Annotated in this window: 33 protein-coding genes and 1 tRNA gene; 23 read left to right on the forward strand and 11 right to left on the reverse strand. The window is 43.2% G+C overall.

The genetic code is table 11. The features are described 5' to 3' along the window. Positions 1-136: 136 nt before the first annotated feature. The 3 genes from guaA to PN499_RS15520 all read right to left on the reverse strand — a co-directional run bounded on the left by guaA (position 137) and on the right by PN499_RS15520 (position 3,516). Positions 137-1,684, reverse strand: a complete 1,548-nt coding sequence (gene guaA / locus PN499_RS15510; RefSeq protein ID WP_272032936.1) for a glutamine-hydrolyzing GMP synthase — start codon at positions 1,682-1,684, stop codon at positions 137-139. A gap of 187 nt (positions 1,685-1,871) precedes the next feature. Next, the gene (gene cbiD / locus PN499_RS15515; protein ID WP_272032891.1) at positions 1,872-2,987 is read right to left on the reverse strand and encodes a cobalt-precorrin-5B (C(1))-methyltransferase CbiD; all 1,116 of its coding nucleotides are present in this window, start codon (positions 2,985-2,987) and stop codon (positions 1,872-1,874) included. A 444-nt stretch (positions 2,988-3,431) separates the two neighbouring features. Beyond that, a tRNA-Leu gene (locus tag PN499_RS15520) sits at positions 3,432-3,516 on the reverse strand. 206 nt (positions 3,517-3,722) lie between these two features. Between PN499_RS15520 and ndhL the strand changes: the two genes are divergently transcribed. The 4 genes from ndhL to PN499_RS15540 all read left to right on the forward strand — a co-directional run bounded on the left by ndhL (position 3,723) and on the right by PN499_RS15540 (position 6,443). Next, entirely contained in the window at positions 3,723-3,938 is a 216-nt protein-coding gene (gene ndhL / locus PN499_RS15525) for an NAD(P)H-quinone oxidoreductase subunit L (protein ID WP_272032892.1), read from the forward strand. Further along, on the forward strand, positions 3,939-4,247 hold the full coding sequence (locus tag PN499_RS15530) for a DUF3007 family protein (RefSeq protein WP_272032893.1): 309 nt from the start codon (positions 3,939-3,941) through the stop codon (positions 4,245-4,247). 294 nt (positions 4,248-4,541) lie between these two features. Continuing rightward, positions 4,542-5,339 (forward strand): tryptophan synthase subunit alpha, encoded by a 798-nt coding sequence (gene trpA / locus PN499_RS15535; protein WP_272032894.1) that lies wholly within the window; start codon positions 4,542-4,544, stop codon positions 5,337-5,339. A 495-nt stretch (positions 5,340-5,834) separates the two neighbouring features. Beyond that, entirely contained in the window at positions 5,835-6,443 is a 609-nt protein-coding gene (locus tag PN499_RS15540) for a DUF6658 family protein (RefSeq protein ID WP_272032895.1), read from the forward strand. Between the two features lie 88 nt (positions 6,444-6,531). Here the strand turns inward: PN499_RS15540 and larC are convergent, their stop codons facing one another. Further along, the gene (larC, locus tag PN499_RS15545; protein ID WP_272032896.1) at positions 6,532-7,953 is read right to left on the reverse strand and encodes a nickel pincer cofactor biosynthesis protein LarC; all 1,422 of its coding nucleotides are present in this window, start codon (positions 7,951-7,953) and stop codon (positions 6,532-6,534) included. Positions 7,954-8,337: 384 nt separating this feature from the next. Here larC and PN499_RS15550 point away from each other — a divergent pair, with 384 nt between their 5' ends. Further along, positions 8,338-9,006, forward strand: a complete 669-nt coding sequence (locus PN499_RS15550) for an L-threonylcarbamoyladenylate synthase (RefSeq protein ID WP_272032898.1) — start codon at positions 8,338-8,340, stop codon at positions 9,004-9,006. Positions 9,007-9,076: 70 nt separating this feature from the next. On the opposite strand, the gene PN499_RS15555 is transcribed toward PN499_RS15550, so the two are convergent. Continuing rightward, the gene (locus tag PN499_RS15555; protein WP_272032899.1) at positions 9,077-9,361 is read right to left on the reverse strand and encodes a DUF427 domain-containing protein; all 285 of its coding nucleotides are present in this window, start codon (positions 9,359-9,361) and stop codon (positions 9,077-9,079) included. A gap of 98 nt (positions 9,362-9,459) precedes the next feature. Here PN499_RS15555 and recQ point away from each other — a divergent pair, with 98 nt between their 5' ends. The 3 genes from recQ (at position 9,460) to purU (ending at position 13,854) form a co-directional block, all read left to right on the forward strand. Continuing rightward, positions 9,460-11,640 (forward strand): DNA helicase RecQ, encoded by a 2,181-nt coding sequence (gene recQ / locus PN499_RS15560; protein ID WP_272032900.1) that lies wholly within the window; start codon positions 9,460-9,462, stop codon positions 11,638-11,640. A gap of 66 nt (positions 11,641-11,706) precedes the next feature. Beyond that, positions 11,707-12,834, forward strand: a complete 1,128-nt coding sequence (locus PN499_RS15565) for an AAA family ATPase (RefSeq protein WP_272032901.1) — start codon at positions 11,707-11,709, stop codon at positions 12,832-12,834. A gap of 165 nt (positions 12,835-12,999) precedes the next feature. After that, a complete protein-coding gene (gene purU, locus PN499_RS15570) occupies positions 13,000-13,854 on the forward strand; it encodes a formyltetrahydrofolate deformylase (RefSeq protein WP_272032903.1) in 855 nt (284 codons plus the stop codon). Positions 13,855-13,891: 37 nt separating this feature from the next. On the opposite strand, the gene PN499_RS15575 is transcribed toward purU, so the two are convergent. The 4 genes from PN499_RS15575 to PN499_RS15590 all read right to left on the reverse strand — a co-directional run bounded on the left by PN499_RS15575 (position 13,892) and on the right by PN499_RS15590 (position 20,807). Next, entirely contained in the window at positions 13,892-14,698 is an 807-nt protein-coding gene (locus tag PN499_RS15575; RefSeq protein WP_272032904.1) for a hypothetical protein, read from the reverse strand. A 34-nt stretch (positions 14,699-14,732) separates the two neighbouring features. Then, entirely contained in the window at positions 14,733-16,346 is a 1,614-nt protein-coding gene (locus PN499_RS15580) for a synaptonemal complex protein 1 (RefSeq protein WP_272032905.1), read from the reverse strand. 105 nt (positions 16,347-16,451) lie between these two features. Beyond that, the gene (locus tag PN499_RS15585; protein WP_272032906.1) at positions 16,452-19,703 is read right to left on the reverse strand and encodes a tubulin-like doman-containing protein; all 3,252 of its coding nucleotides are present in this window, start codon (positions 19,701-19,703) and stop codon (positions 16,452-16,454) included. Positions 19,704-19,721: 18 nt separating this feature from the next. After that, on the reverse strand, positions 19,722-20,807 hold the full coding sequence (locus PN499_RS15590) for a VWA domain-containing protein (protein WP_272032908.1): 1,086 nt from the start codon (positions 20,805-20,807) through the stop codon (positions 19,722-19,724). Positions 20,808-21,038: 231 nt separating this feature from the next. Here PN499_RS15590 and PN499_RS15595 point away from each other — a divergent pair, with 231 nt between their 5' ends. The 5 genes from PN499_RS15595 (at position 21,039) to PN499_RS15615 (ending at position 25,926) form a co-directional block, all read left to right on the forward strand. Further along, the gene (locus PN499_RS15595; RefSeq protein ID WP_272032910.1) at positions 21,039-22,994 is read left to right on the forward strand and encodes a long-chain fatty acid--CoA ligase; all 1,956 of its coding nucleotides are present in this window, start codon (positions 21,039-21,041) and stop codon (positions 22,992-22,994) included. Between the two features lie 91 nt (positions 22,995-23,085). After that, positions 23,086-23,535: a YlqD family protein gene (locus PN499_RS15600; protein WP_007357265.1), complete on the forward strand. Its 450-nt coding sequence runs from the start codon at positions 23,086-23,088 to the stop codon at positions 23,533-23,535. Positions 23,536-23,712: 177 nt separating this feature from the next. Next, positions 23,713-25,008, forward strand: a complete 1,296-nt coding sequence (locus PN499_RS15605; protein WP_272032913.1) for a dihydrolipoamide acetyltransferase family protein — start codon at positions 23,713-23,715, stop codon at positions 25,006-25,008. 247 nt (positions 25,009-25,255) lie between these two features. Beyond that, complete coding sequence (locus PN499_RS15610; protein WP_272032915.1) at positions 25,256-25,495, forward strand: hypothetical protein; 240 nt, start codon at positions 25,256-25,258, stop codon at positions 25,493-25,495. Further along, positions 25,483-25,926: a type II toxin-antitoxin system VapC family toxin gene (locus PN499_RS15615; RefSeq protein WP_272032917.1), complete on the forward strand. Its 444-nt coding sequence runs from the start codon at positions 25,483-25,485 to the stop codon at positions 25,924-25,926. The genes PN499_RS15610 and PN499_RS15615 overlap by 13 nt, the downstream gene beginning before the upstream one ends. Positions 25,927-26,215: 289 nt before the next feature. On the opposite strand, the gene PN499_RS15620 is transcribed toward PN499_RS15615, so the two are convergent. Beyond that, positions 26,216-27,220, reverse strand: a complete 1,005-nt coding sequence (locus tag PN499_RS15620; protein ID WP_272032938.1) for a zinc-dependent alcohol dehydrogenase family protein — start codon at positions 27,218-27,220, stop codon at positions 26,216-26,218. Positions 27,221-27,674: 454 nt separating this feature from the next. Here PN499_RS15620 and PN499_RS15625 point away from each other — a divergent pair, with 454 nt between their 5' ends. The 6 genes from PN499_RS15625 to PN499_RS15650 all read left to right on the forward strand — a co-directional run bounded on the left by PN499_RS15625 (position 27,675) and on the right by PN499_RS15650 (position 36,358). Beyond that, positions 27,675-30,575 (forward strand): sensor domain-containing protein, encoded by a 2,901-nt coding sequence (locus PN499_RS15625; RefSeq protein WP_272032919.1) that lies wholly within the window; start codon positions 27,675-27,677, stop codon positions 30,573-30,575. 286 nt (positions 30,576-30,861) lie between these two features. Continuing rightward, a complete protein-coding gene (locus PN499_RS15630) occupies positions 30,862-31,542 on the forward strand; it encodes a CADD family putative folate metabolism protein (protein ID WP_272032940.1) in 681 nt (226 codons plus the stop codon). A gap of 295 nt (positions 31,543-31,837) precedes the next feature. Beyond that, positions 31,838-33,466 carry an NB-ARC domain-containing protein gene (locus PN499_RS15635; RefSeq protein WP_272032920.1) on the forward strand — a complete coding sequence of 543 codons (1,629 nt, stop codon included), beginning with the start codon at positions 31,838-31,840 and terminating at the stop codon, positions 33,464-33,466. Between the two features lie 428 nt (positions 33,467-33,894). Next, the gene (locus PN499_RS15640) at positions 33,895-34,086 is read left to right on the forward strand and encodes a hypothetical protein (RefSeq protein ID WP_007355152.1); all 192 of its coding nucleotides are present in this window, start codon (positions 33,895-33,897) and stop codon (positions 34,084-34,086) included. Positions 34,087-34,508: 422 nt separating this feature from the next. Beyond that, positions 34,509-35,567, forward strand: a complete 1,059-nt coding sequence (locus PN499_RS15645) for an adenylate/guanylate cyclase domain-containing protein (RefSeq protein ID WP_272032922.1) — start codon at positions 34,509-34,511, stop codon at positions 35,565-35,567. A gap of 272 nt (positions 35,568-35,839) precedes the next feature. Further along, positions 35,840-36,358, forward strand: coding sequence for a Ycf51 family protein (locus PN499_RS15650; protein WP_272032924.1), 519 nt, complete (start codon positions 35,840-35,842; stop codon positions 36,356-36,358). 326 nt (positions 36,359-36,684) lie between these two features. On the opposite strand, the gene PN499_RS15655 is transcribed toward PN499_RS15650, so the two are convergent. After that, a complete protein-coding gene (locus tag PN499_RS15655; protein ID WP_272032926.1) occupies positions 36,685-37,179 on the reverse strand; it encodes a hypothetical protein in 495 nt (164 codons plus the stop codon). A 163-nt stretch (positions 37,180-37,342) separates the two neighbouring features. Between PN499_RS15655 and hetZ the strand changes: the two genes are divergently transcribed. From hetZ to PN499_RS15675, 4 genes are all read left to right on the forward strand, one after another. After that, on the forward strand, positions 37,343-38,506 hold the full coding sequence (gene hetZ, locus PN499_RS15660; RefSeq protein WP_272032929.1) for a heterocyst differentiation protein HetZ: 1,164 nt from the start codon (positions 37,343-37,345) through the stop codon (positions 38,504-38,506). Beyond that, positions 38,499-39,542 (forward strand): hypothetical protein, encoded by a 1,044-nt coding sequence (locus PN499_RS15665; protein ID WP_272032931.1) that lies wholly within the window; start codon positions 38,499-38,501, stop codon positions 39,540-39,542. The genes hetZ and PN499_RS15665 overlap by 8 nt, the downstream gene beginning before the upstream one ends. A gap of 121 nt (positions 39,543-39,663) precedes the next feature. Further along, positions 39,664-39,792, forward strand: a complete 129-nt coding sequence (locus tag PN499_RS15670) for a hypothetical protein (protein WP_272032933.1) — start codon at positions 39,664-39,666, stop codon at positions 39,790-39,792. A gap of 177 nt (positions 39,793-39,969) precedes the next feature. Further along, positions 39,970-41,364, forward strand: a complete 1,395-nt coding sequence (locus PN499_RS15675) for a leucine-rich repeat domain-containing protein (protein WP_272032935.1) — start codon at positions 39,970-39,972, stop codon at positions 41,362-41,364. The last annotated feature ends 116 nt before the right edge of the window (positions 41,365-41,480 follow it).

Consider the following 41,480-nt stretch of genomic DNA (forward strand, 5'->3'; position numbering starts at 1 on the left):
AATCGCCTAGTCTCTGCGATTGCTTCGCTTCGCTCGCAATGACAAATATTTAAAATGACAAGTATTTAACCGGACATGATATAACAACTAACAACTAACAACTAACAACTAACAACTAACAACTAACAACTAACAATTACTCCCATTCAATAGTTCCAGGCGGCTTAGAAGTAATATCATAAACCACGCGGTTAACTCCTTTCACCTCATTAACAATCCGATTTGAGACAGTTTCCAGAAAATCGTAAGGTACTCGTGCCCAATCAGCAGTCATCCCATCTTCACTCTTCACTAAACGCAGAACAATGGGGTAAGCATAAGTGCGTTGATCCCCCATAACGCCAACACTGCGGACTGGTAATAAAACCGCAAAAGCTTGCCAAAGTTCGCTATACATTCCCTGGCGATTAATTTCTTGGCGGACGATGAAATCAGCATCTCGCAAAATATTTAAACGTTCTGCTGTCACTTCTCCTAAAATCCGAATTGCTAAACCAGGGCCGGGGAAAGGATGGCGATTGACAATTTCTTCTGGTAATCCAATGGAACGACCGAGTTTTCGGACTTCATCTTTGAATAGTTTTCGCAAAGGTTCAATTAGCTTAAACCGCAAATCTTTAGGTAAACCACCGACGTTATGATGGCTCTTAATCTTAACAGCAACTCGCTCTCCTGTTTTGGGGTCTACGTTAGTATCAGCAGATTCAATTACATCTGGATAAAGAGTACCTTGAGCGAGATAATCGAAGGGGCCGAGACGCTTAGATTCTTCTTCAAATACTTGGATAAATTCGTGACCGATGTGCTTGCGTTTAACTTCTGGATCGGTAACACCTGCAATTTTAGCAAGGAAGCGATCGCGCGCATTTACATACTGCACGTCGATGTGGAACTGTTCGTGAAATAACTTTACTAACCTTTCTGGCTCATACTTTCGCATGAAACCCTGATCGATAAACATACAAGTCAATTGAGCGCCGATCGCTTTATGCAGCAAGAAAGCTAAAGTGGAAGAATCCACGCCGCCAGATAAAGCCAGCAAAACCCGTTTGTCTCCAACTCTGGCACGGATTTCGCGAATTGATTCCTCGACAAAAGCTTCTGTTGTCCAAGTCGGTTCGCAGTCACAAATATGGTAGACAAAATTGCGAATTAAAGCTAAACCGCCAATGGAGTGAACTACTTCTGGGTGAAACTGAACGCCATAAAGCTTTTTATCGTAATTCGCGATCGCAGCACTAGGAGTATTATCCGTATGAGCGAGCACTTCAAACCCTGCGGGTAATTCAACGCAACTATCGCCGTGACTCATCCACATTGTTGCGCCATCTTCCACATTAGTCAGCAAGTCTGTAGGATCGTTAATTGATAGGGAAGCCTTGCCATATTCTGCTCGTTTGGCCCGTTCAACTTTCCCACCTAATTGCTTTACCATTAACTGCATTCCATAGCAAACACCCAAAACTGGGATGCCTAAATTCCAGATTTCTGGATCGCAGTGGGGAGCTCCTTCGTCATAAACAGAACTAGGGCCGCCAGAAAGGATAATTCCTTTGGGATTGAGAGTAGCTAACTGCTGTGCGGTAGTGCGGTAAGATATTACTTCTGAATAAACTTGAGTTTCGCGGATGCGACGAGCAATTAGCTCTGAATATTGCGAACCAAAGTCTAGAATTACTAGCATTTGGCGGTTGACTTGCCCGATTTCAGGGTTGTCTGCGGGCGCTTCAGTTTGTATTTGGGAAGTCACGGTTAGTGTTTAATTGGTAGATGGTGATAGTTAATAGTTAACGGTTAACGGTTAACGGTTAACGGTTAACGGTTAACGGTTAATGGTTAACTGTTAACTTTTATGAGATATTTACATTAGATTAACAAATCTTAGACAAAAGTGTATCGCCCATTTCACTTTTGAGGATGATTTTGCGATCGCGACCGAAAAGTACCGAACCAATGGTAAGATGACGCTGGCAGTGAGTGAAGATATAGTCTGAGGATCTTTGGTCAATTTGAGAGGCGATCGCACCGTAAACCCGCTCTACCCAATTACTGCCCGTATTCTCATCGAGAGTTCGCAATTTTTGCAGTCCATCTTCGGCTGTAACGCAAGCAAAAATTTCTGTACAAACCGCAGCCGGTAGTCCTGAATTTACACAATAAGCCGTAAGTATTTCTCGCCGCCCATCAGCAAGATGATGGTGAGTGTGAAAAATTCCCCCCGCCAATTTCATCAATTTGCCGTGATAACCAAATAGCAAAACTGACTTCAAGCCTTGCACTCCAGCCTCTACGAGCATTGGCCCCAACCAGTTAGCCGTTTTTACTAACCTTTCTGGGTTAATACCTAATTGAGTCGCTAAGTCTAAACCGTTTTCACCAATACAGAAGACTAAAGAATCAAAGCGATCGGCTTTTTTCTGCAATTCTGAGCGGAAATCATCCAATTGACCCGGCGCACTCAGCGGTTGAGAAATGCCCGTAGTGCCAAGCAGAGAAAGCCCTTCAACAACGCCGAAAGCCTCGTTAGAGGTACGTGCCGCCAATTGGCGACCTTCGGGGAGAATAATAGTAACAGTAATTTTTTCTCCTGGTTGTAGCGATCGTCTTAAATTTTCCTGCAATAATTGCCGAGCATAGCTGTAAATCGCCGCCTCTCCCCCTTCTTGGCGATAACCTATCCCCTCACCGCCCACAATCACTATCTCTTCTTCCCCAGTTGCCAATTCCACCATCGCCCAAACAGGAGTATTGCGAGTGAGATCGAGATTATCTCCCGGATCGGAGCGAGTTACAGCCAAAGCCGTACCTGGTTTGAGAAATGCTACCTGCTCTACGGGAATTTCTGCTGCGATCGCAGGTTGAATTAAATCTACTGATACGGTATCGACGGATGAAATATCTTTATGCAAATAGCGCAGCGCAGCCAGTGCAGCAGCACAGGCAAAAACTGGCAGTGTATATCCCGATCGAGGTTTAGTATTTGTCATAGTTTATATTCACAATATAGTCGCCTTCCTTTGAGCCGGAAATCCAATATAAACAGAAGATCGCGGCAATATTTAACCGGCAAAGGCATGAATACTCTTTCTATCGCATTTAATTTTGGACTATATGGTGATTGAAAAATTAGTAAAATGTTGTCGAAAATTTTGAGATTGCTACTACGATCAAACCTACAATTATCTAATTGAACAACATTTAAATTATCTGGATATTCCTGGGTTAACCGCTCTAAGAATATTTGAAAACATAGACCATCTAGATGTGAAAATTCTTAGCCTATACTTTCTCCTATTTGCGGAGCTACCGCCCCAGATAAAGTCGGTCAAGCTACAACAGGAGACTAGCTAGTTATTAATAAAATGAGAACCCATCGCTTACACTAAGCGATCTGCCCAAAAGCGCGATCGCGCTCTAAACCTTAAATTTGATGGGGGTGGAGGGACTTGAACCCACACGACCGTTTCGGGTCAACGGATTTTAAGTCCGTAGCGTCTACCATTCCGCCACACCCCCTTTTGTGAAGCTGCTATGGGATTAATCCATTTGCAACCACAGTCTTTCATTCTACAGCCAAACACTAAAATTACGCAAGGCCTAATCTAAAATTTCCCAAAAGCTACACTGTATCCCCCCAAGCAGTACAATAATCATTCAGCATCAAGGATAAGCGATCGCGCCTATCCCGTTACCGGGTGTCAATATCCCCTAAAATCAACATCATGTATATTACCCTACTGCTGTACGCCGCCCTCGCGGGAGCCTATCTCCTAGTAGTACCCGCCCTCACCTACGCCTACCTCAATAATCGCTGGTACGTCGCTAGTTCCATAGAGCGCGGCTTCATGTACTTTATGCTATCCTTCTTCTTCCCAGGAATGTTACTCCTGGCCCCATTCTTGAACTTTCGCCCCAAACGGCGGCAAATTGAAGCTTAAATGCGACGTATAGACGTAATTGCAATCAGTCTCGGCATTTTCGCAGCAGGGGGAGTAGCCTACCTGCTGCTACAATTCGCCGGCCTCGACAGCCTCAACGCAGGTATCTGGAGTCAAGTCTTTTTAGTTGGCGGCTTAATTGGTTGGCTACTCACCTATTTATTCCGAGCACTAACTCAAAATATGACTTACAGCCAACAACTCAAAGACTACGAAGAAGCAGTCTTACAGAAGCGGTTAGAAGAACTTACGCCCGAAGAATTAGCCAAAATTCAAGCAGAAATTGAGCAAGAAAAAGCTAATGGCTAATGGCTAATGGCTAATGGCTAATGGCTAATAGCTAATGGCTAATAAGCTGTTACGCATTTAACTTGTGTATGTCTCAAAGCTTGGTATTCAGTAGTAGAGGTATCCTACCTGTGGATTTAGACAATTTATATGCTTAACATCTTAGCTAATAGCAATTAAGCAGTAGGCAAAAAAGTTTTTTCCAAATTTAACACTAATTAGCGATTAGCGATTACAAATTAGCAATTAGCCATTAGCAATTAGCCATTAGCAATTAGCAATTACCAATTACCAATTACCAATTACCAATTACCAATGACAATTTCCCAATGTTTTAAAGACCTTCGCAGCCAAGGCAAATGTGCTTTAATTCCATTCATCACGGCCGGCGACCCCGACTTAGAAACTACTGCTAAAGCACTGCAAATCTTAGATGAAAACGGTGCAGATATAATTGAACTCGGAGTTCCTTACTCAGATCCCCTAGCTGATGGCCCCGTAATTCAAGCGGCCGCTACTCGTGCTTTAGAACGGGGAACTAAACTAGATTCCGTATTAGCAATGGTCGAAAAAGTTTCGCCAAAACTGCGATCGCCAATTATTCTATTCACTTACTATAACCCCATTTTATACCGAGGGATAGATACATTTTTGCAGCAAGTTAAAAAGGCTGGAGCTCAGGGGCTAGTTGTTCCTGACTTACCACTGGAAGAAGCCGAAAGTTTGTTAGCACCTGCTAGTAAAATGGGCATTGAAGTGGTTTTATTAGTTGCCCCAACCAGTCCCAAAGACCGAATCAAAGCGATCGCACAGCAATCTCAAGGATTCATTTACCTAGTTAGCGTCACAGGCGTTACCGGCGTGCGTTCCGGGTTAGAGGGACGAGTACAAGACTTACTGCAAGAGCTCCGTAGCGTCACCGATAAACCCATTGGCATTGGTTTTGGCATTTCCGCACCGGAACACGCGCGGCAAGTGCAACAATGGGGAGCAGATGCGGCAATTGTGGGTAGTGCCTTTGTCAAGCGTTTAGCTGATGGTACACCGGAACAGGGATTAGATGCGATCGCGCATTTCTGCCAGAGTCTCAAAGCAGCAATTACAAATAATTAGACCCAGTGTAAAATTTGTCTGCCATTAGACAGATGTCTTCGATCGCGATCGCCCTCCAAAATCGCGATCGAAGACATTGTTTTACTTGAAAGGATTAATCCTTCATCCTTCTGGTTCGCGAACCGAAGTTTTTTTACTAGCAATTACGCCTAATTGTTTGTAATTAGGACTTACGCACGATCGCAGTACGGCCGTCATCTTGGCGGTAAATATACCGCCTTCGCGGGCGGCGTTATGGATACTTTTGCGTTCCTGTGTAATGTCACCCTCTGGCGGTACAAGAACTCACCATAACGCAGCGTTACATTATAACTAGGTAATCAGTAGGTAAGCCCTGAGAATGTAACTTGAGACAGATGAAGAATTTATCATTTTATTTGTAGGCTATAAAAGTGCTCAAATATCTGGTTTAGCAATGCTAAGCATCTGGAAATTCCCATAGAAATAGAAATTCAAAGGGAATGCGAGCGTTTTACAAAAAAATGGAGAATTGTTATGAACAGATTAATAGAGACCATCAAAAAGATTCGAGTCGTACAAATTTTTACCGCTTTTATGGCTGGAGTTCTACTGTTAGTCAGCACTGCCTGTAATAGTCCTGATGTATTAGCAAAAACTGCCGATCGGGTGAGAGAAGAAGTTCCTTCAGAGGCGAGGACATCTGAATTTAAAGGCGGAATGAACGACTATAAAGATACTGACCCCAGAGATAAAGGAAATGTTTCCGCAGCAGAAGCCAAAGCTCAGATGCTCAAAGATAGTGCGGAACGTCGTATCACTACCAAAGCTAGTAACAATGTACCTGAAAATATTCGGCGTGTAGGCGACGAAGGCCAAGATAAGCTGGATGAAATTGGTCAAAAGCTGGATGAAAATAAGGACGCTTTCGGACGCAAAGCTAAGGAGTTTGCGGACAATACTAAGCAAGGAATGGAGAATATTAAGGACAATACTCGCCGGGGTATAGAGGGAGCAAAAGATTTCGCTAATGAAGCGACTAACGGAGCAACAGATAAGGTTGATGAAGGTGCTAACACCCTTAAATCTAAAGTCAGTCAAGGCGTAGAAAATGTTAAGCGCGCAGCCGACAGAGCTACTAACTAAGTAGTGGGAGAAGTGGGTGCTGCTTCCCAAGAGTATTGACGGAAAGAGAAAATAGTTGCAGCGCCCACTTGAGTGGGCTTTTTCATGGTTAATCGTTTTGAAAATGCCAGTGCGAAACTGCTAGGCGATGAACTTCTCGCCAACTAATATGATGAAGTTTTGCTAGTTTGGCACAATCTTCATATTCTGGCTGCACGTTAGTAATACGAGCGCCATCTTTGGCAACTTTTACCCGCACTTCCCCCCACTCTGTCTGTACTTTTTGAATTTCTCGCTGTAAAATTGTTCTCAGTTGAGTTGAGCGGCGAATGCCTAAAGTTGTAGTTTCGCGAAAAATAACGGTTTCGCAATTTTGCTGAGATTCAGGATGACAAATCGCAGTCAGCAGTACGCCCAAACGAGATTTTTTCATCACAATTGGCTGAGTAAAGACATCGACAGCGCCAACGGCAAATAAAGCATCGAAGATATATGCGATCGCTTGCGGACTAAGATCGTCAATTTGGGTTTCCAGCACACAAATAACTTCTTGGGAATTAGCTAAATTCCCTCTTCCTTCTTCCTTCTTCCTTCTTCCCTCTTCCTTCTTCCTTCTTCCTTCTTCCTTCTTCCTTTTTCCTTCTGTCTTCTCCCCTATCCACAACCGCAAAATATTAGGAATCGGCAATTGGCGGGAACCCGCACCTAAACCAATTTGGTGAAGATTCATTGACGGCGGCGGGCCAAAACTTTTACAGAGAGTAACTGCGATCGCGCTTCCCGTCGGCGTACATAACTCCCGATCGATTTCATTACTGTAAACTGGTACTTGCCGCATTTCCCACAACTTCAAAACCGCAGGTGTAGGTACTGCTAAGCGCCCGTGTGCGGCCCAGACTGTACCCCCACCAGTAGGCAAAGCGGAACAGTATAATTCGTCAATATCTAACCAGTCTAACCCCAAACAAGTACCCACAATATCAACGATCGCATCAGTCGCTCCCACTTCGTGAAAATGAACCTCTTCTGGGGCGATACCATGTACAGCACCTTCCGCTTCTGCTAGTTTCCGAAATACTGCTAAACTCCAAATTTCCGCGCGTTTTGGCAACCCTGCACCGGCTATCATTTGCTCAATTTCGGGCAAATGGCGGTGTTGAGTGTGGGGGGTTGGTGACTCTGACTCGGTATGATGGTGGGAATGAGCCTCGCTACGATCGCGATCGTGGTGATGGTGGTGTGAAAAAGTTGGCGCTTCTGTTTCCGAAGGATCTAATGCTGAGTCAGAATTAGGGTTTTCCGCTGCAACTTTGGCAGTTTCCGAAGATAAACTTAGATCGACATAAACTTTAGTTGCCTGTTGGGTATTGCGGTGAACTCTTTCTACTCTTAAGTTATATTCCTGGGAGATGCCTAGTAAATTGAGTTTGGCAATCAGGTATTCTATAGGAACACCTGCATGGACAAGAGCACCCAGGCACATATCACCCGCGATGCCAGTTGGACATTCAAAATATGCTATTTTGTTCATGGTTAGTTGTTAATTATTGGTGGTTGGTTAGTGGTTAGTGGTTAGTGGTTAGTGGTTTGGGTCGGATAATAACTAATAATTAACCATTGATGCTAATTCTGCTGAATAAATCTGCATAGAACTGACTTACACCTCTGATAGTAACCGCCAAGGAATTAGATAAATATCCGTAACGCCGCCTTCTAGGCGGTATCTTACCGACTAGAAGGCGGCGTTACGTGAGTCTCAAACTAATAGAGATTGCTCTATCCGTCTTGGCGAGTGCCATATCCTGCTAAATTTGATGTGGACTAAAACCCAGAAAAATGTTATCACAACAATCAACAAATAACAACCAACAAATAACAACTAACAAATAACAACTAACAAACAACAAATCAAATAATGGCTGAGATTTATCAAGTACATCCAGAAACACCGCAAAAAGAGAAGATCGAGAAGATTAAAAAATCCTTGCAAGCCGGGGCTGTCATGCTTTATCCTACTGATACAGTCTACGCAATCGGCTGCGATCTTAATGTTAAGTCCGCAGTGGAACGGGTAAGGCAGATCAAGCATTTATCTAATGATAAACCTTTGACATTCCTATGTCCTTCTCTGTCGAATATTGCTCAATATGCTGTCGTTAGCGATTCTGGCTACCGCACGATTAAGCGGTTAATTCCAGGGCCCTACACCTTCTTATTGCCAGCAACTAAGTTAGTGCCTCGATTGGTGATGGAACCTAAGCGCAAAACTACAGGTATTCGCGTCCCAGATCAAAAATTTTGCTTAGCACTGTTAGAGGCTTTAGGAAATCCGATTATTTCTACTTCTGCTCATATTACTAATGATGATGAGGGAAAAGCACCCGCAGCAGCATTAGCAACTGAAGAAAACTTTGGCAAGGCAGAATTATTTGATTCTCTGGAAAAGTTGGTGGATATAATTGTTGATGATACCTCGGAAACAAGATATCAGGTTTCTACGATTATCGATCTAACAAAAGATAAGCCTAGTATTGTCAGGCGCGGACTGGGATGGGAGGCGGTAGCTAATTGGGCGGAGGAATAGGTAGCTATAAGGTCGAGTATTGAATACAAATTAGAGTGGGTAATTTTATAAAAATTACCCACTCTAATTGTTAACGCTCTACTTTCACACCTTTCCAAAAGGCGATATGACCTGTAATATTTTTAGCTGCTTCTTTTGGGGTGGGATAGTACCAAGCAGCGTCTTTGTTGACTTCGCCATCGACTTCGATGCTGTAGTAACTCGCTACTCCTTTCCAACCGCAGGTAGTGTGGGTGCTACTTTCTTTGAAATATTCGCGGTTTATGGTGTCGGGGGGGAAGTAATAGTTATTTTCTACAACTTCGCAAGCGTCGCTTTCGGCTAAGACTGCTCCGTTCCAAGTAGCTTTTGGCATGGGTTACTCCAGTTAATTATCTTAGATTTTAGATTATTAGGGCTGTTTGTGCTCTTTTAAGCATAAAATAATGAGGAAGTCAACGACAACTATTGTAAATGTCAGCGCTACTACCGCCAACTTTTACCCAACCGCGATCGCTGGAACAGGCACTCAAACATTTTTTTGGGTACGACTCTTTTCGTCCTGGGCAGCGGGAAATTGTCGAAGCAGCTCTCTCTAAGCGGGATATGCTGATTGTGATGCCGACTGGCGGCGGTAAGTCGCTGTGTTTTCAATTACCGGCACTGTTAAAACCAGGCTTGACTGTGGTGGTGTCGCCCTTAATTGCCCTGATGCAAGACCAGGTAGAATCGCTGAGGGATAATGGGATTGGGGCAACTTTTCTCAATAGCACTCTTTCTTTGATGGAGACGCGATCGCGAGAAGCTGCGATTCTAGATGGTAAAATTAAACTGCTTTATGTTGCCCCGGAACGTTTGCTCAGCGAGCGTTTTTTGCCCTTTCTAGACCAGGTAGCCGCGAGTTTGGGGATTTCGGCCTTTGCGATCGATGAGGCTCACTGCGTCTCGGAATGGGGTCACGACTTCCGACCAGATTATCGGCAAATATTGCAGGTGCGCGATCGCTATCCCCATATTCCGATTATGGCACTAACTGCTACGGCGACCGATCGCGTCCGCCTTGATATTATGCAGCAGTTAGCTCTTAGAGAACCTTATATCCACGTCGCCAGCTTCAACCGCCCCAATTTATATTACGAAGTTCGAGCCAAAACTAAGCACAGTTTTGCTGAATTATTACAGATAATTGACAAAAATGGCGGCTCAGGGATTATCTACTGCCTCAGCCGCAAAAATGTTGATGAACTTGCCTATAAACTTCAGCAAGTTGGGATTTCTGCCTTACCTTACCATGCAGGCTTAAACGATAGCGATCGCACCAGCAATCAAACCCGCTTCATCCGCGATGACGTGCAAATTATGGTAGCGACAGTTGCCTTTGGCATGGGTATTAATAAACCTGACGTGCGTTTTGTTGTCCATTACAATTTGCCGCGCAATTTAGAAGGATATTATCAAGAATCAGGACGCGCCGGCAGAGATGGAGAACCGGCCCAATGTATTTTATTTCTCGGTTATGGCGATCGCAAAACTATAGAATATTTAATCGAACAAAAACCCGATCCTCAAGAACAAAGAATTGCCACGCAACAGTTCCGCCGAGTTATAGATTACGCTGAAGCTTCCGACTGTCGCCGCACCATTCAATTAAGTTATTTTGGAGAAGAATTTCCGGGAAATTGCAGCCAATGCGATAACTGTCGCAATCAAAAACCATTAGAAGACTGGACTATTGAGGCGATGAAATTCCTTTCTGGCGTAGCGAGATGCAAAGAAAGATTTGGCATGAATCATATTATTGAGGTGCTGCGAGGTTCTAAAAGTCAAAAAGTTTTACAATACGGACATGATAAGCTTTCTACCTACGGAATTGGGAAAGAAAAAAGCGCTGAAGATTGGAAAATGTTAGCGCGATCTCTGCTGCATCAAGGTTTACTAGATGAAACAACAGACGGCTATCCTGTATTAAAATTAAATGCTAGAAGTTGGGAAGTAATGAAACGTCAGCGGACTGTGGAAATTGCCGTTGTTCGCAAACAGGAAGTGCAGGGAGTTCAACGCTATTCAGCAGCAGAAGGAGAGATATTATTTGGGGTATTGCGTAAACTTAGAAAACAAATCGCCGACGAGCAATTTGTGCCACCTTATGTGGTATTTCCTGATTCTAGTTTACGGGCAATGGCAGAACAACGCCCTCAAACTTTAAATGAATTTGCAAAAATTTCTGGGGTAGGAACACGCAAGCGAGATAAGTATGGTAAACAGTTTATTGAGGCAATTCGTGAGTATTGTGAAGAACAAGGAATACCAACGGTATCGACACCTTTAACTGGTTCAAATATTCCCAATCAGCCATCTCATACTCAGATGCTAACCTTACAATTACATCAGCAAGGTTTAACTGTGGACGTAATCGCTGAGGTTCGCGATATTCGTGCTACCAGAGTTGTGACTCATTTAGCTGAGTTAATAGAAATGAATCAAGAAGTTGATATAAATCAGTTGGTAGATTTGGAGAGTCAGCAAGCTATTATTACAGCAATTGAGCTAGTGGGCGATCGTTCTTTAACACCAATTTATCAACTTTTAGGTGAGAAGTATACTTATGATGAAATTAAGTTAGTGCGGGCCTGGTTGCGGCGAAATAATTCATAAACTTAGCTCTAATGCGACAGCATTACAAAGAGTATTTGAATAGTATTATCTTTACAGTAGAGGAATATGAGAATTAAAAAAGTATCATTTTGTAACCATGAATTAGATTGGCAATTTGAACCCATACATTTCTCTGATCTTGCTTTGCTAGTTGGTGTATCGGGGGTTGGTAAAACTCAAATTCTTAAAGGAATTTTCAGTTTAAAGGAGATAGCTAATGGCAAGTCCTTAAATGGATTAGCCTGGGATATTACATTTTTAACAAAAAATGAGGTTGAGTACCAATGGATAGGAGAATTTGAAACTCAAAAACAACCTGGAGTAATTTCTGAAGATCAAGATGAAAGCAGTAGATTTAAAATCATTTGTGAAAAATTATGGAGAAATGGCGATCTAATTATAGAAAGAACCCCTCATGAAATTCAATTCCAAGGAAAAATTACACCAAAGCTATCACCATTTCAAAGCGTAGTTCATATATTAAATCAGGAAGACAAAATTGCCCCAGTTCAAAAAGGTTTTAATAAAATTATATACAGCGAACATTATAGCTCACTCAATGCTGTTCATAGCATATCTTGTAGGGCAGTAGCCGATCTAAAGAAAGAGAATTTACCGTTATATAAAATTAAAGACAGTAATATGCCAATCCCCCTAAAATTGGCTTTAATTTATCAGCACCATTCATTTTTTTTTAAGAAGGTCATAAAAGCTAGTTTTATAGCCATATTTCCTCAAATAGAAAATATTAAAATAGAGCTAATAGAAGATGAAAATCATCCATTTTTTCTAGACTTCCCTGTGCAAATTAAAGAAAAAGGAGTTAATAAGTGGATATTGCAAAACAACATTTCTTCAGGGATGTTAAAAACACTCATTCATATTAGTGAACTCATCTTAGCACCTGAAGAAAGTGTAATTGTTATCGATGAGTTTGAAAATAGTTTAGGTGTTAACTGTATTCATGTTGTCACTGCTTCATTACTAAAAAACGAAAGTCTGCAATTCATTCTCACCAGTCATCACCCATATATTATCAATAACATTGCAATGGAATACTGGAAAATAGTAACTCGCCGAGGTGGCGTAGTAACGGTAAGAGATGCCAAGGATTTTAATTTGGGAAAATCTAGACATCAGGCATTTCTGCAATTGATTAATCTAGAAGAGTATAGCGAAGGAATAAAAGTTTAATGAATTTGTATTTTCTTGTGGGATGTATTAAAACCATTTTATTTAGATCAGTTAGTGGCAATAATTCAACAGGGGCCTCAACATTTGACTAGCTTCAGGTATTTTATCGATTTTTGTAATACAATTAGATCGCAATTACAAAACTAATTAAACTTTTAATTACCTATGACTAACCCCACCGCAACTTTACTAATTTCTTGTCCAGATCGACGCGGACTTGTTGCTAAATTTGCCAACTTCATCTATGGACATAATGGGAATATTATCCACGCCGATCAACACACAGACTTTGCGGCTGGACTGTTCCTTACTAGGATAGAATGGCAATTAGAAGGATTTGATTTATCCAGAGAAGAAATAGCACCCGCTTTCAGTGCGATCGCGCAACCCCTCGAAGCTAACTGGCAACTACACTTTTCCGATACAATACGGCGAATGGCTATTTGGGTAAGCCGCCAAGACCATTGTTTGTTAGATTTGATTTGGCGACAACAATCTCAAGAACTTTTAGCGGAAATTCCTTTAATTATCAGCAACCATCCCAACTTAAAGCCAATTGCCGATCGGTGTGGTGCAGATTTCTACCATATTCCGATTAGCAAAGATAGCAAATCCGAACAGGAAGCCCAACATTTAAAATTATTAAATCAGTATAACATAGATTTAGTTGTACTAGCTAAATATATGCAGATTTTGAGTGCTGAATTTATTGCTAATTTCCCCAAAATTATCAACATTCATCACTCATTTTTGCCCGCTTTTGTCGGCGCAAAACCTTACGAACGCGCCTATGAACGAGGAGTAAAGATTATCGGCGCAACTGCACATTATGTGACATCAGACTTAGATGCAGGGCCGATTATAGAGCAAGATGTCGAGCGAGTTAGTCACCGAGATGAAGTCTCAGACTTAATTCGCAAAGGCAAAGATTTAGAGCGAATAGTGCTAGCAAGAGCAGTGCGATCGCACTTGCGAAACCGTGTCTTAGTTTATGGGAATAAGACAGTTGTATTTGAGTGAGGAGAGCCAATAAAATATTTTAATAGTAAAACTAAAGCTATTTTTCAACAGCCGGGGGTGTAAAGCGAATTTCGATACGTCTCCTAGTGGGATCGGGAGTGCGATCGCTTGGGGCGTATTCTCCAGTCGGTAAAAATAGTTGTGCTGCTGAATAAGCGCGGAATTTTAAACCTTGTAGCTGACCTGTTTTTTGTTGAACTGCTTGCAAATTTTTGACTACTGCTAAAGCCCGCATTAATCCTAAATCTGCATTAGAACCGGCTTTTAAATTACTGACAGATTCATTGCCAATGGCTACATTTTCTAAAGTTTGATCGAGATTGCTAATCGGTGCTACTGTTTCTTGACCGTCAGTATGACCAATTATTTCTACAACATAGCCGGGATATTGCTTGGCAAAACTTTCAAGTTGATTGACTACATTGTTATCGATAAATAAACGCAGACCCTCTGGTAAATCCGCTCGTCCGGCTTCAAATTTAAGAGGGCGTTTTTCAGAATCTATATCGGAGTCTTTAATGATAATTAAAGGTGGAGATTGTAAACTTTCTATTTTTTGTTGAAGTCCTTTAATTTCATTTTCTTTTTCATTAAGATAATTATTTTTTAGCTGGAATTCGGATTTTGAACTATTAAGTATTTGCGTAATCTCTGCGATTTCTCTTTGAGCTTTAGCCAGTTGGTCACTTGTATTTTCTGCGGTTGATTTTAAGAAGACAGATTTGACTAAAGCTAACAAGAGAAATAAATTGATAATCATAAAGGCGTTAGACATCAAATCTGTAAAAGCAGGCCAGATATTGAGGTCTTCATCGGAATCTGTGGAACGATCGCGGCGACGCATAATTTAAAGTTCTCAGTTGTGGTTGAATTTGTACTTATTCATTCGGCGTATTTTCGGGTTTTTCTAACTCTTTCAATAGATTTTTATCGCTTATATGCCTATCTACAACCGGACTTTCTAAGTTTTCTTTTAATGTTTCTACCAATTCAGCAAGCTCATATTTTATGTCCCTAAGATGATTTACATATTCCTCAATACTTGTGGCTATCGTTTGCGATTGTAACTTGTTACTGTCAGTTTGATTATTCATAGTTTCTGCAACCCTAACAGTCAAAGTATCCATACTCTGATTAACCTGGTTCGTATAGTTATTGATAGTTTGTACTAAGTTTGTTAACTCAACTTGCACTTTGTCTAAACTATCTACTCTAACCACGACTCGTTTCTGTAGCTTGTCAAGAGTTGTGACAGCAGACTCAAAACTTTGAGATCCTTGCTGAAATTTGGGAATAATCTGACTAAGTGACTGTTGATTAATTTGATGCAATTCTAACACTTGTATTGAACTTTGATTAAGTCTACTAATTTCTGCTGTCATGTTTACCAACTCTTGACTAAAATCCTCAATTTGACTCAAGATATTGCCAAGAGATTGAACGCTATCAGCTAGACTTGATGAGGAATTAGAAAAGTTATTTTGAACATTAGCTAAATTAGTTGTAGCTAGTGACAATTTTTGGGGAAACTCATTTTTCTCAAAGGCTTTAGATACTTCGATAAATTTCCCAGCAGCTTCTTTCAATTCATTAGCACCTCTTGAGATTGAACCCGAAGCTTCAGCTAACCCCCCGTAAACTTGTTCGGCTAAATTAGCAGCCTTAAGGTTAGCTTCAATAATTTCTTGAATCTTATCTTTGAGAGCAGATTCTACACCCTCGCGGACAGTTTGACCAAATCTAGTTAAAAAGTTGTCAAAGGTATCTGCCATCCCTTTAACTACTTTATCAAGCCGAGTTTTCCCCTGTACTGTTGGCTGATAAACATTATCTAAATAATCTTCTAAAGAGCTAATTAACTGTGACTTAGCTAAACCTGTATTCCAAATTAGATTAACCACAGTCAAGGTGGAACTAAAAAATACTGCAATTAAACTGCTAATAAAGGCAATTCCCATCCCTTTCAGGGGTACTTGCAATTCATTAAGTAATAAATTAGTATCTTTACTTTCTTGAAGGGTTTGACTCAGACTAGATAAGTTAAGCGTAATTCCTAGAAAAGTTCCTAACAAACCAAAAGATAGCAACAGATTAGGCAAAATCCGACAAAAATAATCAACGCGATCGTAATTAAAGGATATTCCCAAAAACCTCAATTTTTGTTGACTATAAATCCCATCAATTAAAGCCGCTGAATTAACTTCTTCTAGGTACTCGCTAGCAGCTTTAAATCTACTTTCCAAGTCTTCTACAATTCTCGGTTTCGAGCCTGCTTGGTTATCCTTCAGCAGCAATCTTACTTCTTTTGTCTTTTGCACTAAATTGCCATAAAGACTAATTCGTTGAAGTGCAGCAAATAAAGCAGGTAAAATTACTAGCACTATAGTGGGAACAAGTAAGTATACTGGAAATAAATTCAACCATTCAAACATCAGTAAAGACACTCCAATATTAAGTTTTTTATAGAGCTGTGGCGGGGAAATCCCCGCCATTATCTAATAGGACTTACACACAAAAATGTATCTCTGTCATTACGAGCGAAGCGAAGTAATCGCCACCCTTTGTGTTTAGCTGATACGGCGTAAGTCCTGTATGAATCAAATCGGATATTTTTTCAAAATATCTTCCCGCAACTTTTCATACTCCTTATCGGTAACAATCCCATCATTGATATCCTGTTTCAACCGCTCCAATTCTTGCCGTCTCTTAGTACGATTATCGACAACATCAGTAGGTTCAACAACTATTTCTGGCTGGGTAACTTGCTGATAAGCACCGATTCCGCGAGGGGAAATATTAGGATTTAGCGAACTTTTAAATCGTTCCTCCATCTGTTTGCGAAAACGATTAATAATCCCTTCCTTAGCAGGTATTTCAGTAGTGGCTGGAACTCCAACCACTGTAGCTCTGTAAGGATAATTAGGACTATCTTCTGTCAAGTTATCTACCAGATTTACAAATTGCCGTAATTTCGGTAAATAATCTTTCTCCCAAAGAGCGGGATGTTTTTCAATCTGAGCAATTGCTCTCTCTAAAAACCCCTTTAAAGCATCAGTCATATCCCGCCGATTAGCCAATTCTTCGAGTGCTTGATTCCATACCGGACTAATCCCAGCAGTATAATAACAGTCACGTAAGTCGTCATAATACTGAAACTCTAACTGCTGAGTATCAGCATTTTTACCAATCAGATCGAACGCCAAACAAGGATAAAAAACATCCTCTAATTCCTCGATTTTCAGAGCATCAGGCGGAATAATATCAGTGAAGGTGATTCGGTAGTCGTTGTGCAGAAAAGAACTCTCCGAATTTCCTTCGCGAATGTAAGGATTTCGCATCTGTTCCAAACCGCTAATTAGTCTCAGTGGAAACCCCGCATACTCAGTCACAATTAAAATTTCATCCTCAGCTTGAGTAGGTTTCAAAACACTTTCAGCAATTCCCAAATCTCGTCCCAGAGTAATTTTAAACTGCTGCACTTCTGACTCGTCAGTATCCTTAAAACCCACCAAATCGCTTCTTTTCGCAGGACTATTCCGAAAGTAAGGATCGCTCAAATTTAAACGGAGCAGGGGTTCAGCTTGCTGTCTAATTTGTCCCAAACGAGTCGAACGATCCTGTATCGAATAATTTTGGATAAAACGCTTAATCACGGATTGCACAATCTGAGTGCTGCGAGAACCAAATAACCTATCAACGGTCAAATCAATTTCTTTTTGTAGTTGTATTTGAGTCGTCTTATCCATCAAATAAGCGATCGAATCTCCCACTACCGAAACTTGTGTAATTTCCTTACTTACTAACACCAACTGAGAGCGAAAATCTTGCTCTGGTAGCAAAGTTTTATAACACCCCTCAATATCCTCATTGTCAAAAATTGCCTCGCCACTCATCTCATCAAAATTCAATTGCCTTAAATCGCTTTCCTCCTTCTCATAGTCACTCTTTAAATTATCCGCTACGCGGTTAAAACCAGCTACTTGAGTTGCACGTTCTAAAACGTGCTTCTGCAAACTACCCACAATTTGCAAAGCTTCCTGAGTCACAGCTAAATCAAAATTGTGCTTAATTAAATCGCAAACTTCCCGCACAACCCTTTTAGCTTCAGCTTGCACTTGCCGATTTTTACTACCCACAATTGGCAACTCAAATCTCTGCTCAATATCCTCAATTATTTCCTCTGCATCGCGCCATTTCTTCTCCACATCTTCTAATTTACGATTTCCTCCAAAATTAGTAATCTCCTCCTCCAACTGACGTTGATAACTATTCAAATCAGTCTCCAAAGCATCCAACCAATCACGACCGCTTTTAATCGAAAACTTTACATTTCCCGGAGTCAATAAACTCGCCAAAAACTGATCGATGTCCTGCTTAAGCTGTTCTGTAATCGTCGGACGAATTTGTAACAATCTTGTCAGCCAAATTCCCCTCGTACTCTCAGTTTCTCCAGGCTGAGTTTTGCGAAACTGCTCTCTAAACTCTCGCGGTAATGTTTGCCTAATTCCAATCCGGTCATCCTTACTTTTACAATCATTAATTACTCGCTCTAACTTAGCATTTCTCCAAGTATTGAGGGTACTAACAAAAGTCTTGTTCGATTCTTGTACAGCTTCCGCTAATCTAGTAGTAAAACCATCCCGATTAGCTAAATCGCTATGCCAGCGATACTGAATTAAAAACTGTTCAAGTAACAATTGTGGATCTGGGCTTTGTCCCTCTCCATTTAACCAGAATGTTACTAATTTTAAACTAATTCGAGTCAAAGCAATTTGTACAATAATATCGCGGGGAAAATAAATCGCTGCCAGTCCGAAAGTTAAATACCGCTGAATATTCGGTCGCGGGTGGCCGTCCCACTGAATTAAATGCTGCAAGAAATTATCCCGCATTCCCTTAACTACAGGCGCTAATTCTCCTGAAAAATCCAGTGCAATTTTATGAGCAATTACATTACATAATTTGCGCTGTTCCAGAATCGAATACTCCCCCGCAGTTTGATTAGAAACTAAATAAGCATAGTCAAAAGGCGGCCGCGATTCCTGCACTAAAACTAAGTCTTGCATATCATAACAAGCCTCAAATTTAGTGCCGGGAGTGGTGTAATAATTCAGTTCCTTAAGTGCAGCATAAGTATTGGCACTCATGTTAGAAGTATTGCCGTATAACTGCGGACTAATCACCAAATAGCCCACAATTTGAGCCCCTTGTTCGCCATAAGCTTGTCTGAGGCTATAAGCAATATCTAAAAACATTCCGCTACCAGTTCCGCCGCACAGAGAACCTACGACGAAAATATTCAATCCGGGTTCAATTCTTAAGCCCGATTTTAGTAAAGTTGCTTCGTGTCCCCGCGTCCGTCTTTCTGCGGTTTCAACGGCGGTTTTAATCTTTTGATAATTGTGAAAAAAAGCTAATCTACCTACAGGTCTAATTCCTTTTGCTCCCTCTTCTACTGCTTTAATATTGCGTAGTAATTGGGGTGGAAACCAGCGAGCAATATGGTCGTAAGGCCCTTGCCGATCGTAGTTAGAACGTCGTTCTAAGCCTTGTACAAAGTTAGTTACTTCTGCTGATGTCATGGTCGCGCCTACTTTTTCAGAGTCGCGAAAACTGAGGTCAACACCATGATAGGTACTACCAGTTCGCAAACCCGATACTTGGGTTGCTGCTTTATCAGTATCAATATGAACAAAACTCACAATTGGCAACTGGTTTAAATCGCCATAGCGATCTACAATTAAGCGGCGAATTCGCATTAAAACATCTCTGCCCGTACCCCCTAAACCAATGCAAACAGTCCTGTTTATACCCCGCACTTGCCGATCGCTGCTTGTAGATTGAGTCATATTTATATCCCCGATCGTTTATTTTTTAACTTGAATTACAATCTCGTATTCTCTTTTTTTTGCATCGGGACAATTGAGCCTAATCCTGGTAGTATTAGTTATCAAAGTCCGCTCTATCACTTCTTTCCCATTCAAAAAAATAGCCGCCTCTCCAGTTGGTTCTAAATAAAGTTTCTCCCCCTTTCGTAATAAATAAGCTCTGACTTCTGGCCCTGGAGTATCAATTGAATCAGCACAGCTAGATTCGTACTCGCCAATTGCAATTCTTTGATTATTTCCCAGATAGCATACTTGGTCATCCTCTTTCGCTGTTGCCCTCAAATCTACAGCCAGAGTCCATTTCCTTTGCAGCCGCCAGAACTTGCTGCCCGTAACTACAACACCAGCCAAGGCAATTCCCGAAATTAACACAGGCAACCATAACTGATTCAATAAATAAGCAGAAACTAAACAAGTTTCTCGCCCTCCCGGTGCTGGTGTACAAAACTCTTGTACATTGGGAGAAATATCAACTACACTTAATTTATATTGCTTATTATCTTTAGTTTTAATGGCTAGCGATCGCTCCCGTAAAGGCAATACCTGAAGCCAACTTTGACGCTGTTGACTCGCTTCAGAATTCCCAATCCGAAACTGACTATCAGCAGGCGTTTCTACCCACTCCCCCGAACTCGCAGGCGACTGAGTAAATAAGGGTGCATCGCTAATCCAAACTACAGACTGAGGTTTAATTGGTTGATTCTGTGACAAATGACACTGATTAATATTTACCAGACCTTGATAAATAGTAAGTTCTGCCTGTTGAATATCTGTATTTTGAAAATTTAGATTAGACTGAAAAGGAATAGCTTGTAAAATTAGGTCGAGATCCTTCTTGCCATTAAATTTAATAGAAGTTTCTGGGAGCAAAGGATTGACATTAGCCGCCAGAGGATTTACTGTGGTTGCAAAAGGCACAACATAGACCGTATCTCCCGGCCGCAAACTATCCTCAACTATCTGACGCAAACGGATGCGACCCTCATCATTAAGGCCAACACTCTCCGTTAAATCAATTGCCAAAACTACATCGCGTCCGCCGTGAAGACGAGCAACCAATTCCATGCCCGTTTTTTGTAAAGGGGCAAGCGGTTGCCCTGGAGTAACTGCCTGACAAAACTCAGCCAAGAAAGTAGAACCCTAAACTTATTTGGAGTATTATACTACAAGAACTGTAAGAATAGAGCTAAGGACAGGTTTGCAAACTGTCCCTAAACTCCTCCATCATCTTTAAAATATCTCTGATATTAAAGTTGTAGTCAATAATTTTCTCTCTAAAAACTCAGGAAATACCCTATGAACCGCCCCACAGATTCCATTTCTGCCCACCAGATTAGCGAAATCGAACGCACCAACCTCAACACCGTAGAAGATTACACTTCCCTACAATCTCTTCCTGAAATTTGGCCAATTGCCAAACAGAGATTCTCTCAAGTAATTGCCCTTAATGACCCCCACTCTCAGCCCGAAGTCAAACTGACCTATGCTGAGTTGTACGAGCAAATTCAACAATTTGCTGCCGGCTTACAAGCATTAGGAATTGAGTCAACAGAAGAAGGAGATGTTCCCGATCGCATCGCCCTTTTTGCCGACAACAGTCCCCGCTGGATGATAGCCGATCAAGGGATAATGACCGCAGGAGCCGCCGATGTCGTGCGGGGTGCAGGCGCAGATCCCGAAGAACTACTATATATCCTCCAAGATAGCGGCAGCACAGCCCTGATAGTGGAAAACTCAGCACTATTGCGAAAACTGCGCGATCGCCTCCCCGACTTACCCATCCAATTCATCATCCTCCTCTCCGACGAAGAACCAGAAAAAAGTGAAACCCTCACAGTCATCAAATTTTCCGAAGTCATCGCCACAGGAGCCAATCGCCCCCTCAAACCCACCAATCACAAACGTCACACCCTAGCCACCCTACTCTACACCTCCGGCACCACAGGCAAGCCCAAAGGCGTTATCCTCACGCACGGCAACCTTTTACACCAAATCACCACCTTCGGCGTTATTCTTCAACCCCACCCAGGAGAATCCGCCCTCAGCATTCTTCCCAGTTGGCACGCCTACGAACGCACCGTTGAATACTACCTACTCTCCCAAGGATGCACTCAAATTTACACCAGCATCCGCTATTTTAAACAAGACTTTAAAACCTGTAAACCCCAATATATGGTCAGCGTTCCCCGCATTTGGGACTCAATTTATGAAGCCGCACAAAAGCAATTTCGCGAACAACCAGCCAACAAACAAAAGCTAGTAAACTTTCTCTTAGGAGCCAGCCTTAAGTACATACAATCTCGCCGCATTGCCCAAGATTTAACCCTCAATTTAGAACCCCCAACTCCCGCGCAAAAATTAACAGCTCAAATTAAAACTATTCTACTTTCGCCCCTCCATGCCATCGGCGAAAAACTAATTTATCAAAAAGTTCGCCAAGCTACAGGCGGACAATTCAAATGTGCGATCAGCGGCGGCGGTTCCTTAGCCATGCACTTAGATAACTTCTTTGAAATCACGGGTATCAACTTATTAGTAGGATACGGTTTAACCGAAACCTCCCCAGTGCTTACAGTCCGCCGTCCTTGGCATAATCTAAGGGGATCGGCAGGACAACCACTGCCAGAAACAGAAATCAAAATAGTTGACCCCGAAACTCGCAAACCACTTCCCATCGGACAAATCGGCCTAGTTTTAGGGCGGGGGCCGCAAATTATGAAAGGCTACTATTTAAACCCCCAAGCCACAGCTAAAGCAATAGATAAAGAAGGCTGGTTTGATACAGGAGATTTAGGCTGGATGACACCGGGGAACGATTTAATATTAACCGGTCGGGCAAAAGATACAATCGTACTTACAAACGGCGAAAACATCGAACCTCAGCCGATAGAAGATGCTAGCCTCCGCAGCGCCTACATCGATCAAATTATGCTAGTAGGTCAAGATCAAAAATTCCTGGGTGCATTAATCGTACCGAATCACGAAGCCTTACAGAAGTGGATAGCCAGTCTGAATCCCTCCCTACAGGAAATAGACTGGAATAGCAAGGCAGTTCAGGATTTATTCCGCCAAGAATTGAACCGAGAAGTGCAAAACCGCCCTGGATACCGCCCAGACGACCGCATCGGCTCCTTCCGTCTGATTCTGGAGCCGTTTTCAGTGGAAAATGGGATGCTGACCCAAACCCTGAAAATTAAGCGCCCTGTTGTAATGGAACACTACCGCGATATGATTAACGAGATGTTTAAGTAACAGCGGTCAGGGGAGTAGTCAAAACGATCTTCCCTTCCCCTTCTAAACAATTTCTAACTGGCAACTGACAACAAACACAATCAAAATCTTTATGGATGTCTCCAACAATCAATTACTCCTGAAACGAGCGATTAACGTTAAAGTCATCGTTACTCCCCGCTGGAAAGAAGAGGCTCAACAGCAACTTCAAGCCCAAATTAACCAAATAGATTCGCAACTTCAACAACTAGAAATGCAAGGGCAGCGGATGATTAGTGATATTCAACGGCAAAGTCTGCAACCACCTGGCCCGCAGGTAGTGCAGCAAATAGAGAACATTCAAGTGCAGGTAAATCAAAAGAAAAGCGAACTGCTAGATCAGAAAAATCAAAGCCTTCAACAACTCAACCAAGTGCAGATATTAGATCTCGAACAAGAAGTTGCCCAAGGTCAAATAGAAAGCATATTCAGCGTCAAGACGGGAGATAACTTAATTCAAAAAATGCAGGTAGAAGTGCTCCTGCGGGACGGTTTAGTTGAAGAAATTCGCGGGGATATTTAGAGGGCAATTCTGAGTAATTTGGTAATTGAGAATTTGGGAATTGGAAATTTACCGTCAGTCATTTGTGCATCGAAAATTGAAAATCGGCTGGCTGTTACCAATTCTCCCTTTTCACTTGCCTCGCCCTCACCCCATTACCTATTACCGATTTAGCCGTTGAGAAAGGATGTTTGAGAAATGATTCGCGAAGTGTTCATGCCCGCCCTAAGCTCTACTATGACCGAGGGCAAAATTGTTTCTTGGGTTAAATCGCCGGGAGACAAGGTAGAAAAAGGTGAAACGGTGGTTGTGGTTGAGTCTGACAAAGCCGACATGGATGTGGAGTCTTTCTACGAAGGCTTTTTGGCGACGATTATTGTGGCTGCTGGGGATGTTGCACCTGTTGGGGCGGCGATCGCTTTAGTCGCAGAAACCGAAGCGGAAATCGAAAAAGCTCAGCAGCAAGCTACTTCTGCACCCGCGAAAGCCGCCCCCGCCCCCGCCCAAAGTCCCGCCACTCCTGCGGCTGCTGTTGCTTCCGCACCCGCCGCGCTGCAAGAGAGCCCAAACCGCCGCAATGGGCGCAGCGTCGCCTCCCCCCGCGCTCGCAAGTTAGCCAAGGAACTTAAAGTTGATTTAAGTTCCCTGCAAGGTAGCGGGCCTCACGGTCGGATTGTGGCAGAGGATGTGGAAGCGGCCGCTGGTAAGGCGAAAGCGCCTGCTGTTCAGCAACCAGTAGCGATCGCTGCACCCGCCGCAGCGCCAGTACCAGCGAAACCAGCAGCAGCAGCGGCCCCTCCTGTGGGTGCGATCGCGCCTTTGGGTCAAGTAATGCCCATGAACGCCCTGCAAAACGCTGTAGTGCGGAATATGACCGCCAGCCTCTCCGTGCCTGTTTTCCATGTCGGTTATACAATTACTACTGACAATCTAGATAAACTCTACAAACAGGTGAAGTCAAAGGGCGTAACGATGACGGGGCTGTTAGCGAAAGCCGTAGCCGTAACGCTGCAAAAACATCCTTTACTCAACGCTTGCTATGTGGAATCGGGGATTCAATACCGCGCTGAGATTAATATTGCTGTCGCAGTAGCAATGGATGGCGGCGGATTGATTACTCCCGTCCTTCAAAAGGCGGATCAAATGGATATTTATTCGCTTTCTCGCAGTTGGAAAGATTTAGTCGATCGCGCTAGAAGTAAGCAATTGCAACCTGCGGAATATAGCACGGGCAGTTTTACCCTATCGAATTTAGGAATGTTTGGGGTAGATAAGTTTGATGCGATTTTACCACCCGGCCAGGGTTCGATTTTAGCGATCGGCTCTTCGCGGCCGCAAGTGGTTGCAAATGAAGAGGGATTAATCGGGGTGAAACGGCAAATGCAGGTAAATATTACTTGCGATCATCGGATTATTTACGGTGCTGATGCTGCCGCATTTTTGCAGGATTTGGCTAAGTTAATTGAGACAAATCCTCAATCTTTGACGCTGTAAAAAGTGGGAATTGGTAATGGGGAATTGGTAATGGGGAATTGGTAATTGGTAATGGCTAATAGCTAATAGCTAATAGCTAATAGCTAATTACCCATCTTCCCTATCTTCCCCATCTCCTCCATCTCCTCCATCTCCCCCTCTCTTTCCCTAGCCCCTAGCCCCTAGCCCCTAGCCCCTTCTTTACCTACAAAGATGCGTAATTATTAGGTATAATTAATTAAAATTAAAAATTGTGAGGGATTACGTCATGCAATCAGCTTTACACATAAAATCTAAAGTTTTACCAGGGAATAAGCTTGAGATTGATATTCCAGATGGGGCAGTTGGCGATAGTGTAGATGTATTCATTATTTTGCCACAAAAAACTGAACCTAAACAAGTTTCGGTTACAGAATTGCTGGAAAAAGTACACAGTCAGCGTGCGCCCAGAACTGCTGAGGAGATAGATAGAGAACTACAAGAGGAAAAAAATTCATGGGACAGCTAATACTGCCATCCTTTTCTACTATCTATGTAGACACATCAGTTTTAATTTATAGCTTGGAGGGAAATTTAGATTACATTTCTTTGCTGCAACCTCTCTGGTTGAAATTTCAAGCGGGGGAAATTGAAATAGTCAGCAGTGAATTAATATTAATGGAAGTTTTAGTCGCTCCTTTCAAAAGAGCTGAGAATTTTTTAGTCAATGCTTACGAACAACTGCTTTTTTCTACTAGAATGAGGCTAATTCCCATCAGCCAATCTGTACTCAGAAATGCGGCTCAAATGCGGGCAAGTAGCAATTTGAAAACACCTGATGCGCTTCATGCAGCTACAGCTTTGAGTATAAACTGTAGTGTATTTCTTACTAATGATAAAGGGTTTCGCAACGTTCCAAATTTACCTACTGTTATCCTTAGTGAAGTTTTGGCATCTTGAGCTATCCCTTATAACATTTCTCCAAATTAATGCAACAGTAGCAACAGTAGGTTGATTCTATGTAGTAAACTCAACGATGTGGACTGTAGCATACTTTTAGAGAAATCGTATTACTATCCCTTATATAATTCGGCGGTTGAAACCGCAACTACACAGACTAAGTCCGCCTGCGCGGACTAACAGATAAAGGGAGTATTTAAGCCAGATTTAGTATTAGCAGCAACTACCAATTACCAATTACCAATTACCATTTACCAATTACCAATTACCAATTACCAACTATCAACTATCAACTATCAATTCCCAAAACAATCTTACCAGTCATCGAGCCCGATTCGAGCAACTTATGAGCCGCTACAGCTTCTTCCAGAGGGAAAGTTTGACCTACATGAATTTTCAGTAAACTGTTATCTATCCAGCGAGAACACTGCTCTAAAATCTTAGCTTGCTGTATTTGTTCCTCTACTAATCCTTCTAACATTGGTGTTAGCATCAATTCCAAACTAATTCGCAGATTTCGCAACCTAGCTATCTTCAAATTTCCTAAAGCTGGATTGGGCTCCAAAATTGTCACCACATCTCCGTAAATCCGAACGCAGGGAAATGATTGATAAAAAGTTTCGTCACCTACCGTATCAAAAGCTAAGTCTACTCCTTGCCCTTGAGTCCAACCTAAAACTTCATCGACCACATCTTTATTTTTGTAAATAATCGGTAAGTCGGCACCCAATTCGGTAACAAAATTAGCTTTTTCTTCCGAACTAACCGTCGTGCAAACATCCGCACCTTGCAATTTTGCTAACTGGATAGCGACATGACCAACCCCGCCAGCACCGGCATAAATTAATGCCTTTTGACCAGTTTGTAAGCGTCCGCGATCGTAAAGTGATTCCCAAGCTGTGATTAAAACTAAAGGGGCAGCGGCCGCTTCAGCAAAGCTAATTGAAGATGGTTTTCTGGCAACAAACTTCTCGTCTATAACCACCAATTCCGTGTAAGTTCCAGTTGGGCCGCCCAAACCGCCATTACAGAAATAAACCTCATCTCCAACTTGGAAAAGTTGAACCCCAGCACCTACAGCTTCGACAACACCAGCACCGTCACACCCCAAAATGTGAGGAGTCTTGTCTTGTTTTAAAGTGCCTCGCTGTCGTAATTTAGTATCAATAGGATTGACACCCGCTGCCCGCAGCCGCACCAATAGTTCTGTATCTTTCTGAATAGTTGGGGCGGGAATGTCCACCATTTGCAGGACTTCCGGGCTTCCGGGTGTATCAAAAGCGATCGCTTTCATAAAATATTTTGGCAATTCTGACTTGGGATCTGCTGTTCGATTCGATCGATTTGCCGATCGTACCTCAAATCGGCGCAGTGCGACAATCAGATTCAATGCTTTTGCCCGTCCCCCTGCTGCTGGGACTAGCCGCTGGATTTCCAGGCTCCCTCGACTGTAGTGTGAGCAAATGCACATCAAACTCGTAAGTTGGGCCACTGCCAGACAGAAGCTTAATTGCTAAGGTGGTTGCACCATTTATTGCTTACGCCAAACTATCCGTAACGCCGCCTTCTAGGCAGTTATGCCACTCTAAGGGAAAACGGCATTACGTAAGTAACGCTTAAGTCCTAACTGAGTCAGTAGGACGGGATTAAAAAGAGGAACTTTGCATTAGTCACTGCTTCTTACTCATAACTTAGTTATTTTTAAATAGATTGGTTTTAGGTAACTGCTGTCATCAAGGTGCTGATCCATGTTCGAGCTCGACCCATTTCTATCCAATGGGATTCCTGCATACCTTCTGGGGTTGTTGGTGACTTTCGCGATCGCGTTAATAGCCTACACAAACAAAGGACTGCTAAAATCTACCACTGTTACAGTCGGAACTATTAGCGATCGCTCTTTTGCTATCGGCAATTTCTGGACAAGCGATCGTCTTCTACTTCCTCGACAACTTCCACCCTCAAAAACTTTAGCGGCTTGGCAGTGTAACAGTCAAGAGGAAAGCAGCGCTACAGGAAGCGACCTTGTGAAGACTGGGGCGCAGTCATTGTTAGCGCAGGAAATAGCGGCGGCAAGTCTCACCATTGAGGAGCAACAGCGCCTAGAAGCCGCACTCCGCACCAGCGAGGCAAAATACCGCGCTTTGAGCGAGCAAATTGCCGCTGTCACCTATATCGCTCCTCTGGAGCGTCCTAGTCATCGGCTCTACATCAGCTCACAAATTGTCAAACTATTGGGCTATTCTCTGGAGGAATGGAAGGCTTGCCCGAATCTACTATCTAAAATTCTCCATCCCGATGACCGCGATCGCCTCCTAGTAGAAGACGCAACCCGCCGCGCCGCCTCGGTAGACAAAGAAAGCATCAACGACCAATCGTTTACTGTAGAATATCGCGCGATCGCCAAAAGCGGTCGCGTACTGTGGTTTTGCGATCGCGCAGTCGCAGTCCGCGACGAGGAAAATCAGTCGATTTTCCTTCAAGGTTTGATGTTAGACATCACCGAGAGCAAAGTCACCGAAAGAGCATTACAAGAGAGCGAATATCGGTATTACACCTTAGCAAAAATGCTACCAGTGGGGATTTTTCGCACCGAAACCGCTGGCGAGTGCTTGTATGTCAACCCCAGATTTTGCGAGATGGCGGGGTTAACTCCCGCAGAGGCGCTCAAATCCGGCTGGGCGCGATCGCTACACCCCGACGATCGCGATCGCGTTTTAACTGCCTGGTATCGAGCGATTACAGAAAAAATGCCTTTCAAGCTGGAATACCGCTTCCAACAAGGCTCTCAGGTGACATGGGTATATTGTCAAGCGGTACCAGAAATAGAAAAAAACGGCGAAGTTACTGGCTATTTGGGTACTCTCACCGATATTACCGATCGCAAACAAGCAGAAGAAAGCTTAAAACGAGCTGAAGAGAAATATCGCAGCATCTTTGAGAATGCGATCGAAGGAATTTTTCAAAGTACCCCAGAGGGACGCTACCTCAGCGCCAACCCCGCCTTAGCCAAAATCTATGGCTACAACTCCCCAGAAGAATTAATCGAACAAATACAAGACATCAAAACCCAAGTTTACGTTAACCCCAGACGTAGAGCTGAATTCGTGCGCGAAGTTGAAACCAAGTGTTCTATATCTGAATTTGAGTCCGAGGTTTACTGCGCCGATGGTAGCACGATTTGGATTTCGGAGAATGCGCGGACTGTTCGCAACAACAACGGCGAATTGCTTTACTACGAAGGTACTGTCGAAGATATCACCGTTCGCAAACTGGCTGAGGAGAAATTACTCCATGATGCTCTCCACGATACTCTCACAGGTCTGCCTAACCGAGCTTTATTTATGGATCGGCTGGGACACGCGATCGAACTGGGTAAGCGACGGCCAGAGATTTTATTTGCCGTACTGTTTATCGACCTGGATCGCTTTAAAGTCGTCAACGACAGTTTAGGGCATTTAGTCGGCGACCAACTACTAATCGCGATCGCCCAGCGATTGAAAATCTGCCTGCGTACAGGAGATACTGTTGCCCGTCTTGGCGGAGATGAATTTGCAATTTTATTAGAGAATATCAAAGATGCTAGCGATGCCACCATCATTGCCGAGCGAGTCCAAAACGAACTAGCAGCACCTTTCAACTTAAACGCCCACAAGATATTTAGCAGCGCCAGCATTGGCATTGTCTGTTCCGGTTTAGCCCCACTCAGAGATGGCGAAGCTACCACCTTACCCCATGTTCAATGTCCAATTTTATACGATCGCCCCGAAGACTTGCTCAGAGATGCAGATGCTGCCATGTATCATGCCAAAGCACAGGGTAAAGCTCGCCATGAAGTATTCGACATGAGTATGCACACTCGTGCAGTCGCCCTGTTGGAACTAGAAAATGACCTGCGCCGCGCTGTCGAGCGTCAGGAATTTCAGTTGTATTATCAGCCTATAGTCTCTCTCGTAAACGGTAAGATTAGCGGTTTTGAGGTACTATTACGCTGGCAGCATCCCCAGCGTGGTTTAGTAACACCAGCAGAGTTTATCCGCGTAGCAGAAGAAACTCGCCTAATTGTACCCATTGGTTGGTGGATGCTCCGCTCAGCTTGCCGCCAAATGTACCAATGGCAACAAGACTTTCCCGCAGATCCACCTTTAACTATCAGCGTTAATCTTTCTAATCAACAATTTACACAGCCAGATTTGATCGACCAAATTAGAAAAATTTTACTAGAAACTGAACTCGATCCCCGCAGTTTAAAGCTAGAAATTACTGAAAGCGTGATTATGGACAATGCCGAATCAGCAGCAGCTTTGCTACTGCAATTGAGAGCTTTGGAAATTCAGTTATATATCGATGATTTTGGTACTGGCTATTCGTCGCTTTCTCGTCTGCACAGTTTCCCAACTGATGCTTTAAAAATTGACCGAGCTTTTGTCAGTAGGATGGCCGACGATGAAGGGAACGAAGCGATCGTACAGACAATATTGATTTTAGCCGGTCATTTAGGTATGGATGTAATTGCTGAAGGAGTCGAAACAGCAGAACAATTAGCTCAGCTTAGAGCATTACAATGTGAATACGGTCAAGGATATTTCTTCTCAAAACCAGTAGACTGTAATGCGGCGACGGTGCTAGTAGCAGCTCAACCTCAATGGTAAGAAGAAAGAAGAAGAAAGGAGAAAAAAGAATAGCGCTCTGTCCTAGAACCAATTGTAGATGATGCAGTAGTAGCGGGACTTAGAGAATTTTCGGGCGGAATTAAGGCTGTATTCCTCTCGGACAATACGCCTGACCTCACCCTCAAATTCCCTTGTCGGTAAGGGAATAGGGAGTAATCAGCAGATTAATGCAATATGAAAATTAGATACGTAACCGGTTATTGACAACAGCCAAATTTAGTATAAGATGCTTTTTAACCCACAATTGTCAAACAATACCATGACGATGACAGAACAACAATTTCTCGAACAACTCAACGGTACGATTGAGACGCACAACTTGCTTAAACATCCATTTTACCAAATGTGGAATGAAGGTAAACTATCCTTAGCAATGTTGCAAGAGTATGCACAGGAATATTACCTGCAAGTCCATAATTTCCCCACCTATGTCAGTGCAACTCACGCAGCCTGCGATGATATCAAAATTCGCCAAATGCTGCTAGAAAATCTGATTGAAGAGGAACGAGGTTCTACACATCACCCTGAATTGTGGTTGCGATTTGCTGAAGGTTTAGGTGTAGAGAGGGAAGCAGTTTTAGAACGCCAATACCTTGAAAAAACTCGTGAATCTGTCCGCATTCTCAAAGACTTAGCCCGCAGTGAAGAACCTGCTGTTGGTTTGGCTGCACTCTATGCTTATGAATCCCAAGTGCCTGAAGTTGCTACGACAAAAATAGCAGGTCTCAAGCAATTTTATGGCATTGATTCTGAAAATGCGCTTTCGTTTTTTACAGTCCACGAACAGGCTGATGAGTTTCACTCTCAGGCGACGCGGGAAGCACTTTTAGAACTTTGCCAGACAGAGGAACAAAAAGAAAAAGCGTTGTCAGCAGCATCAAATGCGGCTTGTGCTCTTAATTTACTTCTTGACGGGGTTTACGAAACCTACTGTCAGGATAAGTAGTTAATGGTTAGTGGTTGTACGTAACGCCGCCCTCTGGCGGTGAGTAACCGCCCAGAGGGCAGCGTTACGGATATTTATCCTCATCATTTTGGCGGTTGCTATATAACAGTTAACAGTTAACAGTTAACAATTAACTAAGTACAGCTTGTGTTGTTTGTTACTCACAATGAATAAGTGAGATATAGATAAATAAAACCGAAAAGCAAGCTGAACATTAGTCAAATCAAGGGTTTGCTAGCTAATACTCACAGAATATAATAAAAATTAGAAGATTAGCAAAAGCGAGATTCCTACCTTGACTACTCAGATTCCTCAAGACTTTGTGCAAGCAATAACAAAAGAACGCAGCGTGACTGATGCTGAGCTGGAGACGGTGTTTATGGCCTTGGACGGTCAGCCTACAGCCGCGATCGCAACTAAATTGGGTATCAGTGATATCGCCGTCCGCAAAAGACTCGGCGAGGTCTACAAAAAATTTAAAATCGGGGGGAATGGCCCTGGGAAGTTGGCAGAATTAAGGCATCAACTACTATTTTTATACCAAGCTGGTCAGGGTTCGGGGGATTTCATTCCGGCGGGTAGAGTAATGGCCTCGGCGGTAGCGATCGCTCACCATCATCAAGATTGGGGTGAGGCCCCCGACGTTTCGGTGTTCTACGGCCGCACTGAGGAATTAGCAGCCTTAAAGCAATGGATTTTATCAGATGGCTGTCGCTTGGTGGCACTGCTGGGTTTGGGAGGCACTGGCAAAACAACTCTGGCAGTGAAGGCGGCTAAACTTGTACAAGATGAGTTTGATTTTATCATTTGGCGATCGCTACGAGCCTGTCCATCTGTGCAAGACCTTTTAGCTAGCTTAATTTCCATTTTCTCTCCCCAGCAAAAAACAGATTTGCCACTAGATGTAAACGCCAGAATTTCCCGGTTAGTTGAATATTTCCGCAAGCATCGCTGTCTGCTGATTTTAGATGATTTCGAGATGGTTCTCAGCCCTGGAGAATTAGCTGGGCGCTATCGGCCCGGACTAGAAGGTTATCGAGAACTGATTGCGCGTCTAGGAGAAGTTAACCACAATAGCTGTTTAATGCTACTCAGTTCCGAAGAACCCACAGAACTTGCTTTAATTTCTGGAGAAAAAGTCAGGTCGCTAAAACCTTCAGTTTCCGAGGAAATTGCACGCGAAATCTTCACTGAAAAAGGCTTATCTGCTAAAGACAAAGAGTGGAAAGTTTTAATCAGTCGCTACGGAGGTAATCTCTTAGCTTTTAAAATTGTGGCAGCAACGATTCAAGATTTCTTTGAAGGTAATATTTCCAAATTTTTGGAGGCTACAGGGCTATTTATTGAAGATCATCTTACCAATTTGCTAACTCAGCAATTCGAGCGGCTGTCTCCTTCTGAAGCCGAGATTATTTACTGGCTTGCTATTACTCAAAATCCAGTTTCGCTAACGAAATTGCGAGATGATATTTTAGTTAAGTCATCTCTTTCTGATTTGCTGAAAAATCTCGAATCTTTAGGTCGGAGGTCGCTAATAGAAAAAACAAATGAAGGAGGAGAAATACTTTTTACGCTTCAGCCTTTGATTATGAAGTATGTAACTGAGGATTTAGTCGAGCAATTACGAAAGGAGATATTGGAAGCGGTTAAGATTCAGGGAACCGAAAAAATGCGGTTGTTAAAAACTCATTGTTTCGGTAAAGCAATAGTCAAAGGTAAAGGTGGAAAAAGTTATCCGACTCGTTCTATTCTCAGCATGGTTAAAAATCACTTGCAAGCTCTATTTATGCAAACTACAGGCTCTTCTGAAGCGCTAAATATTCTGGAAAAACTTGCATCAGATTTGCAAGATAAATCTCAGCTAGAAGTTGGATATGCTAGCGAAAATATGCGGAATATTCTTGCAGAAATGACAAGTTCTTAGTAAGAGGAGGCTGCGATTATCGTAACCCAGGACTTACGCATTAAACTACAGAAACCGGGTTTTTTGAGGAAAATACTTCACCTGACCCCACAGATGCTCTCAAAAACCAGGTTTCTAGGGCCATGAGCGTAAGTCCGATAGCCGCATTGGGATTGAATACGGATTGAGACAGATAAGTAAATCCACCTAATTAACCATAAGATAAGGATGGCTAAAAAGCTGACTGTATAAACATTCTTACTTCTCTGCTAGATAACTAAATTTTTCTACCTTCTACCTTCTACTTAAGAGTTGGTGTAGCGATCGCCCTCAGTTGCAACTACAGATCACACTCTCACCTTAAAATAATCACGCGCCTAGACGACAGCCCTCACATCAAGTCTCAGTATTTCCAATGATGATTGAAGGGTCGAATTTAAAATACTTCCATGTCTACCAATGTGACCTATACTTTAAATGCTATCCTTGCCAGCGCTAGCTGCAAAGGCGTTTTGACCCAGAGCGATCGCCGGATGTTAAAGGAAGCGATCGTCAGCTCCTCTTTTGATGAAGAAGCTCAGCAGTTAGTGAACAGATTGCTGCACGCTATCCGCCGGGGTTGGGTAAGATTAGGATTTTAGGCTCTGGGTTCAAAAATCGAGCGGATGCTTGCATAGAATCAATAGTTAACAACTTTTCCAAACTCAGCCCACAGGGATTAAGCGAAGCGAACCTTATTAAGAGAAATTTTTGCACCCAATTAAATGCGATCGCCTAAACACACGAGACTTAGAGGAGAACTAACTGACAAGAGTTGAGAGACAGCCAGTCTGAGTCCGCGCGGGACGACACTAGGTAAGTCATGATAGATTATAACGGTAAGAGGCTTGGTATGAGAAAGCATCCACAGTTGAGGCGACCTATAAAAAGTTCTTTTATCGTATAAATACTATAAGGCTTTTCAAAAAAAGGATGATTATAGCTATGCTGCATCAGCCCTGCCCTCGATTTCCTCTCACCGCTAAGCTGATTACAAAGCGGAACTCTCCAGGGAGGAAGAGAGATGAAACCTGAAGAGGGTAATGTGCTGGTTGTTGATGACAATGAAGTTAACCGCGACTTACTTGCTCGCCGCCTCCAGCGGCAGGGTCATAAAGTCCAAGTAGCGGAAGATGGCATCCTCGCTCTGGAGATGATGCGATCGCATCCTTTTGATTTGGTGCTTCTCGATATTATGATGCCCCAAATGAACGGCTATCAAGTGCTCGAACATTTGAAGGCGGATGATAAGTTGCGCTACATCCCCGTAATTATGATTTCGGCCGTAGACGATATCGACAGCATCGTGCGCTGCATTGAGTTGGGGGCGGAGGATTATCTTTCTAAGCCGTTTAATCCCGTGTTGCTGAAAGCTCGGATCAGTGCTTGTTTGGAGAAGAAGCGACTCCGAGATCAGGAACAGGCTTATTTGCAAAAGTTGGCTGACGAACAGGGAAAATCCGAGCGGTTGCTACTGAATATTTTGCCTTACGCGATCGCCGAGCGCTTGAAACGCGGAGAAAGCACGATTGCTGACAGTTTCGCTGACGTAACTGTGATGTTTGCTGATTTGGTCGGTTTTACAAAGCTTTCGGCTCATCTGTCGCCTGCGGAATTAGTAGAGTTGCTCAATGAGATTTTTTCAGCTTTTGACCAGTTGGCCGAGTTCTACGGGTTAGAAAAAATTAAGACTATTGGTGACGCTTATATGGTAGTAGGGGGTTTACCAACGCCTCAAGCGGATCATGCCGAGGCGATCGCAGAAATGGCCCTGGATATGCAGGCAAAAATTGCCCAAATGCCCGCTCAAGCCGGTCAACCCCTTAGTATCCGCATCGGCATTAACACCGGGCCAGTGGAAGCAGGAGTTATTGGTACTAAAAAGTTCACATACGATCTCTGGGGTGATACTGTAAATACTGCAAACCGTATGGAATCTCACGGTCTCCCCGGTGCAATTCAAGTGACGGTTGCTACTTATGAACGATTGTGCAATAAGTATATATTTGAGGAGCGCGGTACGATCCCGGTTAAAGGAAAAGGAGATATGACAACTTATCTACTGACTGGCAGAAAAAGTTAATGGCTAATGGCTAATGGCTAATGGCTAATGGCTAATTACTAATTACTAATTACAATTAAAAATGTAAAATGTAGGTTGTTCGGTGAAGCGTAGCATAACCTAAACAAGGCTTACGCGCCCAACCAAAGAAACCGGGTTTTTTACCAAAATACTTCGTTTTGACCCACAGATTATCTCAAAAGCCCTGTTTCTGGAGCCCCATAGTAAGTCCTAAATTAGCCATTAGCCATTAGCTATTAGCCATTACCAATTACCAATTACCTAATTACAAAATGACACCAAATTCCGATCTTCTAACTTACACCCAGTGGATGGGTATCCTTACAGCAGTTATTGCTGTTATTACAGTCCTAGCTTTTATTTTCAAATGGGGTTTTAGGTTTCGTTTGGTAGGCGTTACAAGCTTTATGGGCGTTCTTACCTTTGGTATATTTGCCCTCAGTTTAGCACTCTATACCCGCGCGGAAATTCCTGGGGCAGTTCGCTACACTTTAGTTTACGATACTGGGGGAGCACAAACGGTGATTGCTGTCTCACCAAACATAGGAGAATCTGAGTTAGAAGCTACTATGCAACAAGCGGCGGGGGATTTATATTCTTTCGGTCGTGGGGGACGGGGAAAAGACCAGATGATCATCCGGGTTCGCACCATATTACATCCAAAATCTGGGGTTTCAGTACCGCTATATTTGGGTGAAGTCAGGCGATCGCTTAGTGCGCGAGAAGATGAGAAAATGGCGATCGATATTTTTCCCGATAGCATTGCCCGCTTGAAAGCTTCTCAAGCTTAAATTTGGGTAATTGTTAATGGTTAACGGTTAACTGTTAACTGTTAACTGTTAACTGAGCGATCGATCGACCATTTCATATACCCTGAAATAGTTGTCATTGCGAGCGTAGCGAAGCAATCTCAACACTCTGCGCTTGTACCCCTTAGCTCGTAATAGATAAACGAATTTCCAGATATATAGATATCCGGCTGATTTTGGAAGTAAATCTCTAGAGCTTCTACGCTGTTCATTAATTTTACTCAAAACTAATTAATAGATTACATCACAACTTACCAGTTAACAGTTAACAGTTAACAGTTAACAGTTAACAGCTAACTGTCAGCAATTCAAGCAATATCAGGAGGAAGATTGCTAAACTTAGATTTAGGGGCTGACTGCTGATGGTGATATTGTTGCAGGTATGCACCAATTAAATTTTGTACTTGCGATCGCGTTACCTCACTTCCGGCTTCCAGATGACCCGAAGTTTCAAAGAATACAATGCTGTCAATAGTCTCTAAAGCTAGCATCTGAAATAAAATATGGGTTACGGGCATAGATACTGCCCGAATCCGAGGATCTAAGGGTGTTGAGGAAGCTAAAGCATCCTTGGAAGTAGGGAAAGCGTAAATTACCCGTTTCTCCAAAGTAGGTTGGGTACGATTACTTAAAGTAGTCACGGCCCAACTGCCATCAAGGGTTTGCAGAATGTAATATTGGAGATGGTGCAACTCTTGAGCTAGCAATTTCAGAGCAGGCGCGATCGCTTCTACAATCTGAGGTGTAGTACCATCAGGGCTGGCTTCGTTAATCAGTGTTTGAATTTGTTGGTCTAAATCCATCAGTCAATTTTAGATTTGGGATTGGGAATTGGGCTTACAGAGGGCTTACAGAGCAGTGCGAGTTCGTATCAAAATCTGCAATACCTACCATTATCCTCTAATCTAAATTCCAAAATCTAAAATAGCACGGATGTGCTAGGGTCAATATTAGCTATCAACAATCATGCGGGAAATCTGCCAGAGCGTGGAAAAAATCTTTCAACTGCTGTTGGACGAACTCCAAAAGTCCACTCGTGCTTCTGAGCAGAATTGCCGGGAAGTAGCAGAGCGTTTAACAGCAGAAGTTACTCGAATTTGCACGGAAAGCAAGCGAATTCAAGCTTCCGGCGAGGTGGAGCATTGGGCAATAACTCTCGCTCAGCACCGCTTACAGCAGTGTCTCCAGTATTATCAGTTAGGTTCTGGCCCTGGGCGGGTAGAATTGCACAGTACCTTAAGTGCGATCGTCTACCGCTACATTACTCCTCCACAGGTGCAGTCGAGCTATCAAGCGCGGCTGGAGTTAATTAAAGACTTTTTGCAGGGATTTTACCTGGAAGCTTTAAATGCTTTCCGGCGAGAGGCCCAACTGCCAGCGACTTATAGCCCTCGAACTAGGTTAGAGTTGGCAGAATATATGGCTTTCGCGGAAAGGTTTGGCAAGCGACGGATTCCTTTATCACGCGGTAGGAGCCAACAACTGATCGTACTGCGATCGCAAACCTTTTCCCAACAGCAACCCCACGAAACCTCCGTAGATATGGAGCAGGCCGCTGACGGTGCGGCTCAAGAATCTGATTCTACCTGGAACGATGCAACAGTGACGCGGGTGCGGGAGGCGATGGTAGGTGGCAACTCAACTGATGAGTCAGACTCCCTACGGCAGGCTGTAATTGAAGAATTGATGACCTATTTGGAAGAGCGCAACCAAAAAGACTGCGCTGACTACTTCGCCCTGCGTTTGCAAGATTTGCCCACTAATGAAATTGAGGCAATCTTAGGTTTAACTCCGCGTCAGAGAGACTATTTACAGCAACGGTTTAAATACCACTTGCTCAGATTTGCCCTCTCCCATAGGTGGGAGTTAGTCCACCAATGGTTAGAATCTGACTTAGAAAAGAATTTGGGGTTAATACCGCAGCAATGGGATAGTTTTCTGTTACAAATTGGCTCAGAGCAAGAGAGTTTGCTAAGGTTAAAGCAACAGGGTATGTCAGATTCTGCGATCGCGCAAACCCTCGGTAGCACGGTGGCCCAGGTACAGAAGCGATGGTTTAAGTTACTAGAGCTTGCCTGGGAAATACGCAATCGTTCAGGTTCCGGAGAAGGGGCATCTACTGATGAATAACAGAACGAATAAGAATGAAGACGCTTTCGAGGGTCAGTTTCTCAACTGGCTACTCGAAAAGCCAAAGGCAAGCGGTTCTTCAGAGGAAGAGGAAAACCTCAACCTGCCGATTGATTTAGAAGATATTAATAGGGTGGAATATTTAGAGTGGGATGAACCAGAACCACTTGATGATGAAGAGATTGACTTTCTCTATCCAGAAAGCCAAGCACTTAAATTGGGAGAAATACCGACCGTGCAAGACCGTTTTCAAACATTATTGAAAGAGCGGCTGAAAGCCGAAATCCTACGCAATCCGCCGCTGTTCCCTTGGGAAACACAAGCTAAAGACTACGAATATGATTATCCAGACGGTGCTGCTGATGAATGGGTTCCCCCCTTGCACTTGTGGAGTGCTCAATTGCAAAATCTCAAGTGGGGGAAATTTCCAATTCCTCTAACTGAGAAGGTTTTTGCTCAATTGCTAGAACCTTGTCAGGAAATCGTATTATCGGGATTGCGAGAAGGGGCAAAAATGGTACAGGCTGTAGAAAAAGCTCTGTTTCCCCAACAGTATGACACTCTTAATGATTTGACGCGCTTAGTTTTATTAGGTTCTGTGCGCTGTTTTTCTGATGTCGATCGACTCCCCCGCTATGAAGAGGCTACGCCAGAACAACAGATGGTGTTGTCGCTATTAGCAGCGCGGGAAATTATGGGTTCTCTAACTTTAACTTGTCCGCTAAATCAGCCGCCAATTGAACGGCAATGGCTGACGGGTGCGGGTGTGTTGACTCTTCTTGCTGAATATCAATCTGTAGAGAGGCAAAGTAGAGCTTCTATTAGAGTTGAGTGCCAATTACCTGCTGGGGGAAGTGTGGAACTCAAAGCAGGGGAAGCATTAGCAGCAGCCCATCGGCCTAATTCTGGCTATTTGAGTGTGGAATTGTTTGAGCTTCAAGCTAATAAGACTTACCCGTTAACAGTTAGGTTTCAAAATCAAGAACATAAACCTCTGAAGTTTGCTGTTTATCCGACTTTGGGGGTTAATAATTAAGTCTGGATATATTGGCTTGATGATGAGTAATGGGTAATTGGTAATGGGTAATTGGTAATTGGTAATGGATAATTACCAAATTCTCCTCCCCAGTATCTTTGCGTCTTATTCTGATTAGATTTTGATGCGATTACAACAGTTGTTTGTTGTGAATATTTGTGCTGCCCATGTCGTAGAGCCAGAATTTCTGGCAGTCTCCGAGGTGGGTAGTCGCATTGGTCTGGTTTTAGCTAGACACGGCAATTTTTAGATGATTCTTGATAGGTTGAGTTTGAGAGATTGATTGATAATTGGGAATTGTTAGGCCATCCAAAGTAGTTTTAAGATGTGCGCTTCGGAGATAACTGTTATAAGTTTGGAAAGTTTAGCGGAGATTGAAGTTATAACTGAGTTTGTAGAGGGCTGAGTACGCAAACAGGAGTTGGCGATGGCACGGGATGAGGCATATCGGAAAGCCGAACAACGCATAGAAGCAGCACGGCTAGAGGAAGCAACAGAACTTGCTCTTGAGAATATGGGACTGACTGAGGTGCCAGAGGCGATCTCAGCCCTCACCCAGTTGCAATGGCTTAACCTCGACAAGAACGAATTAACAGAAGTGCCAGAAGCGATCACAGCCCTCACCCAGTTGCAATGGCTTTTCCTCAACGACAACGAATTGACAGAAGTACCAGAGGCGATCGCAGCCCTCACTCAGTTGCAATGGCTTTTCCTTGAAAGCAACCAATTGACGGAACTACCAGAGGCGATCGCTTCCCTCACCCAGTTGCAAGATATTGACCTCTCCAATAACCAATTGAGGGAACTGCCAGAGGCGATTTCAGCCCTCACCCAGTTGCAATGGCTTAACCTCGACGAGAATGAATTGAGGGAATTGCCAGAGGCGATCGCATCCCTAACCCAGTTGCAAGCGCTTGACCTCTACAACAACCAATTGAGGGAACTGCCAGAGGCGATCTCAGCCCTCACCCAGTTGCAATCGCTTAACCTCAACAACAACCCTCTCAACCCCGACCTCGCTGCTGCCTACGAACAAGGCATTGAAGCAGTGATGCAATATCTACGGGCAAAAAAAGAAGGAGAGGTGACACTGAATGAAGCCAAGCTAATTTTGGTCGGTGAGGGGGCAGTGGGTAAAAGTTGTGTGTTAGGGGCGTTACGAGGGGATGAATGGGTAGAAAATCGCCCCACTACTCACGGAATTGAGATTAAGCGTGTCATTGTCACCAATTCAGCTAACGGCACAGAAATCATACTGAATGGCTGGGATTTTGGTGGACAGCGGGTGTATCGTCCTACGCATCAGTTATTTTTCAGTGCGCCTGCGGTGTATCTGGTAGTTTGGAAGCCGCGAGAAGGGCCACAGCAGGGCTTTGTCAAAGAATGGATTACCTTGATCAAACACCGGGAACCAGATGCTAAGGTGCTGGTAGTGGCAACGCATGGCGGCCCCGGACAACGACAGCCTGATATTGACCGCCAAGAACTAATTGACCTATTTGGTAGCGATACCGTTGTTGGTTTCTTCCATGTCGATAGTAAACCCAATCAGGAAAATCATTTCTGCACGGGAATTGCGGAATTACGAGAAGCAATTACTAAAATTGCAGCCGCTTTACCAGAAATGGGGCGATCCGTTCCGGCAAAATGGCAACGAGTACGGGAAACTTTGCAAACCAAAGACAAGCCTTATTTGCCATATAAAGAGGTAATTAGCCTTTGTACTGCCCAAGGAATTGATGAACAGCAGGCAGAATTATTCATCCAGATTTCTCACAGACTTGGGCATTTAACTCATGGCTCTTTCGGCATCCTGTGGTAAAATGTATCAGATACTACATTTTACTAGGTTGCGAGCAATGGATCTTCACTTAGATATTTTATTAAATTTACCGAATGTAAGTGTTTTTACTTGTTATGATCGAGAAGGATTCAAGA

Origin of the sequence: Kamptonema animale CS-326 (genome assembly GCF_028330895.1) — a bacterium.
Lineage (GTDB): Bacteria > Cyanobacteriota > Cyanobacteriia > Cyanobacteriales > Microcoleaceae > Kamptonema > Kamptonema formosum.

Bases quoted from the DNA above. Each gene is read 5' to 3' on its own strand.
- guaA (WP_272032936.1), bottom strand. From the start codon at position 1,684: ATGCTAGTAATTCTAGACTTTGGTTCGCAATATTCAGAGCTAATTGCT.
- cbiD (WP_272032891.1), bottom strand. From the start codon at position 2,987: ATGACAAATACTAAACCTCGATCGGGATATACACTGCCAGTTTTTGCC.
- ndhL (WP_272032892.1), top strand. From the start codon at position 3,723: ATGTATATTACCCTACTGCTGTACGCCGCCCTCGCGGGAGCCTATCTC.
- PN499_RS15530 (WP_272032893.1), top strand. From the start codon at position 3,939: ATGCGACGTATAGACGTAATTGCAATCAGTCTCGGCATTTTCGCAGCA.
- trpA (WP_272032894.1), top strand. From the start codon at position 4,542: ATGACAATTTCCCAATGTTTTAAAGACCTTCGCAGCCAAGGCAAATGT.
- PN499_RS15540 (WP_272032895.1), top strand. From the start codon at position 5,835: ATGAACAGATTAATAGAGACCATCAAAAAGATTCGAGTCGTACAAATT.
- larC (WP_272032896.1), bottom strand. From the start codon at position 7,953: ATGAACAAAATAGCATATTTTGAATGTCCAACTGGCATCGCGGGTGAT.
- PN499_RS15550 (WP_272032898.1), top strand. From the start codon at position 8,338: ATGGCTGAGATTTATCAAGTACATCCAGAAACACCGCAAAAAGAGAAG.
- PN499_RS15555 (WP_272032899.1), bottom strand. From the start codon at position 9,361: ATGCCAAAAGCTACTTGGAACGGAGCAGTCTTAGCCGAAAGCGACGCT.
- recQ (WP_272032900.1), top strand. From the start codon at position 9,460: ATGTCAGCGCTACTACCGCCAACTTTTACCCAACCGCGATCGCTGGAA.
- PN499_RS15565 (WP_272032901.1), top strand. From the start codon at position 11,707: ATGAGAATTAAAAAAGTATCATTTTGTAACCATGAATTAGATTGGCAA.
- purU (WP_272032903.1), top strand. From the start codon at position 13,000: ATGACTAACCCCACCGCAACTTTACTAATTTCTTGTCCAGATCGACGC.
- PN499_RS15575 (WP_272032904.1), bottom strand. From the start codon at position 14,698: ATGCGTCGCCGCGATCGTTCCACAGATTCCGATGAAGACCTCAATATC.
- PN499_RS15580 (WP_272032905.1), bottom strand. From the start codon at position 16,346: ATGGCGGGGATTTCCCCGCCACAGCTCTATAAAAAACTTAATATTGGA.
- PN499_RS15585 (WP_272032906.1), bottom strand. From the start codon at position 19,703: ATGACTCAATCTACAAGCAGCGATCGGCAAGTGCGGGGTATAAACAGG.
- PN499_RS15590 (WP_272032908.1), bottom strand. From the start codon at position 20,807: ATGGAATTGGTTGCTCGTCTTCACGGCGGACGCGATGTAGTTTTGGCA.
- PN499_RS15595 (WP_272032910.1), top strand. From the start codon at position 21,039: ATGAACCGCCCCACAGATTCCATTTCTGCCCACCAGATTAGCGAAATC.
- PN499_RS15600 (WP_007357265.1), top strand. From the start codon at position 23,086: ATGGATGTCTCCAACAATCAATTACTCCTGAAACGAGCGATTAACGTT.
- PN499_RS15605 (WP_272032913.1), top strand. From the start codon at position 23,713: ATGATTCGCGAAGTGTTCATGCCCGCCCTAAGCTCTACTATGACCGAG.
- PN499_RS15610 (WP_272032915.1), top strand. From the start codon at position 25,256: ATGCAATCAGCTTTACACATAAAATCTAAAGTTTTACCAGGGAATAAG.
- PN499_RS15615 (WP_272032917.1), top strand. From the start codon at position 25,483: ATGGGACAGCTAATACTGCCATCCTTTTCTACTATCTATGTAGACACA.
- PN499_RS15620 (WP_272032938.1), bottom strand. From the start codon at position 27,220: ATGAAAGCGATCGCTTTTGATACACCCGGAAGCCCGGAAGTCCTGCAA.
- PN499_RS15625 (WP_272032919.1), top strand. From the start codon at position 27,675: ATGTTCGAGCTCGACCCATTTCTATCCAATGGGATTCCTGCATACCTT.
- PN499_RS15630 (WP_272032940.1), top strand. From the start codon at position 30,862: ATGACAGAACAACAATTTCTCGAACAACTCAACGGTACGATTGAGACG.
- PN499_RS15640 (WP_007355152.1), top strand. From the start codon at position 33,895: ATGTCTACCAATGTGACCTATACTTTAAATGCTATCCTTGCCAGCGCT.
- PN499_RS15645 (WP_272032922.1), top strand. From the start codon at position 34,509: ATGAAACCTGAAGAGGGTAATGTGCTGGTTGTTGATGACAATGAAGTT.
- PN499_RS15650 (WP_272032924.1), top strand. From the start codon at position 35,840: ATGACACCAAATTCCGATCTTCTAACTTACACCCAGTGGATGGGTATC.
- PN499_RS15655 (WP_272032926.1), bottom strand. From the start codon at position 37,179: ATGGATTTAGACCAACAAATTCAAACACTGATTAACGAAGCCAGCCCT.
- hetZ (WP_272032929.1), top strand. From the start codon at position 37,343: ATGCGGGAAATCTGCCAGAGCGTGGAAAAAATCTTTCAACTGCTGTTG.
- PN499_RS15665 (WP_272032931.1), top strand. From the start codon at position 38,499: ATGAATAACAGAACGAATAAGAATGAAGACGCTTTCGAGGGTCAGTTT.
- PN499_RS15675 (WP_272032935.1), top strand. From the start codon at position 39,970: ATGGCACGGGATGAGGCATATCGGAAAGCCGAACAACGCATAGAAGCA.